Below are 55499 nucleotides of genomic sequence, written 5' to 3' on the forward strand. Positions count from 1 at the left end.
GGGTGCTGAGCCCTGAGCAATACGACCGCCTGGTGGGCGAGATCGAGATGAACCATCAGGGCGCACGCAACGCGGGCCGTCCGATGCTGCTGGAGGGGGGGCTGGATTGGCGTCCCATGGGTTTCAGCCCGTCCGACATGGAGTTTCACGAGACCAAGCTGTCGGCGGCGCGGGAGATCGCGCTGGCATTCGGCGTGCCGCCCATGCTGTTGGGCATACCCGGCGACGCAACGTACGCGAACTATGCCGAGGCGCATCGGGCGTTCTATCGCCTGACGGTTCTGCCGCTGGTCAGCCGGGTGTCGGCATCGGTCGCATGGTGGCTGTCCGAGCATCTGGGTGCCGAGATCGAGCTGCGGCCCGATCTGGACCAGATCCCCGCCCTGGCGGACGAGCGCAACCAGCAATGGGCCCGCATCAGCGGCGCAAGCTTTCTGACGGATGCGGAAAAGCGCGCGCTGTTGGGATTGCCGCCCGTGGACGGGGCGTGAGGCATGGAGGGGTCGCGTTTCGTCAAGGACGGGCTGTGGCACGACACGCGTCTTGAGGCGCAGGAGCGGATCATGGCGCTGCAATTCGGTCAGGTCGAAAGGCGCCTGGAGCGGATCGAGGCGATGATCGAGGGACTGGAGCGGCGCCTGTGGATGACGGTCTATGGCGTGGTCGCCGTGATCCTGACGCAGGCCATCCAGGGAATTCTAGAATATGCGCCGAAAGGAGGCTGAAGGATGGTTCCGGGTCTGGAGATGAAATTCGCGGGCGGTCCGCCCGTGCTGACCGACGGTCAGGTGATCGAGGGCTATGCCAGCCTGTTCGGGCTGACCGACCAGGGGGGCGACGCGGTCCTGCCGGGGGCGTTTGCCGCGTCCCTGGGGCGGATCGCGGCCCGCGGCGACAAGGTGCGGATGCTGTGGCAGCACGACCCGACCCGACCCATCGGGGTCTGGGACGAGGTGCGTGAGGACGGCAAGGGCCTTTGGGTCAAGGGCCGTCTGCTGCCCGACGTGGCGCAGGCCCGCGAGGCGGCGGCGCTGATCCAGGCCGGTGCGATCGACGGGCTGTCCATCGGCTATCGCACCCTGCGGGCCGAACGCGACAAGGCCGGGCGGCGCGTGCTGGCCGAGGTCGAGCTGTGGGAGGTGTCGTTGGTGACGTTTCCGATGCTGGCAGAGGCCAAGGTGGACCGCAAGGACACGGATGCGCTGCACGAGGTCGCAGCCCTGTTCGTCCAGGCGGCCGAGGCGCTGCGGCGCGCATGAGATTTCGGACCGGGTGCGCCCGGTCCGCAACCAGGTTCGGACCAGCCCCGCGCGGGCGGTCCGACGACAGGGGCGCGGCCCCGATCACCGTGACGAGGAGAAGACCATGACCGAGGTGAAGGCCGCGGGCGGCGGCGACATGCCGACCGACCTGAAGGGGGCCATGATGGGGTTCGTCAGCGAACTCAAAGGCTTTCGTGAAAATATTCAAACCAAGCTCAATGCACAGGAACAGCGTATGACCATGATCGACCGCAAGACCGCCCTGCGGGGCCGCGCGCCCCTGTCCGCCACCGCAGAGGTCGAGGTGCCCCACCAGAAGGCGTTCAACGCCTATCTGCGCAGCGGCGACGATGACGGCCTGCGCGGCCTGGCCATCGAGGAAAAGGCGTTGTCGGTTGCCAGCGACGGCGGCTTTCTGGCCGCGCCCAAGGTCGCCGAGACGGTGCAGAACACGCTGCATTCCACCACGTCGCTGCGCCGTCTGGCCAATGTCGTGACCATCGAGGGCAGCGTCTATGAGGCTCTGGTCGAGCGTGGCGACATGGGCGCGGGTTGGGCAACCGAGGCGGCCACGGTCGACAGCGCCAATTCGACCCTGGACCGCATTGCGATCCCGGTGCACGAGCTGGCCGCGATGCCCCGTGCCAGCCAGCGCCTGCTGGACGACGCGGCATTTGACGTCGAGGGCTGGCTGGCCGAGCGGATTGCCGAAAAGTTCGCACGTTCGGAGGCCAACGCGTTCCTGCGCGGCGACGGCGTCGACAAGCCGCGCGGCGTGCTGACCTATCCGACCGCACCCGTCGCGACCGCAACCACGGCCCAGGTCGGTTTTGTCACCAGCGGCGCGGCCGGCGATTTTGCGGTAACCTCGCCGATGGATTGCCTGATCGACCTGATCTATGCGTTGGGTGCACAGTACCGGGCAAATGCCACGTTCCTGATGAACTCCAAGACCGCGGCGCGGGTGCGCAAGATGAAGGATGCCGACGGCCGGTTCCTGTGGACCGATGCGCTGAGCGTGGGTCAGGTGCCCCAGCTGCTGGGTTATCCGGTGATGATCAGCGAGGACATGCCGGACTTGGCAACCAGTTCGTTCTCGGTCGCATTCGGCGATTTCCGCGCCGCCTATACGATCGTCGAGCGTCCCGACCTGCGCGTGCTGCGTGACCCGTTCAGCGCCAAGCCGCACGTCCTGTTCTATGCCACCAAGCGCGTCGGCGGCGGAATCACCGATTTCCGCGCCGTCAAGCTGCTGCGCTTCGTCTGATCCCTACGGGGATCAAACGAGGGTGGGGCGCGCCTGATGCCGGGCATTCCGGTTTAGCAACTGTCCGCGCGCGCTGATGGCTGGCGTGCGGCGCGCCTCGTTTCCCTTTGCCTGCGATACAGCCGGTGCCCCGTTCGGGGGCCCTGGCATTGGTGGAACATGCGGACGGCACGACGGGAGGTTCGCAACATGATGCTGATAGAGGAAACGGCGCCCGCGGCGGAGGCGCTGCCGGTGGCCGCCCTGCGCGCGCATTTGCGTCTGGCCCAAGGGTTCGAAGGGCCTGATGACGACGCCGAGACGGCGGCTCTGACGGGCTTCCTGCGTGCCGCGATCGCTACGATCGAGGGGCGCACCGGCAAGGTGCTGCTGAAACGGCGGTTCCGGATGCAACTGGATGACTGGCGCGACCGGCTTGGCCAATCGCTACCCCTGGCGCCGGTGCATTCGGTTGAACAGATACAGATCGACGATGGAGACGGAACACTGACCCTGTTGCCCCACGAGGGCTGGAGGCTGGTGCCCGACGGGCAGCGGCCTGCGATCCTGCCTACCGGGGTCGTGCTGCCGTCGATCCCGCGTCGCGGGTCGGTCACCGTGACGTTCCTGGCGGGATTTGGTGATGCCTGGTCCGAGGTGCCTGCTGATCTGGCGCAGGCGGTCATCCTGTTGGCGGCACGCTATTATGACGACCGAAGCCAGGACGGGCTGCGTCACGCGCTGCCTTTCGGCGTCAGTGCGCTGATCGAAAGATGGCGTGCGGTCCGCACCCTGGCCGGGCGCGGCAACCGGGAGTGGCGCTGATGGCCGCCCCCGACCTGGCGACCCGGCTGGCACTGGAGACGTCCGATCGCATTGCGGACGGTCTTGGCGGGTATGAGACGCGATGGCGACAGCTGGGCTGGCTCTGGGCTCAGATGGAGGCGCGGTCTGGACGCGAACAAGGGACCGGCGCCGGGATGATCAGCGTCGTCCAATGGCGCATCACGTTGCGCGGCGCACCGGTGGGCAATGCCCGCCGACCGCGGCCAGGACAGCGGCTGCGCCAAGGCTCCCGGCTGTTTCTGATCGAGGCGGTCGCGGAAAGCGATCCGTCTGGCCGATATCTGGATTGCTATGCGCGCGAGGAGGATCTGACATGAGCTATGGGGCAGGTGTCGCCTTGCAGGCGGCCGTCTATCAGCAGTTGCGCACGGACGAGGCGCTGGCGGACCTGGTGGGCGACGCGATTTTCGACGCGATGCCCGTGACGGCGCCAAGCGGAATCTATGTCTCGCTTGGTCCCGAAGAGGTGCGCGACGCCAGCGATTCAACTGCTCGCGGGTCGCGGCATGATTTCGTGATTTCGGTCATGGCGGGCAGCGACAGCGGCGCGGGCTTTGGTGCGGTCAAGGCGGCGGCCGTCGCGGTCGCCGATGCGCTGGAGGCGGGCGGAATGGTGCTGTCGCGCGGCCAGCTGGCGGGGTTGTGGTTCCTGCGCGCAACCGCGCGCCGGGTGAAAAGTGGCGCAGCACGTCAGGTCGACCTGACGTTTCGCGCGCGCATCGATCTGAATTGAGGAGATGAGACAATGGCTGTGCAAAGCGGACGTGATTTGCTGATCAAGATGGACATGTCGGGCAACGGCACGTTCGAGACCGTGGCAGGCCTGCGTGCAACGCGCCTGTCATTCAACGCCGACACCGTTGATGTGACCAGCATGGACAGCACCGGCGGCTGGCGCGAACTGCTGGGTGGGGCTGGCGTTCGCAGCGCGTCGATCGCGGGGTCGGGCGTGTTCCGTGACGAGGCCACGGACGGGCGCGCGCGCCAGGCGTTCTTTGACAGCGAGATCCCGCTGTTTCAGGTCATCATCCCGGATTTCGGGACCGTCGAGGGGCGGTTCCAGATCACCGGCCTGGAATATGCGGGCAGCCACGACGGAGAGGCGACCTATGAGATGTCGCTGGCCTCGGCCGGGGCACTGACGTTCATGGCGCTGTGATGGCCAACCCCATGCGCGGCGAGGTGTCGCTGATGCTGGACGGTCAGCCGCATGTTGCGCGGCTGACCCTGGGCGCCCTGGCTGAACTGGAAGCGCATCTGGAGGTAGATGGGCTGACCGGGCTGGTCGCGCGTCTGGACGCCGGGCGCCTTTCCAGCCGCGAGATCTTGGCGGTTCTGGTGGCCGGGCTGCGCGGAGGCGGCTGGAGGGGGCAGGCTGGCGATCTGATTGCGGTGCAGATCGACGGTGGCCCGCTGGAGGCCGCCCGCATCGCGGCGCGCCTGCTGGTGCTTGCCTTTCGGGCGCCTGCATGACCGGGCGCGGGGGGGGACTGGACTGGGCCGGGCTGATGCGGGCAGGTCTGCAGGGCCTGCGGCTGCATCCCGACCAGTTCTGGACGCTGACCCCGGCAGAGCTGGGGCTGATGCTGGGTATGGGGCCGACGGCCCCCCGCATGACGCGTGACCGGCTGGCCGACCTTGCGGCCCGATATCCCGATGCGCCCGCACCCGCGGGCGCGGACTTGGCTGAAACGACGGGGAACCATCAAGATGACGACACGTGAGGGAACCGGCGCTGCGCTGGACCAACTGGATGAGGACCTGGGTCGCAATTCCCGCATGACGCAGGAGTTCCAGGCCGAACTGGGACGGCTGCGCCAGTCGATGCTGTTCACCTCGCGCGAGGTCGGCACCCTGTCTTCGGGACTGGAACGCGGTTTGGGGCAGGCCATCGACGGACTGGTCCTGGACGGCGGCAAGCTGTCTGATGCGCTGAAGTCGATCGGGCAGTCGCTGGCGGATACGGTTTACGGCATCGCGATGAAGCCGGTCGAGAACGCATTGGCGGGCTCCATTGCCGGAGGCATCGGCGGGATGCTGGGTGGGGTGATGCCCTTTGCCAAGGGCGGCGCGTTCGCGAACGGCCGCACGATGGCCGGCGACGTAGTGTCCGAACCGACCGCATTTCCGATGCGTGGCGGACAGGGTCTGATGGGCGAGGCGGGACCGGAGGCGATCATGCCGCTGCGGCGCGGCCCGGACGGCAAGCTGGGCGTCGCATCTGCCGGTGGCGGGGGGGCGGTCAACGTGACGTTCAATATCCAGACCCCCGACGTGACAGGGTTCCAGCGCAGCCAGTCGCAGATCGCGGCGCAGATGTCGCGCGTGCTGGCACGTGGCGACCGCAACAGTTGAGAGGAAGCGACAGATGGCCTTTCACGAGGTGAGATTTCCGACGAACCTGTCCTTTGGCGCCATCGGCGGGCCCGAGCGGCGCACCGAGATCGTGTCCCTGGCCAGCGGGTTCGAAGAGCGAAACACGCCATGGGCCCATGCCCTGCGCCGATTTGATGCGGGAATGGGGCTGCGGTCGCTGGATGACCTGTCCGACGTCATCGCATTTTACGAGGCGCGGGCAGGTCAGCTGCACGGCTTTCGCTGGAAGGACTGGTCCGACTACAAAAGCTGCCTTCCGTCCGCAGCTCCGGCGTTCGGCGATCAGGTTATCGCCGCGGGTGACGGCCGGACACGCGTGTTTGCGTTGTCGAAAGCCTATCGTTCCGGGGCGACCGTTTATCGCCGTCCTGTAATCAAGCCGGTCCAAGGATCTGTTCGCGCGGGGATTGGGGGTGCCGAGGTCTTTTTGGGCATCAACTATGCCGTTGATCACGCTAACGGTACCATCGTTTTTGATGAAGCACCGGAGACCGGCGCAGATATTTCTGCCGGGTTCGAATTCGACGTCCCGGTTCGGTTCGACACGGACCGCATCGCGGTGTCCGTTGCGTCGTTCCAGGCGGGTCAGGTGCCAGACATTCCGGTGGTTGAGGTGCGGGTATGACGACGACGACGCTTGCCCGTGCCTGGTCGTTGCGCCGCGCCGATGGGCTGACGCTTGGCTTTACCGATCACGACCAACGGCTGATCTTTGGCGGGGTGACCTTCAGGCCCGATCGCGGCCTGACAGCACGTGCGCTGGTGCAGGGCACCGGCCTGTCGGTCGACAACTCCGAAGCGGTTGGTGCCCTCAACGACGACGCGATCACCGAACGCGACCTGATGGCGGGTCGTTGGGATCAGGCGGAACTGCGTATGTGGGAGGTCGACTGGTCCGAGGTCGCCAGCCGCAGATTGGTGTTCCGCGGGTCGTTGGGCGAGGTGTCGCGCGCAAACTGTGCCTTTCGGACAGAGCTTCGCGGCCTGTCCGAGGCGTTGAATGCGCCACAGGGGCGTGTCTATCACCCTCGGTGCAGTGCGCGTGTTGGTGACGGTGCCTGCCAGGTCGACCTGCTGACGGAAACCCTGAGCGTGGTTCGTCCGGTGCAGGCAATGGATGACGGGCGCGTGTTCACCTTTACAGCGTTTCCAGCGTTCGATGCGGCGTGGTTCGATCATGGCCGCCTGGAGGTTCTGTCAGGGACCGCGCAGGGTCTGCACGGCGCAATCAAGAACGATACCGCGCGACCCGGCGGGCAACGGATCATCGAATTATGGTCCGCCCTGGGCATCCTGCCCACGACCGGCGATCAAGTTCGGCTGACTGCGGGCTGCGACAAGGCGGCGGACACCTGTCGATTGAAGTTCGGAAATCACCTAAATTTTCGTGGATTTCCACATCTGCCGTCCGAGGACTGGCTGATGGCCCCACAGGCCGGGCGTCGGAATGGATAGCGCGGTTGTCGACGCGGCCCGGCTGTGGCTTGGCACGCCCTATGTCCATCAGGCCAGCGTGCGGGGCTGCGGTGCCGATTGCCTGGGGCTGATCCGGGGGGTGTGGCGGGACCTGCGCGGCGCCGAGCCGGAGGTGCCCCCCGCCTATACCGCGGATTGGGCTGAATGCGGCAGCACCGAGGTGCTGCTGTCCGCGGCAATGCGCCATTTGTGCCCGGTCGGTGATGCCGACTGGCTGCCGGGGCAGGTGTTGCTGTTTCGGATGCGTCAGGGCGCAATCGCCAAGCATCTGGGTATCCTGTCAGCCGCCGGCGATGCCCCCCGTTTCGTGCATGCCTATACCGGCCACGGTGTCATCGACAGTCCGCTGACCCCGCCGTGGCAATCCAGGATCGTGGCGCGGTTCCGCTTTCCCTGACCAATTCGAACGAAGGAGGCCCTTATGGCCACGATTGTCCTGTCTGCCGTGGGTGCATCGCTTGGCGGAGGTTTCGGAGGGGCGGTCCTCGGGTTGTCGGGTGCCGTCCTGGGCCGCGCGGCGGGTGCCGTCGTGGGTCGCGCCATCGACCAGCGTCTGCTGGGTGGAGGCGCGAAGGCTGTCGAGACGGGCCGCATCGACCGCCTGCGCATCCAGACCGCCGGGGAGGGCATGGCCATCCCTCGGATTTGGGGCCAGATGCGCGTGCCGGGGCACGTGATCTGGGCATCTGACCTTGAGGAGGTCGTGCGATCCGAAAACGCGGGTGGGGGCAAGGGCGCGCCCAGCACGCAAGTGACGCAGATCAGCTATCGCCTGTCCGTGGCCATTGCGCTGGCCGAAGGTCCGATCCTGTCGGTGGGGCGGGTCTGGGCCGATGGCGAGGAGATCGCGCAGGCCGATCTGAACATGCGCATCTATCGCGGCGGCGAGGCGCAGATGCCCGACCCCGTCATCGCGGCCATCGAGGGCGATGCGGCGCCTGCCTATCGCGGAACGGCCTATGTCGTGTTGGAAGCCCTGAGCCTTGAGCGGTGGGGCAACCGCATGCCGCAGTTGAGCTTTGAGGTGACCTGCCCGGCGCGGGACGGAAGTGGTCTGTCGCGCGACGTGCGCGCCGTTGCCCTGATCCCGGGCACTGGAGAATATTCGCTGGCCACCACGCCTGTCACCGAAAGCGGCGACCTGGGTGAGAGCCGTAGCTTCAATACAAACACGCCGATGGGTGGGACCGACTTTAGCGCATCTTTGGACGTGCTGGGGCGTGAACTGCCGAACGTCGGGTCGGTGTCGCTGGTCGTGTCATGGTTTGGCAGCGATTTGCGAATCGGCCAGTGCCGCGTCGAACCCAAGGTGGAATATCGTGAGGTCGACGGCGCGGAAATGCCTTGGCGCGCTGGTGGAATTTCGCGTGCCGAAGCCGGCGAAGTGTCGCGCAAGGATGGCCGTCCGATTTACGGCGGCACACCGTCCGACAGGTCGGTGATCGAGGGATTGCGGGCATTGTCTGCGTCCGGTCGCAAGGCGATCTTCTATCCCTTCATCTTGATGGAGCAATTGGGCGGGAACGGGTTGGTCGACCCCTATGGTGCGACCGAACAGCCCGTCATGCCTTGGCGTGGCCGCATCACGACCAATATCGCACCCGGCAGGCCCGGCACGACCGACGGTACGGCAGCCGCGGTCGATGAGGTCGAGGCATTCTTTGGATCGGCCGCGCCTAGTGATTTCGCGCGAAGTGGAGAGACAGTTACGTATTCGGGACCGGCAGAATGGTCCTATCGTCGGTTCATCCTGCACTATGCGCATGTCTGCGCGGCTGCCGGCGGAATCGATGCGTTTCTGATCGGGTCGGAAATGGTCGCAATGACCCAGATCCGTGGTCCGGCAAACAGCTATCCAGCTGTCGCGGCATTGCGCAGGCTGGCCGCGGATGTCCGCGCCATTCTGGGGCCGGGTGTCAAGATCGGGTATGCCAGCGACTGGTCCGAGTATTTCGGCCACCACCCCGGAAACGGCGCTCTGTTCTTCCATCTCGACCCGCTGTGGGCAGACCCGAACATCGATTTCATTGGTATCGACAACTATATGCCGCTGTCGGACTGGCGCGATGGCGACGACCATCTGGACGCCGCATGGGGGCGGATCGACAACATCGCCTATCTTTGCGCGAATGTTGCCGGGGGCGAGGGCTATGACTGGTTCTATGCCAGCGACGCCGATCGTCTGGCACAGACGCGGACGCCCATCACCGACGGTGCGTATGACGAGGCGTGGGTCTGGCGGTACAAGGATCTGACAAGCTGGTGGCAGAATCTGCACTTTGATCGTCCCGGTGGCGTCCGACAGGCCGAAGCGACGGCATGGGTGCCTGGGTCCAAGCCGATCTGGTTTACCGAATTCGGGTGTGCTGCGTTGGACAAGGCCACGAACCAGCCGAACAAGTTTCTGGACGCGATGTCGTCAGAAAGCATGCTGCCGCATTTTTCGAACGGTACACGCAACGACGCGATCCAGGCAGCCTATGTCGAGGCGATCATGGGGCATTGGCGTGATCCTGCGAACAATCCGGTCAATGCAGACGGCATGCGGATGTTGGATGTCGACCGTGCGCATGTGTGGTGCTGGGACGCACGTCCTTATCCCGCCTTTCCAGGGCGGGGCGACCTGTGGTCGGACGGTCCGGCATGGGATCGGGGCCACTGGCTGAATGGCCGCGCCGGCGCGGTCACGCTGCGCGCTGTGGTGGGCGATATCTGCCGCGACGCCGGAGTGACGGCGATCGATGTGTCGACGATATCTGGAGTGGTGCGCGGATACGCGCTGCAGGGGTCCGAGTCTGGGCGCGCTGCCTTGCAACCCCTGATGCTGGCGCACGGGTTCGACGCTGTTGAACGTGACGGGGTGTTGAAGTTCATCGCCCGTGACGGGTTGGCGCGGATGGTGATCGGGCCTGATGATCTGGCGATCGCGGGTGATGTGACCGGGTTCGAGACAGTTCGACAGATGGAATCCGCGAATATTGGTCAGTTGCGGCTGAGCCATGTCGCTGCGGGCGGTGATTACGGCGTGGCCACGGCCGAGGCCAGCCTGACGGACATCGATCGTCGTGCTGTGTCGGAAAGCGAATTGGCCATGGTGCTTACACGTCCCGAAGGGCGGCTCATCACCGACCGGTGGATTGCAGAGGCCGAGGTTGCGCGTGACACTGCACGGTTCGCGTTGCCGCCGTCCCGTGCGGATCTTGGGCCTGGCGATGTCGTTCTTACGCAAATGCCGGGGCAGGAAAACCGCCGCTGGAGGATTGACCGCGTCGAACGGTCAGGTGCGATCACAGTTGATGCCGTAAGGGTCGATCCGGGTCTGTACACGCCGCGCCTTGCACATCAGGATCAGGGCGGGATTGGGCTGTATCTGCCGCCGATGCCCGTATTCCCCGTATTCATGGATCTGCCGCTGCTGCGCGGGGACGAGGTTCCTTATGCGCCGACGCTGGCGGTTGCAGCTCATCCGTGGCCCGGATCGGTCGCGGTTTATGGCTCGGCCGAGGCCGAGGGCGGGTTCGATCTGAACCTGATGCTTCAGCGCCGTGCCCTGATCGGGCGGACGTTGACGCCCCTGGGACGTGCAAGCCCTGGCGTGATCGATCGGGGCGACCCGTTGCAAGTGCGGATCATCCGCGACCCGTTGCGGTCGGTTACCGAACGGGCGTTGTTGTCGGGTGGCAACGCGATGGCGATCGGCGATGGCAGTATCGACCGATGGGAGATCATCCAGTTCGCTGACGCTGAACTGGTAGGACCAGATATCTGGCAGATAAGCCGGAGGTTGCGCGGACAGGCTGGTACCGATGCGGTCATGCCGGATGTGTGGCCCAGTGGAAGTCTGATCGTGCTGCTGGATGGCGGTCCTCGTCAGCTTGATCTGGCACCGTCGACCCGTGGGCAGGAGCGATTCTGGCGGATTGGTCCTGCCCTTCGGGCGCCCGACGACGCAAGTTATCGCAGTCGCACGACAGTCGCACCCGGGATCGGGTTGCGGCCCTATGCCCCGTGCCATCTTCGGGTTCAGGGCGATGAGGTCACCTGGATCCGCCGCAGCCGGCTCGACGGCGATGGCTGGGATGGTGCCGACATCCCGTTGGGCGAAGATTCGGAGCGTTACCTGATACGCATCAGCCAGTCGGGGCAGGTCGTCACCGAGGCACAGACCCAGACCCCGTCGTGGACCATAACCGCGACTGTGCGCGACCGGCTGCAGCCGGGATCGGTCATCATCGAGGTGGCCCAATTGTCGCAGACCTTCGGGAGCGGCCCCTTTGCAAGGAGTGAATTCGATGCCCAGTGAGACCAGCCGCCTTCAAATGTCCCTGTTGCAGCCCGCTCAGGCGCAAAAGCACGTCACCGTTAACGAGGCGCTGATGCGGCTGGACGGTATGGTCAACCTCGTGTTGCAGAGCGTTTCGACGTCCACGCCACCGCTGGCGGTTCTGGACGGACAGTGCTGGGGAGTTCCCGCCGCGCCCTCCGGAAGCTGGGTGGGGCAAGCCGGGCGTATTGCCGTCGGTTCAAATGGCGGATGGGTCTTTCTGCGACCCGCCCGCGGCATGCGCGCGTTTGTCGCTGACATGGGGCTGGAGGCCACTCATGACGGGACGGGTTGGATTGTTGGCGCGCTGAGCGTCGGCAGCCTTGGATCTGGCCTGATCGCGGGAATGGCCGAAGGCGAGGTTGTTCTTGGCTCTGGCGGCAGCTTCGTGTCGAACATCTTCATTCCCGCTGGCGCATTGGTGATCGGTGCCGTTGGCCGGGTGACCGAGGCGCTTACGGGGCCCGCGACCAGCTGGCGCCTTGGCACGGCGGGGGCGTTGGATCGTTTTGGCCAAGGCCTGGGCAAACAGCAGGGTTCGTGGGCGCGGGGAATGCTGGGATCGCCCATGGCCTACTATCAGGCGGACCCGCTGGTCGTGACGTCCGAAGGGGGCACATTCACGGGTGGACGTATCTCTGTGGCGGTGCATTGGCTGGAAATGCGACTGCCGAGCTGATCGCTTGGGCCTGCCCGTCTTTTCCCGGACCGCTTTCTATCCTATGTATGAGGAATGACAGACCGGGCAGGCCCTTGACGAACATGCTGCATACCAAAAAGCCACCACTGCCGCTGGACAGGGACGCGATCTGGGCGCAACTGCGCGACGAAGGTCGCGCGGCGGCGGCCGCCGAGCCTCTGCTGGGCGCGCTGATCCATGCGGGCCTGCTTCATCACAAGAGCTTGGAGGCTGCGCTTGCGTATCGCCTGTCGCTCAAGCTCGCGTCGGGCGAGATGAGCGAGCAGATTCTGCGAGAGATCGCCGATCACGCCTATGCCAATGCGCCAGAGCTGGGGGACGCTGCCCGTGCCGATCTGATGGCCGTCTATGACCGCGATCCGGCGACACATCGTCTGATCCAGCCGCTGTTGTTCTTCAAGGGCTTTCAGGCACTTCAAGCCTATCGCATGGCGCATTGGCTATGGCAGCAGGACCGCAGGGATCTGTCGTATTTCGTGCAGATGCGGTGTTCGGAATGTTTCGGAGTGGATATCCATCCGGCGGCCCGAATAGGGACCGGTATCATGATGGATCACGCCCACTCCATCGTCATCGGAGAGACCGCGACTGTTGGAAATGACGTGTCCATGTTGCATTCAGTCACGCTTGGCGGGACTGGCAAAGAAGATGGCGACCGTCATCCCAAGATTGGTGACGGGGTGCTTATCGGGGCCGGGGCCAAGGTTCTGGGCAATATCCGGATCGGACATCACTCTCGGATCGCGGCCGGATCAGTGGTTCTGCACGAAGTGCCGGCTTGCAAGACGGTGGCTGGCGTGCCGGCCCGGGTTATAGGCGATGCAGGGTGCCCGGATCCGTCGCACAGCATGAACCACCTGTTGGGTGTCGAGGGGTATCGTTAGAGCCAGTCCGCTGTGCCGCTGCCTGTCAGTTCGGCCAACGTGATGCGCTGCGTCGCCAACCGGTCATCCAGCGCCTGTGCCAGACGTGGCGCGATCGACAGCCCCTGATAGATCATCGCGGAATAGACTTGAATTGCCGTGGCGCCTGCCCGCAGCTTGTTCCAGACATCATCCGGACTTGATACCCCACCAACGCCGATCAACGGGATGCGTCCATGCATCTCTTTGTGCAACCGTGCCAGGACACGGGTCGACCGGTCGAACAACGGGCGACCGGACAGCCCACCCGTCTGCGCAGTGCTCGGTCCAGTAATACCGTCGCGCGAAAGGGTGGTGTTCGTGGCAATAATCCCGTCCAGTCCTGCATTCAACGCAACCGATGCGACCTGCATGATTTCCGCGTCCGTCAGGTCCGGGGCGATCTTGACGAAGACGGGGACGCGACGCGGCAGACCGTCCCGGGCGGCCAGAACCCGGTCCAGCAACGCGGACAGGGCGTCCGCGCCCTGCAGGTCGCGCAGGCGTTCGGTGTTCGGGGACGACACGTTGACGGTGACGAAATCGGCGCAATGACCGGCCACGCGCAGAACCTGTGCGAAATCCTCGGCCCGGTCCACGCTGTCCTTGTTCGCCCCCAGGTTCAAGCCGACCGGTACGCCCGCAGGACGGGCGGCAAGGCGCCGTCCGATTGCATCCGCACCCTGATTGTTGAAACCGAACCGGTTGATGATCGCCTGTTGTTCGGTCAGGCGGAACAGGCGTGGTTTCGGGTTGCCAGCCTGCGGGCGCGGGGTTGCGGCGCCGACTTCCAGAAAGCCGCAGCCGGACCGCATCAGGGGTGCGACGACGCGCGCGTTCTTGTCGTACCCTGCCGCCAGGCCGATCGGATTTGGCAGCGCCATGCCGGCCAGCGAAACCCCCAAACGGTCGGATGTCACCGCAGCACCGTGCAGGGGGACCAAGCCGCGTTCCAGGGCCGCGATCGACAGGTCATGCGCCCGTTCCGGATCCATGCGGTGCAGCGCGGCAAGACCAAGCCTCTCGATCACGCTCATGGCGCGACGTCCGTGTCGTGGCCGTCCTCGGTCAGCGCTATGGGACGCGACCACAGGATATCGGTCAGGGCCAGGGGCCGATACAGGTGCGGGAACAGGGCCCCGCCGCGCGATGGCTCCCACAAAAGATCGGGCGCCAATGCGTCGGGGTCGCAGGCCAGCAGCACCAGCCCGTCCTCGTTCGCGAAATGCTTGGACAGCGTCACGGGCAACTGATCGGCCGTCGAGAAATGGATGTAGCCATCGGCAAGATCGACGGGCGCCCCCAGGGTGCGGCCGTCCTGTTGCATCTGGGCCCATTCGCCCGCGCGGAATACCTTGAAGATCTGCATTCCCGCATTTGCCCTTGCACAGGGCGGTGGGTCAAGACGTCATCGTCTTCAGGCTGTTCCATCGACGTGAAGGTTTGACCCGCCGTGTCGGCTGCGCCAAGTTGTCGGTGCCAATCATCAGGGCCACATAGGGAATCAGGGATGACACGACGCCTACTAGCCGCCGCATCCGCCATCGCGCTGTTCGCCGGAACAGCGCAGGCCGACACCGTGCTGCACATCCTTCACACAAATGACGTCCACAGCCGGATCGAGCCGATCAGCGACCGCGACAGCACCTGCGACTCGGAACAGACCGCCGCGGGCGAATGCTTTGGCGGAATGGCCCGCATCGCCACCAAGATCAACGAACTGCGCGACCAGATCACCGCCGAGGGCGGGAACGTGATCGTTCTGGACGCGGGCGACCAGTATCAGGGGTCGCTGTTCTACACGACCTACAAGGGTACCGAGGTCGTCGAATTCATGAACGCCATCGGCTATGATGCGATGGCGGTGGGCAACCACGAATTCGACGATGGTCCCGAAGGTTTGGCCGTGCTGACCGATGGCGTTCAGTTTCCGGTACTGTCCAGCAACATCGACGTATCACAGTCGAACGTGCTGGCCGACAAGGTCGCCAAGCACACCATCCTGGAAGTCGGCGACCAAAAGATCGGCATCATCTCGGCGCTGGCGATGGACACGCCCGAGACGTCTTCGCCCGGTTCCAATGTCATCTTTCAGGACGATGCCGACAGTCTTGCGGCCGCCGCGGCCGAGCTGGCCGATCAGGGCGTCGACAAGGTTATTGCGCTGACCCATGTCGGCTATCTGCGCGACCTTGATCTGGCAGCCGAGGTTCCGGGGATCGATGCGGTCATCGGCGGTCATTCCCACACCCTGCTGGGCGACATGGAAGGTGCAGTCGCGGCCTATCCGACCATGGTCGATGGCGCTGATGGCGTGCAGGTGCCCGTTGCGCAGGTCTATGCGTATGGCAAATATCTTGGCCATCTGACGCTGACCTTTGATGATGCGGGGGTTCTGACCTCTGTCGAGGGACAGCCGATCCTGCTGGACGCGTCGGTCGCAGAGGACGAGGTCATCGCCGCCCGTGTGGCTGAGATGGCTGAACCCATCGCCGCCCTGCGCGAAGAGGTGGTGGCGACTACATCTGCCCCGATCGACGGCGACCGGGATGTTTGTCGCGCCAAGGAATGTGAGATGGGCAATCTGGTTGCCGACGCGATGCTTGACCGTGTTGCCGACCAGGGCGTGACCATCGCCATCCAGAACGGCGGCGGGCTGCGCGCGTCCATTGACGCGGGCGAGGTGACCATGGGCGAGGTCTATACCGTCCTGCCGTTCCAGAACGTCCTTGCGACGTTCCAGCTGACCGGGGCCGATGTCGTCGCCGCGCTGGAGAACGGCGCCAGCCAGTACGAGGAGGCCGCAGGCCGCTTTGCACAGGTGGCGGGACTGAAGTATACCGTCGATCCGGCCGCTGAACCGGACGCCCGCATCAGCGAGGTGATGGTACAGCAGGATGGCGAATGGGTGCCCATCGATTCCGCCGCGACCTATGGTGTGGCCACCAACAACTACATGCGCGGTGGCGGCGACGGCTATGACGTGTTCGCGACGAACGGCCAGAACGCCTATGATTTCGGTCCCGATTTGGCAGAGGTCGTGGCCGCATACCTGGGTGAACAACAGGACGGCTATGCCCCCTATGAGGACGGTCGCATCACTGTAAAATGACGCAGTGGGATGCCGGTCCATCGGTCCGGCATCCCTTTTTCCATTCGCACGCTTGGCGCGCGCGCTGCGTTGGGCTAATCGGGCGGCATGCGAACGGGCTTTCCCCTCGCGCGGCCAGGGCAGCGCATCGGCATTCTGGGCGGGTCATTCGATCCGGCCCACGACGGGCACCTGCTGATCAGCCGAGTCGCGTTGCGCACGCTGGGCCTTGACGGGATCTGGTGGCTGGTGTCCCCGGCAAACCCGCTTAAGACGCATGGACCTGCGCCGCTGGATGCGCGCATGACCGCGGCGCGCGCAGTTGCCCATGATCCCCGCATTCTGGTCACAGACATCGAGGCCAGGCTTGGCCTGCGCAAGACGGCGGACACGCTGCGCGCGCTGGCGCGCCTGTATCCGGGGGTGCGGTTCGTCTGGCTGATGGGGTCGGACAACATGGTGCAGTTCCATCACTGGGACCGCTGGCGCGCGATCGCGGAACAGGTCCCGATCGCCGTGATGGCCCGGCCCGGATCCCGATTGGCCGCCCGCCATTCCGTCGCGGCCACCACCTTGCGCCGCGCGCGCGTGCCAGAAACCCGCGCCGCCCTTTTGGCGGGGGCAAAGCCGCCGGCATGGGTTCTGTTGAACCTGCCGATGTCCGGGCTGTCCTCAACCCAGTTGCGCAGGGGGCTGCGATGACATTGAACCGTCGTCGGATGCTGACGATGATGGCGGCCGCCACACTGGCGCCCGGCGTTATGGCGGCGCAGGGGTTGGACCTGCGGCCCCGATCGCGGCCAATTCCCGAACCCGGCGATCTTGTCACGCGGTCCGGCCTGCCCGGGCGGGTGGCCTTGGCGCTGACCGACGGGACCGACCCGCTGGCCCTGCGCCAGGCGGCGGCGTTGCTGCCCCCCGCCAGCACGATGAAGGCGATCACGGCGCTGTATGCCCTGGACCGGCTTGGCCCCGCGCACCGCTTTCGGACTCGGGTCATCCGGGCGGGCGACATGCTGATCCTGGCGGGTGGGGGCGACCCGGCGCTGACCACCGATGATCTGGCGCGACTGGCCGACGATATTGTCGGGCTGGGGATGCCCGCTCCCGTGCGTTTTGCGGTCTGGGGCGGTGCGTTGCCGTCCATCGCCGAAATCGCGGTCGAACAGGACGACCACCTGCCGTACAACCCAGCCATTTCCGGAATGATGCTGAATTTCAATCGGGTGCATTTGGGATGGACCCGTGTCGGCGTCGATCACCAGATCAGCGTCGAGGCGCGCGCGGCTCGTCATTCTCCCCGCGCCTATACCATCACGGCGATGCCGGGCGATCAGCCGGACCTGTTCACCTATCGCCATGATTTGGAACGCGAATACTGGACGGTGTCACGCGCAGCGATGGGACGATCGGGCAGCCGCTGGCTGCCGGTGCGCCTGCCGGAACTGTATGCTGCGGACGTGTTCCAGACGCTGTGTCGCGCGCGCGGTCTGGCCCTGCCTGCGCCCGAGGTGATCGACCGCCTGCCGCAGGGCCAGGATATTGCGCATCACGACAGCCCGCCGGTCGACACGCTGGTGCGCGACATGCTGGAATACTCGACCAACCTGACCGCCGAAGCGCTTGGCCTGCATGCCAGCGGTGCACCGGATCCGGCGCAATCGGCGCTGGCGATGCGGGGCTGGTTGGATGGGCTGGGGCAGGGGATGCGGCTGGCCGACCATTCAGGCCTGTCCGATACCAGCCGGATCAGCCCCTATGCGATGACGCGCATTCTGGCGGGGCCGGGGCGCGATCTGCTGTTGTCGCGTCTGTTGCGCCGGAACCCACTGGCCGATGACGACCACCCGGTGAACGCGCCCGTCGCGGCCAAGACGGGCACGTTGAACTTTGTGTCGAACCTGGCGGGATACGTCACCGGACCGTCGGGGACCGAAGGGATCTTTGCAATATTCTGTGCAGATACCGAACGGCGCAAGGCCGCGATCGGGCTGGAGCAGCCCGCAGGCGTCAGCGTCTGGACACGGCAGGCCAAGGCGCTGCAGGCCGATCTGCTGAACAGTTTTGCGGGCCGTCTGGCCTAGACGGTCATGTGGCGGACACGGGCCGACAGCTCGATCGCGGCGGCGTGCAGGCGGCTGATGTTCAGCTGGTCGCGGATCTCGGCCAGCATCATCACCTCTCCCTCGTACAGGCGGCCATCGGCAGCACCCACGTCGCAGGCCAGCGCATAGGCCGTCTCGAACAGCTTTTCGGGCAGCGCGTCGCGGATCAGTCCGAACAGCGCGTCCACGCCGTCATCCTCGTCGAACAGCGTCATCACGGTCTGGCTGATCGGCCGGATGCGGTCGTCGTCATAGGACGCAAACACTGGCGCGTGGTCCACCATGCGCTGAATCGCCACCAGTTCGGAGGTCCGGATGGTGCTGTCCGAACAGGACACCGCCACCATCACCGCGACCAGCGCGTCGCAGGGGGACAGGGAAGGCAGGTCGATGGTCATGGCACTCTCCGGTTCGTTCGGGTGCAAATTATTGACGATCTGCGGCGGTTTCAATAAGCCTTCCGGACCTCAACAGGAGATCCGACCATGACCACCCTGCGCGACGCCGCGATGCAATCGAAGGCCTGGCCGTTCGAAGAAGCGCGCCGGGTGCTGAAACGGTACGAAAAGCAGCCTCCCGAAAAGGGCTATGTCCTGTTCGAGACGGGTTACGGCCCGTCCGGCCTGCCCCATATCGGAACCTTTGGCGAGGTCGCCCGCACAACGATGATCCGCCGCGCGTTTCAGGAAATCAGCGATCTGCCGACGCGGCTGATCTGTTTCTCGGACGACCTGGACGGCATGCGCAAGGTCCCCGAGAACGTCCCCGATCAGCAGATGCTGCAACAGCACCTGCAATTGCCGCTGACGGCCGTCCCCGATCCGTTCGGCGAATATGACAGCTTTGGCGACCACAACAACGCCATGCTGCGTCGGTTTCTGGACACGTTCGGGTTCGATTACGAATTCGTCAGTGCGACCGAGTTCTACAAGTCGGGGCAGTTCGACGCGGTGCTGCTGCGCGCGGCCGAACGCTACGACGACATCATGGCCGTGATGCTGGCATCCCTGCGCGAGGAGCGGCAGCAGACCTATTCCTGCTTCCTGCCGATCAGCCCCAAGACGGGACGCGTGTTGTATGTGCCGATCAAGCATGTCGATGCCAAGGCCGGAACCATCACCTTTGACGAGGACGGCGAGGAGATCACACTGCCGGTCACCGGCGGCAACGTGAAGCTGCAGTGGAAGCCCGATTTCGGCGCCCGTTGGGCGGCGCTGGATGTCGATTTTGAGATGTACGGCAAGGACCACAGCACAAACACCCCGATCTATGATAAGATCTGCGAGATCCTTGGCGGGCGGAAACCCGAACATTTCACGTATGAACTGTTCCTGGATCAGGACGGGCAGAAGATCAGCAAGTCCAAGGGCAACGGGTTGTCGATCGACGACTGGTTGAAATACGCATCGACCGAGAGCCTGTCGTACTTCATGTATCTCAAGCCCAAGACGGCCAAGCGGATGCATCTGGACGTCATCCCCAAGGCAGTGGACGAATATCATCAGCAGCTGCGTACCTATCCCGACCAGACGCCCGAACAAAAGCTGGCGAACCCGGTCTGGCATATCCATGGTGGAAACGTGCCCGCGTCAGACATGGCGATCCCGTTCCAGATGCTGCTGAACCTTGCGTCCGTTGCCGGGGCTGCGGACAAGGACGGGTTGTGGGGCTTTATCCGCCGCTACGTGCCCGATGCCAGCCCGGAGACCCATCCGGGACTCGACGCGGCGGCGGGGTTTGCACTGCGCTATTTCACGGACTTCGTCGCACCGTCGCGCCAGTTCCGCGCGCCCACCGAAGTCGAGCGTGCCGCAATGCAGGATCTGGCTGACCGGCTGGCCGCATGGGATCAGCCCGCCGATCCGGAAACGCTTCAGTCGATGGTGTTCGCGGTCGGCAAAGAGCATGGGTTCGACCCGCTGCGCGATTGGTTCGCGGCCCTCTATCAGGTCCTGTTGGGCGCGGATCAGGGCCCCCGTTTCGGCGGCTTTATCGCGCTGTATGGTGTGGACGAGACGCGCGGCCTGATCACGGATGCGCTGGACGGCAAACTGGTCTTCAACCACGGCTGACGTTGCGCGCAGGCGCGTTGCAGCGCGCGCAGCATTCAGCACCCGTTAACCTTTCATCAACTATTTCTGTCCGTATCACGGTGGGCCTTTCCGGGCCCGCCGGCCATGCCGATACGGAAGGGATAGCCGATGAATATTGCCGTCACCAACGGGCTCTTGCTGACGCCGCCGGCCTTCAGGGCGGGCCTTGGTGTCTGGTCACGCAGCGACGGCACCTCGGGCAGTCCGACCTGGGATCAGGCAGGCAACGCCAGCATCGTCCCCTCCGATCAGGATTTCGGTCCCTGCTTCGAAGTCGTCAAGCAGCAGACCACCACCAGCCTCCGCTTTATGGGAGAGACGCCGATGATCCCCGGCGTCTACCTGCGCGTTTCGGCGCGCGTCAAGATCGTGGCGGGCGCCCTGGCCAGCGTGCGGATTGCGGGCTGGGCTGGCGACGGATCGCGCAACGCGGTCGGGGGGCTGGTCACCACGGGTACCACCGTCGCATTGCGCACCTTTGGCGAGGTGGTCGAGGTCAGCGCCATCGTCGGCGTGGGCAACCGCCCGGGCGTGGACATGCCGTGGGGCACGCGCGCGATCTATGGGCATTTCGGCCTGGACCTGATCGGCGCCAACGGTGGGGCGTTCCGGGTGGAATCGATCCGCATCGACGACATCACCGCGGCCTTTGTCCCATCGCTGATTGACTGGGTCGACGTGCGTGATTTCGGCGCGGTGGGGGACGGCGTCACGAACGACCGGGCCGCGTTTCTGGCTGCGGACCAGGCTGCGGCGGGCGGGTCCATCGTCGTTCCCGCCGGAACGTTCTTTATTTCGGGCGACCTGTCGATCAACAGCCGCATCCGGTTCAAGGGTCGCATCACCACCCCGTCCGCCACGCGCGTGTCGCTGTTACGCAGCTTTGATTTCCCGACCTATGCCGATGCATTCGGCGACGAGACGCTTGGCATGAAAAAGGCGCTGCAGGCGCTGTTGGGCTATACCGACCATATTTCCCTGGACCTTGGCGGACGCCGGGTGGACCTGGACGAGCCGCTGATGCTGGCCGAACTGGCCCCCACGTTGGAGGGGTTCGCGAACCGCCGGGTGATCCAGAACGGATCGGTTCAGGCAAAGCCCGGTGCGGCGTGGCAAACGGGACGTGCCAGCAGCCCGGGAACCTATAACCCTGCGCAACCGCTGCTGTTGACGAATGTCACCAATGTCGCGGCGATCGAGGTCGGCAGCCGGATCATCGGCAGCGGCGTCGGGCGCGAGGTCTATGTCAACGCCAAGAACGTGGCGCAAGGGACAATCACCCTGTCGCAACCCCTGTACGGTGGTGCGGGTACGCGCCCCTACAACTTTGAACGATATCGCTATCTGTTCGACTTTTCGGGCGTGCGCGAGCTGAGCCGGCTGAACTTTTCCAAGATGGATTTCAGCTGCGACCGCATCTCCAGCGGGGTGATGCTGCCCCCGCAGGGAGAGATGATCCAGTTCTCGGACTGCTATTTCACGCGGCCAATGGACCGGGGGATCACCTCGATCGGGCGCGGGTGCCAGGATCTGCTGGTCGACAATTGCCAGTTCATCTCGAACGATATCGACCTGCCGGCGCAGCAGCGCACGACCGTCGCGATCAACGTGAACGCCAATGACATCAAGATCCGCAACAACCGCTTTGTCCGGTTTGCGCATTTCATGGTCGCGAACGGCGGCGGCCATATCATCAGCGGCAACCACTGGTTTCAGGGCGATGGGTCGGGGCAGGGACTGCGCTATGCGGGGCTGGTGTTGACGCAGCCCAACGTCCAGACCACGGTGTCAGGCAACTATGTCGACAACGCGTCGATCGAATGGACGAACGAACACAGCGCCATTCCCACCTTTACGGGGACCGAATTCAGCTTTGGCGGTCTTACCCTGACGGGGAACACCTTCCTGTGCTCCAACACCGCCTCCTGGTTTACCTGGATCACGGTCAAGCCCTATGGGTCGGGGCATTTCATCCAGGGGCTGAATGTTGTGGGCAATGTGTTCAAGGCTCTGTTCGGAAACGTGGAGCGGATCGACCGGGTCGATACCTCGATCGCGGACCTGAACTATACCAACATGCGCAACCTGCAATTCGAGGCGAACACGTTCAACGGCATCAACACCTATGTGTCGAACCCGTTGATGATCCAGCTGACCCAGAACACGGCCACGGCGACATGGACCACCCCCGTGCTGACCGGCCTGCCGTTCCAGGGCTGGGCGCGGTCCGTACAGTCGGTCGTGACCGAGGTCGCGCTTCAGGCGACCAGCGGTGCCCGCGTCGATGCCAGCCCGACGGTCCTCCCCGAATCCGGGACCTCGCGGCGACAGATACGATTGACGTGGGCACAACCGCTGCGGGGCAGGGTGTGCATCTATGCGCGAATGGACCGACCTCAATAACGGGGGTGGCGCGGCGCAAGGGTGACCTGTGACCGCGCCATGTTGACACCGTCAGGCAGTACGCTGATCCCCGTCGATCGCGTTGACATGATGCGTTTTGGTGCAAGGCAACCATAGACGCGGGAAGAACGGAGAGCGCGGCGGACCAAAGTCCGACCGCGACTTTCAGCATGGCCGGATTGCGCGGTGTCATCACCGGCCGCAACGGCTCCGGGCGGTCATTCATAGCGCAGGTCCGTTACGGCCTATGTCGCTGATCCACGTTTGATTGGATGACATGGCCCGGCATGGTTCAGTTGACTGCGGATCCTGATGCCATTGCCGCGTGAACGCATGGCGTTGCCCCACCGCAGGCGATTGTGAAGCATTAACTTAATCCGCCTGATCTCTGTCAAATAGTTTACAATAATATCGTTTATAAAAAACAACTTAACTTTCAATATCCGTTATGGTTTACTCATGGCACGCAGCAATGCGCCACCATCCTGAAAAGGCATTGTCGTGGCCGGGCTGTGGTCTGATGACGATGAGGGGGGAACTCATGACCGCTGAAAACATTCGCAAACACGCCATTCCGGCGGGTCTGGAAACCGCTCATGTCGGGCCCCAGGATTACACGCGCCTTTATGACGAATCGATCCGTGACGCGGAGGGGTTCTGGTCCCGCGAGGGGCAGCGGCTGGATTGGATGACGCCCTATACCAAGGTCAAGAACGCCGACTTCACCTTGGGTCAGGTCAGTATCAAGTGGTTTGAGGACGGGGTGCTGAACGCATCGGTCAATTGCATCGACCGCCACCTGGCCACCCGGGCGGACCAGACCGCGATCATCTTTGAGCCCGATGACCCCCAGACCCCGGCGCAGCACATCACCTATGCCCAGTTGTCCGAAAAGGTGAACCGTTTCGCCAATGTCCTGCTGAGCCAAGGCGTGATGCGGGGCGACCGCGTGGTGATCTATCTGCCGATGATCCCCGAGGCCGCCTATGCGATGCTGGCCTGCGCGCGGATCGGGGCGATCCATTCGATCGTGTTTGCAGGCTTTTCGCCGGACGCCCTGGCGAACCGCATCAACGATTGCGGTGCGAAGGTGCTGGTCACCGCGGACACCGCCCCGCGCGGTGGCAAGCGGACCAACCTGAAATCAAACGCCGACGCCGCGCTGTTGCATTGTTCGGACAAGGTGCGCTGTCTGGTGGTCAAGCATACCGGCGACCAGACCACCTGGATCGACGGACGCGACATCGACGTCAAGGCGCAGATGGAGCAGGTCGCCCCCGACTGTCCGCCCCGTCCGATGGGGGCAGAGGATCCGCTGTTCATCCTGTACACGTCCGGATCGACCGGCAAGCCCAAGGGCGTCGTCCACACCACCGGCGGCTATCTGGTCTATGCCGCGATGACGCATCAGTACACGTTCGATTACAAGGACGGTGATGTCTTCTGGTGCACGGCTGATGTAGGCTGGGTCACCGGCCATAGCTATATCGTCTATGGCCCGCTGGCCAACGGCGCGACGACCGTGATGTTCGAGGGCGTGCCCACATGGCCTGACGCCGGGCGTTTTTGGCAGGTCTGTGCCAAACACAAGGTCACCCAGTTCTATACCGCCCCCACCGCCATCCGCGCGCTGATGGCCAAGGGCCCCGAACCGGTCGCGGCGCATGACCTGTCGTCGCTGCGCATCTTGGGCACCGTGGGCGAACCGATCAACCCCGAAGCCTGGAACTGGTACGACGAACATGTGGGCAAGGGCCGTTGTCCCATCGTCGACACCTGGTGGCAGACAGAGACCGGCGGCCACCTGATCACGCCGCTGCCCGGCGCAATCGAGACAAAACCCGGATCGGCGACCGTGCCGTTCTTTGGCGTGGTCCCGGTGATCCTGGACGCCGCCACCGCCGAGGTGCAGCAGGGCGACCCGGCCGAGGGCGTGCTGTGCATCGGTGACAGCTGGCCGGGTCAGATGCGCACCCTGTGGGGCGACCATGCGCGCTTTGAGGAGGCGTATTTCCAGCAGTATCCGGGGTATTATTTCACTGGCGACGGCTGTCGTCGGGACGAGGACGGGTACTATTGGATCACCGGCCGCGTCGACGACGTCATCAATGTCAGCGGCCACCGCATGGGCACGGCCGAGGTCGAATCGGCGCTGGTCGCCCATGAAAAGGTCGCCGAGGCCGCCGTCGTCGGCTATCCGCATGCCATGAAGGGGCAGGGCATCTATGCCTATGTCACGCTGATGAACGGCGTCGAGCCTTCGGACGATCTGAGGGCCGACCTGGAGAAATGGGTCCGCACGGAAATCGGGCCCATCGCCAAGCCGGACCTGATCCAGTGGGCGCCGGGCCTGCCCAAGACCCGGTCCGGCAAGATCATGCGCCGGATCCTGCGCAAGATTGCTGAAAACGATCACGGCACCCTGGGCGACACGTCGACCCTGGCAGATCCCGAGGTCGTGGACGATCTGATCGCCAACCGCATGAACCGCGGCTGACGACCGGCCGGGGGCGCCTGCGTCCCCCCAAGCTTGCCCGACCCCGCCGCCGGGGACGGGCGGGGAACAAGACTAGGGCGGAGTGACGGACATGTCTGAACAGGGAGGAACCTAGGGACATGAGTGACAGACAATCATCGAATGCCTATTGGCAGGCCAATCTACGCATCATTTATGTGTGCCTCGCGATCTGGGCGCTGGTGTCCTATGGGTTCGGGATCATCCTGCGACCGTTGCTGTCGGGCATTCCGGTCGGCGGGACGGACCTGGGGTTCTGGTTCGCCCAGCAGGGGTCGATCCTGTGCTTCATCGCGCTGATCTTCTTCTACACCTGGCGCATGAACCGCCTCGATGCCGAACACGGCGTGGACGAGTGAGGAACCAGCCATGAGCCAATTCACCCTGAACCTTCTGGTCATCTGCGCATCCTTTGCGCTGTATATCGGCATCGCCATCTATTGCCGGGCCAAATCGACGGCCGAATTCTATGCCGCCAACCGCGGCGTGGGACCGGTCATGAACGGCATGGCGACGGCGGCAGACTGGATGTCGGCCGCGTCCTTCATCTCGATGGCGGGCCTGATCGCCTTTACCGGTTATGACAACTCGACCTACCTGATGGGTTGGACGGGTGGTTACGTGCTGCTGGCGCTGCTGCTGGCGCCGTATCTGCGGAAATTCGGCAAGTTCACCGTGCCGGAGTTCATCGGCGACCGTTTCTATTCCCCGACCGCGCGCATCATCGGCGTGATCTGCCTGCTGATCGTGTCGATCACCTATGTGATCGGCCAGATGACCGGCGTGGGGGTCACCTTTTCGCGCTATCTGGAGGTGTCGAATTCGACCGGGCTGTGGATCGGCGCGGGTCTGGTGTTCTGCTATGCCGTCCTGGGCGGCATGAAGGGCATCACCTATACGCAGGTCGCGCAATACGTCGTCCTGATCATCGCCTATACCATTCCGGCGATCTTCATCTCGCTGCAGCTGACGGGCAACTTCCTGCCGCCTCTGGGGCTGTTCGGCACGCATGACGGTTCGGGCGTGGCGTTTCTGGCGCAGCTGGACGGCCTGGTGACCGACCTGGGCTTCCGCGCCTATACCGAACATCACAACTCGACGCTGGACATGGTGCTGTTCACGATGGCGCTGATGATCGGCACCGCGGGTCTGCCGCATGTCATCATCCGCTTCTTCACGGTGCCCAAGGTGTCGGACGCCCGCAAGTCCGCGGGCTGGGCGCTGGTCTTCATCGCGCTGCTGTACACGGTCGCTCCGGCGGTCGGTTCGATGGCGCGCTTCAACCTGACCGCGACGATGTGGCCGGGTGCCGAACAGGGCGAGACGTTCAGCCAGCCTCCGGTATCGCTGGCCGACATCGAGACCAGTGAAGAGCTGGCCTGGATGCGCCGCTGGCAGACCACCGGCCTGCTGAACTGGGAGGACAAGAATGGCGACGGTCTGATCCAGTACTACAACGATGGCGCAGCCGCTCAGGCGACCGCGTTGGCGGCGGCCCGCACCAGTGGCGATCAGGCGGCGATCGATGCGGCCCAGGCCGCCTATGACGCGCGGCTGGCCGAGACCCACGCGGCCCTGCCGGGTGCCCCGGCAGCCGAGCAGAACTGGGCGGGTAACGAGCTGAGCACCGTAAACAACGACATCATGGTGCTCGCCAATCCCGAGATCGCGAACCTGCCGGGCTGGGTCATCGCCATCGTCGCCGCAGGCGGTCTGGCTGCGGCCCTGTCGACGGCGGCGGGCCTGCTGCTGGCGATTTCCGGTGCCGTGTCCCACGACCTGATCAAGGGCACGCTGCGCCCCGACATCAGCGAAAAGGGCGAACTGATGGCGGCGCGCGTCTCGATGGCGGTGTCGATCCTGGTGGCGACGATCCTGGGTCTGAACCCGCCGGGCTTTGCGGCGCAGACCGTGGCACTGGCCTTCGGCCTTGCCGCAAGCTCGATCTTTCCTGTGCTGATGATGGGGATCTTCTCCAAGCGCGTCGGCAAGGAAGGCGCGATCGCCGGCATGGTCGCGGGCATGCTGTCCACGATCCTGTATATCTTTGCCTACAAGGGCTGGTTCTTTGTCGCAGGGACCAACATGCTGCCCGACACGCCTGGCGCATGGCTGTTCGGCATTTCACCGGCATCGTTCGGCACCATCGGCGCAATCATCAACTTTGCAGTGGCCTTCGGGGTCTCGGCGATCAGCCAGCGTCCCCCCGCCCACGTGCAGGAGTTGGTCGAATCGATCCGCGTCCCGCGCGGTGCGGGCAGTGCCGTCGCGCACTGACGATCCTGCCGCGCCCCCGACCGGGGCGCGGCACCTTTCCAGTCACAAGGTCACCCCGGATGCCCGACAGCATTGTCGATTTCATCGCCACCGTGCATCCCTATGACAGCCTGCAACGGGATGAGCTGGCGCGGGTCGCCAGCTTTTTCAGCCGCAGGACCTTCGCCCCCGGCGATCTGATCTATCAGTTCGGCGAACGCCTGCCGGGCCTCTACCTGATCGAAAGCGGTCAGGTCACCGTGACCGACCGCAACGGCGACAGCGTATCCCAACTGGGCCCCCGCAATTCGTTCGGCGAACGTGGCCTGTTGCGCGATGGCATCGCGGTGACGTCCGCACGGGTCATGGACGAACCCGCGGTGATCCTGATGCTGCCCCGGGCAGAGGTGACGCGCCTGATCGCCGATCACCGCACAGTCGCCCGGTTCTTTGACCGTGGGCGTGTACCCTCCGACCGGGGCGGCGATCTGGCGCGCCTTAAGGTCGGAGAGCTGCTGTCGGGCAAACCCGTCAGTTGCCCCCCCGACACCCCCATCATCGAGGCCGCCCGCCAGATGCGCGATGCCCGCGTCAGCAGCCTTGGCATCACCAACGGGGGGCGCCTGATCGGTCTGGTGACCATTCGCGACATGTCGAACCGCGTCGTGGCCGAGGGGCGCGACATGCGCCAGCCGGTCAGCGCCGTGATGACGCCCGACCCGGTGACCCTGGCGCCGACGGCCTTGGGCTATGACGTGCTGAACGTCATGCTGGAACGCTGCATCGGCCATCTGCCAGTCGTCGAGGATGGCCGCTTTGTCGGCATGATCAGCCAGACCGACCTGACGCGGGTTCAGGCGATTTCCGCCGCGGGTCTGATCCGGCAGGTCGCCAAGGCGCGCGACGCCGCACAGATGGCCGCGGTCACCGCGCGCATTCCCGAACTGCTGGCGCAACTAGTCCTGGCCCGCCAGCGGCACGAGATCATCACCCGCATGATCACCGATATTGCCGACGCGGTCACGCGGCGGCTGCTGGACCTGACCGCCGCTGATCTGGGGCCTGCGCCTGCCGCCTGGTGCTGGGCCGCCTGTGGCAGCCAGGGCCGTCAGGAACAGACCGGCGTCAGCGATCAGGACAACTGCCTGATCCTTGCTGCGGGCGCGGATGCGCGCGATCCGTGGTTTGCGGAACTGGCGCGACGGGTCAGCGATGGCCTGCATGCCTGCGGCTATGTCCATTGCCCGGGCGATATGATGGCCACCAATCCACGTTGGTGTCAGCCGCTAAACATCTGGCAGGGTTACTTCTGCGACTGGATCACCCATCCCAGCCCCGAAGCGCAGATGCTGGCATCGGTGATGTTCGACCTGCGCGCCATCGGCGGCGATGATGCGCTGTTGCATGACCTCCAGACGGGCACCCTGGACGCGGCCTCGAAGAATTCGATCTTTATCGCGCACATGATTGGAAATTCATTGAAACATCGGCCACCGCTTGGCCTGATCGGCGGCTTTGCCACCATTCGCCATGGAGAGCATCGCCACCACATCGACATGAAGCACAACGGCGTGGTTCCAGTCGCAGACCTTGCGCGGGTCTATGCCCTGCAAGGGCGCATCGCGGCAGTCAACACCCGCGCCCGGTTGCAGGACGCCGAGGCGCGGGGCGTCATTTCGGCCACGGGCGGTCGCGACCTGATCGCGGCCTATGACATGATCCAGACGGTGCGGCTGGAAAGCCAGGCGCATCTGGTCAAGGCGGGGCGCAGGCCGGACAATTATCTTTCACCGGCGGATCTGTCGGATTTCGAACGCAGCCACCTGCGCGATGCCTTTGTCGTGGTGCGCGGCATGCAATCGGCGGTGGGACATGGCAAGGGGATGCTGGGATGACAGGAATCGGAAGCGATCTGATCGGGGTGATCGCCGTGGCGATCGGGGCGGCGGCGATGCTGTATGCTGGGATGCATCTGGCCCGCAGGCTGGGCCTGTCGCCCGCCGCCTGGCTGTTGCCTGCGGGCATCGGGCTGTCGATGGTCGCCTATTCGGTGTGGAACGATTACGCGTGGTTCGACCGGGCGCGGGCCAGCCTGCCCGCCGGGTCGCAGGTGCTGATCGTGGGTCGCGACAGCCAGCCCTGGGCGCCTTGGACCTATCTGGTCCCGGTGGAGACACGGTTTGCCGCCCTTGACCCGGCCCAGATCAGTCAGGGCGCGGACGGCACCCGCCGCGCGCCGATCATGCTGATCGAACGGCGGGGCCAGACCCTGATCGTGCCGCAGGATTTCGACTGCGCAGGCGCGCGCATCCGTCCCGCACGCGCCGACTGGATGCCCGCAGGCGACGACGCGGCATTTGCGGCCGTCTGCCCGAACGGAGGGTCCAATGGCTGACATTCTGGTCATCGAGGACGAGGACAACATCGCCACTGCGCTGGATTTCCTGCTGACCCGTGACGGCCACCGCCATGACCGCATCGCCACCGGGCGGGGTGCCGTGGACCGCATCCGCCAAACGCGGCCCGATCTGGTCCTGCTGGACGTGATGCTGCCCGAGGTGTCGGGCTATCAGATTGTCCAGGACGTGCGCGCGGACCCCGATCTGGCCGGTGTGCGGGTGCTGATGATGACGGCGCGCGGATCGGTGGTCGAACGCCGCAAGGGGTTGGCGCTTGGCGCCGACGGCTTTATCGCAAAGCCGTTCGAACTGGCCGAATTGCGGGCCGAGATGGCCCGCCTGCTGTCCTGATGCGCCGTCGCATCCTGTCGGTGTTCCTGACCGCGCTGGCCGCGGCGCTGGTCCTGTCGGGGCTGGCGCTGTGGCGGGTTAGCCAGGGCGGTCAGGATGCGGTGATCCAGGCCGCGATGATCGCGGGCTTCGGGCTGCTGGGGCTGATGACCGCGCTGTGGTTCCTGTTCGACCGCCATCTGGCACGCCCTCTGGAAACGCTGGCCGGGGCGTTGCGGACCGGGCGTGTGCCCGACTTGGCGCAGGCGCGGCACCTGGCCGACCTGGGACCCGCTGCGCGCGACGCTGCGCTGGCGCGGGAACGGTCGGATCAGGCGCTGGCGCAGGCGTTGCAGGATCATGCGGCCGAAACCCTGCGCGAAAAAGCCAGTCTGGAGGCGATCCTGGCCGATTTCGGGGCTGGCGCGGTCATGGCCGACGCGCGGGGGCGGGTGGTGTTCTATAACGCCAGTGCGGCGCGTCTGCTGCCAGGGCTGGCGCTGGATCGTGCGCTGGACGGTCACCTGACGCCGGGGGCGTTGCGGGCTGCAATGATGCGGCTGGCGGCGGGTGCGCCTGCCACCGATCTGTCGTGCCTGACGGTCGGCGGGGTGCGCCTGTCAGGTCGCCTGCGCGCGGTTGACGATGGCCTGCTGCTGATCCTGCGCGATGGTGCGGTTCAGCGCCCGGCACCCCGCGACACGCTGGAGGCGCTGCGCCGCCACGCCTCGACCCTGGTTCCGATGCTGGATGCGCTGGACGGGCCGATCCCACCTGCGCTGGCACAGGCGATCCGGGCCGAGGGGCAGGGCCTTGCCACCGCCACCCGCAGCCTGTCGCGGATCATGGCCAGCGACGCGCCGGGCGACGTGGCGGTTCTGGCGGAACTGGCGGCGGGGCTGGACGCGATCAACCTGCCCCCGCTGGCGTTTCGCGCACAAGCGGCCAGCGTGAACGCGCTGCTGCTGATGCTGGACGGGCGGTTGCGCGCCTTGGGGCATGCACCGGTGCTGTCGGTGCACCCCGATCCCGACGATCAGATGCGCCTGACGCTGGACTGGCGCGGTCCGCCCGTGCCCATCGATCGGCTGGAGGAGTGGCTGACCGCCGCCCCCGATCCGGGCCAGCCTGACCTGACGGGGTCCGAAATTCTGGCCCGCCATGGCACCGGCATCTGGCCGGAAACCGAAGGCGGAACAGCCCGTCTGGTCATGCCGCTGACCCTGGCTCAGGATGTCGCGGACGGGGCGGGTGTCACCTATGATTTTGCGCTGGCCACGCGGGGGGTGGCATCGTCCCGTCTGGCGGACCTGACCTGCGTCGTCTTTGACACCGAAACGACCGGCCTGACAGAGCGCGACCGGATCGTGCAGATCGCCGGCCTGCGTCTGGCCCGCGGCCGTCTGACCGGAGAGCGGTTCGAGACGCTGGTGAACCCCGGTCGTCCCATTCCCCCGGCCTCGACCGCGATCCACCATATCACCGATGCGATGGTTGCCGATGCGCCGGACCTGACCGCCGCACTGACTGCGTTCCGGCATTTCTGCGATGACAGTGTGCTGATCGCGCATAACGCGCCCTTTGATATGGGTTTCCTGCGCCGGGCCGAGGCGCAGACCGGCGCGCGGTTCGACAACCGCGTGATGGACACGGTGCTGCTGTCGGCGATGATCTGGGGACAATCGGCGGTGCACACGCTGGATGCGTTGACAGAACGGTTGGGCATCACCATCCCGCCGGATGCGCGTCATACCGCGATGGGTGACACCATCGCCACCGCGCAAGCCTTTCTGGCCCTGATCCCCGCGCTGGAGGCCAAAGGCATCACCCGGTTCGAGGAGGTCGTGGCAAAGGCCCGCGAACACCGCGCCCTGATCGCGGACGCGAACCGTTAAAGCGCAATCTGCGGCTGATCGGTCGCGGGGTCGTCGTCGGGGCGCAGCGTTTCGCCCAAAGCCGGCGGCGAGGGCGCATCCTCACGACGGCGGATCAGGATATCGCCATTGGGCAGCCGTTCGGGGGCCTGATAATTGCGGATGTCATCGACCTGGGTCGCAAGATCCTGCAGGACCGGCCCCATTCGGCGCAGCGCACCCGCAAGGTCCTGCGCCAACGGCGCGGCTGTGTCGGGATCGTCATCGCCCCACAGCTGTCCCATGATAGCACCCAGTCCGCGTTCCAGAAAACCGGGTTCCTCCTGCGCGGTGGCCGGGGTGGACAGCAGGGTCAGGCACAGGACGGCGGGGGTCAGGATGCGTGTCATGGGCCACAGATGGGCAGCGCCCGCCCTGCGCACAAGGCCTTAGGCGGCACCTGCCTGCAGATTGCCGCGGTACCGGCTGCGATAATCGTCCCATGCCTCGTTCAGGCGCCGGGTGCGGGCTTCGGCCAGACGGATCGCCTCGGGGGGGAGGCCGCGGCCGATGGCATGGTCGGGATGGTTCTCGCGCAGCAACTGTCGCCAGCGGCGCTTGACCTCGGGCAGGGGGGTGTCGGGGGCAACGCCCAGAACCTCGCACGGTGGGCAGCCCGAACCCTTGTCATGACGCCGCCGGATCGCGGCGATCTGGGCGGGGGCCAGGCCAAAGATGCGCCCGACCTCGTCCAGAAAGTCGATTTCGGTCTGTTGCAATGCACCGTCGGCGACGGCGATGACGAACAGCCCCTCCATCACGTCCAGCAGGACCGGGTCGCCGGGCTGGAACATCGACGCCATCTTGTGCGCCCAGGCATCGAACCCCGCGACGTCCTTGCGTGCCAGATCGAACACACGCGCGGCGTTCTTTTCTTCGGACCGGGGGATGATGAACACGCGACGAAAGGCGGCCACTTCGGACCGCTCGACCGTGCCATCGACCTTGGCCAGCTTGGCGCCAAGCGCGATCACCGCGATGGTGAAAGCCACTGACCGTTCGGGCGGAGTCGCCGGGCGGTTCGTCCACAGGAACACGGTGATACGATCGGCCATCCGCTGCCAAAAGCTGCGGGGCCTTGGCAGGTCGGGGCAGGGACCCAAGCAAGTCTCGGGGGTTGTGCAGCAATCCATGACCCAAGGTTAGCGCCGAAAGCGACGCAGCGATAGGGGCGCGTTGCAGGCCATGCGTCAACTTAGACGGAAAGATCGCGTCCCATCAGCACAAGATCGTGAAATTGATCGAATTTCCAACCCGCTGCCGGGATGCGTCCCCATTCGGCATAACCAAGGGCGGCGTGGAACGCGATCGACGCAGTATTCGACCCGGTGATGCCGCCGATCATCAGGCGGTGTCCACGAAGACGGGCGTGCGCCTCGACCGCGCGGACCAGCAGGCGGCCAACGCCCCGACCGCGTCGTTCGGGATGGGCGTGGACGGAATGTTCCATGCTGTGCGCATAGCCCAAGCCGCCGCGAAATTGGGTATAGGTGGCAAAGCCCGCGATTCCGTCGTGATCCTGCGCCACCAGAAACGCGTGGTTCGCTGCCTGACGGTCCGCGACAAATCGGGCGATCTCTGGCTCGGACCTTTCCGTGGGCCAGAAGGTCGCGACCGTGTCGCGGATGATGGGGTTCCAAATCGCCGCGATCTGCGCGACATCGCCCGCCGTGGCGTCGCGCAGGATCACAGCGTAATCCGGCTGTCGGCTGTGGTCAGGGTCAGGGACATCGGCATACCCGCGCCGGTCAGCATCAGGCGTCGGTCGTCCACCTCCAGTCGATCCAGCGGCAGTGTCAGGCGGGCCATGCGCACGCCGCGATCGGGCAGGTTGTCCGACGGGTGCGGCCCGCCGCCCCAGTCGATCAGCATCGGCTGTGCCCCGTCGCGCGGCATCTGGCCCGACAGCGGCAGTGTGATGCGCCAGGACAGGTCACCGCGACGGGCCATCACGATCCGCGTGCCGGTGGGCGCGGTCAGCGGGTCCGCGCGCATGACCCAGCCGACGATACGCGGCGGTCCGTCGAACCCGTCCAGCCCAAACCAGCAGGGACGGAAATCGGCATCCGGATCAGGGGCGATCAGTTCCAGGTATTCCCTTGGCCCAAGCGACATCAGCCGATTGTGCGTCCCCATGCCTGGATGACGCCCGCCCGGTTCCAGAACCAGACCGTGACCGGCCAGCCACTCCGCACCCTCTTGCAGGGTGCGGGCGGCGATGGCCACATGGTCGAACGCCAGGCTCACCCGCGATGGGCGCCCGCGGCCAGATCGCGGACAAAGGCCAGGATTTCGGGGACAGGGCGACCTTCGCCGATCTGCTTGACGATGGCACTGCCCACCACGCAGCCGTCGGCCACGGATGCAATGGCCTCTGCCGCCTCGGGGGTCGAAATGCCAAAGCCCACGACGACCGGCAGGCCGGCAGCGGCGCGGATGCGCACGACCTCGGGGGCGACGTCGGCGGCGTTTGCCGCGGCCGCGCCGGTGATGCCCGTGACGCTGACGTAATAGACGAAACCGGTGATGTTCTTGACGACCGCAGGCAGGCGGCGGTCATCGGTCGTGGGCGTTGCCAGACGGATGAAGTTCAACCCCGCGGCCGTGGCGGGCACGCACAGTTCGGCGTCCTCCTCAGGGGGCAGGTCGACGACGATCAGACCGTCGATCCCGGCCTCGACCGCGTCGGTCAAGAACTGGGTCACGCCGCCCTTGCGGGCATAGATCGGGTTGTAATAGCCCATCAGGACGATCGGCGTCGTGGTGTCGTCGCGCCGGAATTCGCGCACGATGTCCAACGTGCGGCTGACGCTGCCGCCCTGCGCCAGGGCGCGTTGGCCCGCGGCCTGAATGGTCGCGCCGTCGGCCATCGGGTCGGTGAACGGCATGCCCAGTTCGATGATGTCGACGCCCGCATCGGGCAGGCCGCGCATGATCTGCAACGCGGTCGCATCGTCGGGGTCTGATGCCATCATGTAGGCTACAAAGGCCTTTTTGCCCTGCGCCTTGAGTGCCGCAAACCTGTCGTTGATTCTGGTCATGTCCGTCCCCGCATTTCTTGTCGCAATTCCTAGCGCGCATGGGGGGTGGGTGCAATCTCCGGGCGCGGGCCGGGCGCTGGCCGGGCCAAGGCTGGACTTGGCCGCGCGGGGCGCGTAACAGGCGCGGGATATTCAGACGGGAAAGGGTGCTGTCATGGGCTTTCGCATGGGGATCGTGGGCTTGCCGAACGTGGGCAAGTCGACGTTGTTCAACGCATTGACGAAAACCGCAGCCGCTCAGGCCGCGAACTTTCCGTTTTGCACCATCGAACCCAACGTGGGCGAGGTCGCGGTCCCCGACCCGCGCTTGGACACGCTGGCCGCCATTGCGGGCAGCAAGCAGATCATCCCGACGCGGATCACGTTTGTCGACATCGCGGGTCTGGTGAAGGGCGCGTCCAAGGGCGAGGGGTTGGGCAACCAGTTCCTGGCGACCATCCGCGAGGTGGATGCCATTGCCCATGTGCTGCGCTGTTTCGAGGATGGCGACATCACCCATGTCGAGGGTCGCGTCGATCCGCTGGCCGATGCCGAGGTGATCGAGACCGAGCTGATGATCGCGGACATGGAATCGATCGAACGCCGTCTGGCCAACCTGGCGCGCAAGCTGAAGGGCGGCGACAAGGATGCGGCCGATCAGCAGCGCCTGTTGCAACAGGCACTGGCCGTGCTGAACGAGGGTCGCCCCGCGCGCACGATAACCGTGTCCGACGATGACCGCCGTGCGTGGGACATGCTGCAGCTGCTGACCGCGAAGCCCGTGTTGTTCGTCTGCAACGTGGCCGAGGACGAGGCCGCGAACGGCAACGCCCTGTCCGAAAAGGTCCGCGAAATGGCCGAGGCCCAGGGCGCTGGTCACGTGGTGATCTCTGCCCGGATCGAGGAGGAGATCAGCCAGCTGGACGCCGAAGAGGCCCAGATGTTCCTGGGAGAGATGGGTCTGGAGGAGCCGGGCCTGGATCGCCTGATCCGTGCCGGGTACACCCTACTGGGCCTGCAGACCTATTTCACCGTCGGCCCCAAGGAGGCCCGCGCCTGGACCATCAGCAAGGGCACGCTGGCCCCGCAGGCGGCAGGCGTGATCCACGGCGATTTCGAAAAAGGGTTCATCCGGTCCGAAACCATCGCCTATGACGATTATGTTGCGGGCAAGGGAGAGGCAGGCGCGCGCGAAGCCGGCAAGCTGCGTGTCGAGGGCAAGACCTATGAGGTCAAGGACGGCGACGTCCTGCATTTCCTGTTCAGCGGCTGATGATGAAAGGCGGGCCGGGCGGCCCGCCTTGTTCATTCAGTAATAGGTCAGGTCCATCGCCTTGCCGCGAAAGACCGTATAGGCCAGCACGGAATAGGCGATGATCACCGGCAGCACGATCAGCGCCCCCACGAGGATGATGATAAGAGCCTCGGGTGCGGCGGCGGCCTGATAGATGGTCATCTGTTCCGGCACGACATAGGGGTAAAAGCTGTAGGCCAACCCCCCGAACGCCATCACGAACAGCGCGGTGGTCAACGCGAATGGCGTCCACGCCATCCGGTCGTCTTCCATCGGCAGCTTGTGCAGCACCCGCCACAGGGTCGTGATAAGCATCGCGGACAGGATCGGCAGGGGCGCGAGGATGGCAACCTCGGGCCAGGTGAACCACTTGTCCCATATGCGCGCGCTGACCAGCGGAGAGGCCGCCGAAATGGCCACGATGCCCGCCATCAGCCCCCAGATGCCGCGGCGCGCCCACAGGATCGCCTTGGCCTGCAGGATGCCCTCGGCCTTGCCGATCAGCCAGGTCGCACCGATAAAGCTGAACCCCACCGTCAGGAACACCGCCGTCAGCAGCGCAAACGCGATGTTGGCCCATGTGAACTGAAGCCCCGTGATATACAGCCCCAGCATGAAACCCTGCGACAAGGTCGATGCCAGGCTGCCGCCAAAGAACGCCCGGTTCCAGGCGACGCGGTGCCGGGTCGGCGCCTTTGCCCGGAATTCGAACGCAACGCCGCGCAGGATCAGGCCGATCAGCATGACGGTCACCGGCAGGTACAACGCCGTCAGGATGACTCCGTGCGCCACCGGGAACGCCACAAGCAACAGGCCGATGGCCAGGACCAGCCAGGTTTCGTTTGCGTCCCAGAAGGGGCCGATCGAGGCGACCATGCGGTCGCGCTCGGTCGCGGTGGCAAAGGGGAACAGCAGCCCCACCCCTAGGTCAAAGCCGTCCAGCACGACATAGACCAGGATCGAGATGCCCATCAGCATGGCAAAGACAAAGGGCAGCCAGATGAACGGATCGCCGAACAGATGCATGGGTTCACTCCGCCGGTTGCAGGACGCGGACACCCGCGTCCGGGGTGGGCAGGTCCGGGGTCAGGGGATCATGACGTGCCGCACGCCGCGCCAGATAGGCCAACGTTCCCAGATAGGCCGCCATCAGCAGGGCATAGACCAGCAGGTAAGCGACCAGACTGGAGGCGACCATGCCCCCGGATACCGGGCCGACGGCGTCCTTGGTGGACAGCACGCCGGTCACCAGCCAGGGCTGACGTCCGATCTCTGTCACGTACCAACCGGCAAGCGTGGCGATCCAGCCGGAAAACCCCATCGCGGCAAAGGCATAGATCCAGGGGCGGGGCAGGCCCTCGACACCGCGACCGCGGCGCATGAACCACATCGACGACCAGGACAGCGCCAGCATCGCGAAACCCATGCCGACCATCACCCTAAAGCTGTAGAAGACCGGTGCCACGGGCGGGTGCTGGACCGTGCCGTCATCAGCCACAAAGTCGTTCAGGCCCGGCACCTCGCCATCGACGCTGTGGGTCAGGATCAGGGATGCGACGTTCGGGACGGCGATCTCCAACCGGTTTTCGCGTGCGTCCTGATCGGGGATCGCGAACAGGACCAGCGGCACGTTCCCCTGCGTTTCCCAGTTACCCTCCATCGCGGCGACCTTGGCGGGCTGGTGTTCCAACGTGTTCAGGCCGTGCATATCGCCGGCGTAGATCTGCAGCGGGATCAGCAGTGCCCCCATCGTCGCGCCAAACCGCAGCGTGGTGCGGACTTCGGCACCGCGGTCGCCCCAGATCCAGCGCAGGGCCGATACACCGGCGATCAGGAACGCCACCGTCAGACCCGATGCCAACAGCATGTGCGTCAGACGATAGGGCAGCGACGGGTTGAAGATGATCGCCATCCAGTCGGTCGCGTGCACGACACCGTCGATCAGCGCATAGCCGTCAGGCGTGTGCATCCAGCTGTTCAGAACCAGGATCCAGAAGGCCGACAATGTCGTCCCGAAGGCGACCAGAGAGGTCGCGGTCGTGTGCAGCCAACCGGGCACGCGGCGGAACCCGAACAGCATGATGCCCAGGAACGCGGCCTCCAGAAAGAAGGCGGTCAGGACTTCGTAGGCCAGCAGCGGCCCTGCAATGTTGCCCACCCGCTCCATGAAGCCCGGCCAGTTTGTGCCGAACTGGAACGACATGGTGATGCCCGACACAACGCCAAGAGCAAAGGACAGGGCAAAGACCTTGACCCAGAAACGATAGGCGTCCATCCATTTTTCGTCGCCCGTCCGGTTGAAGCGCAGCTTGAAGAACAGCAGCACCCAGCCAAGTGCGATGGTGATAGTCGGGAACAGGATGTGGAAAGAGATGTTCGCGGCAAATTGAATCCGCGACAGAATCAGCGGGTCCATTGGGTTCAGCCTTTCGTTTGAGGGTTGCTGCGACGGATCGGGATCAGTTTGCCCGCGCCGTCGACAAGGCGACCAAGACGGGCGCCCATGTTCAGGATCGCGACAAGACGCTCGGTCTCGAACCGGGCCATGTCGTCATGAAATCTGGTCATCTGTTCGATCAGCTGGCGCAGTTCAGCGATCCGGGCATGGGCTGCGCGATCGGCAGGGTCGGGTTCGGCCATCGACAGTTCGCGCAGCTTGGTCAGGGTCGGGTCGATCTCGCGCTTGCGCCGTTCGTTGATCAGCGTGCGCACGATCTCCCACAGGTCGTCGGGGGTGGTAAAGAACTCGCGCCGATCGTCCTGCTGATGGCGCAGGCGGACCAGATTCCAGCTTTGGAGTTCCTTGAGCGCCATCGACACGTTGGACCGCGAGAAGCCGAGGGCCACCACGATGTCGTCCGCACACAGCGGCTGATCTGCCAGGAACAGCAGTGCGTAGACCTGACCTACGGTACGGTTGATGCCCCACCGCGATCCCATTTCGCCGAAATGCAGGATGAATTCCTGCCGCAAGGCCGAGAGTGACATTCGCTTGATCCTGTCATTTCAGTAATTACTGAAAACATCATAGATCAGCTTGGGTGCGGGCCAATCGGGCGGGTTGTCGCATACGGACATGCAAACGCCCCCGCCTCTGAAAGGCGGGGGCGTCTTATCAGTCACGCAAAGGGATCAGTTGCCGATAACCTTGCAGGGCTGCGACCGGCTTTGCATTCGTTCGCAGGCCAGTTCGGCATGCCCCTTTGACAGGTTGCCGAATTGCGGCTCGAACCCGCGATTGGTGTTTGAAACGTGACGGCGCGCCGCACCGAACAGGTTGCCGTCCTGCAGCGCCAGACCCAGAAGCAGTCGGTCGGCCTCGGCCTGCGAGGGATACAATCCCAGGCTGACGCCCCAGTTGCGACCACTGTCCGTGGGTCGGCGTACGACCTCAAGCGCCTCGGGGTTGCTCAGGTCGCCTTCACCCATCGCAGCAAGGATCACGGTTTCGGACCGCGGTTTGGGTGCCGCAGAACTGTCCAGCGACAGCGTTCCGGGGGCGGCCCGCATCTGCGGTTCGGGGGTGGCCGCAGGGGCGGGATCGGGTTGTGCGACCGCGGCAATGCTGGCCGTGCGCCGGGGAGAGGGCGCGGGCCGGGCGGATCCGGCCAGGACGGGTGCCGCAAGGCTGGCCTGCTGTGCCGGCGCATCGTCGGACGCCACGACCGTGGCCAACGCTTGCTGGATGGCCTCGGGGGCCGGGGATGCCGATCCGGGGCGCGCACGCGGGCGCACGCTGCTGGCCAGCGCAGCGCCCGGTGCCGCGGCGGCGGGTGCGGTTGCACCTGCAAGGCGCAGCGCCTCGGTCAGGTCGACCTTTGGCGCCGCAGCGACCAGCGTCGAGGCCGCAGCGGCAGGCCGTGTTGCTGGCGGGGGCGACGCCTGCAGCACCAGGCGCTGTGGTTCCGCCTGGGTCGCGGCCGGACTGGCGGCAACCTGTGCCCGGCGTGTCGTCGATTGGACCAGCATGCGCGGCGCCTGCGGCCGGACCTCGCGGACGCGATCGGGAATGCGGGTAAAGCTGCTGTCCAGCAGTTCGGTCATCACCTGGTTGCGATGCGCGGTGGATGTGCCACCGAACACGGTCGCGATCAGGCGGCGGTTGCCGCGCTGCGCCGATGCGGTCAGGTTGAACCCCGCCGCCCGTGTATATCCGGTCTTGATCCCGTCCGCCCCGGAATAGGCATCCAGAAACCGGCGGTTGGTCGATGCGACCTGGGCGATTCCGGCATCGGCCGAGCGGCGCGAGAACAGGTTGTAATACTGGGGGAAGTCATAGAACAGATGGCGCCCCAGAACGCTCATGTCATGCGCGGTCGAGAAATGGCCTTCGGTCGTCAGGCCGTGGGCGTTGCGGAACTGGCTGTTATTCATGCCAAGAGCGCGCGCCATCTGTGTCATCTGCTGGGTAAAGGCCTGCTCTGACCCTGCGAGGCCTTCGCCGATGGCGGTGGCGGCGTCATTGGCCGACTTGATCGCGGCTGCACGCAGCAGATAGCGCAGTTCGATCTGCTGGCCTGCGCGCAGGCCCAGCTTGGAGGGTGGCTCGTTCGCGGCCTTGCTCGAAATGGTGAATTTGGAATCCAGCCGCACCTGCCCGCGTTCGATGGCCGAAAACGCCATGTACAGCGTCATCATCTTGGTCAGCGAGGCCGGGTGCAGTCGTGTATCCGAATTCTGGCGATAGATGGGTTGCCCGGTCCGGGCGTCCATCACATATGCCGCGAAAGGCGCCGCGGCGGCCGGCAGGCCCAACAGGGCAACGGCCAGGACGGCATGACAAAGCAGCCGGAAGGCATGGGTAAATCGGGTCACTGTCGCTGTCTCTCTGCCTCAAGCGGACGCGTCGTTTGTCGCACGTCCGTCGTTAATCAACTTATAATAGCACGGGTCTTTTCACCTTGAAACCGGGCAATCGCGCTAATTTTGTCTGCACTGTTGGCGGGGTGCCCATACCCCGAGTCGCGGCGCTTCAGCGCGGGGGGCTTTCATCCGGGCGCGTTTGCGCTATATTTCGCATGATGGCGACAGCGCCCACGTCCTCGCCTCCGCATTCAGGAACGACCGCAGCCCGATGACGCACTGGATGACCGAACCCGACAACCCCGATGATCAATCCGATCTGGCGGTCAAGCCGCGCGCGAAATCGCAGCGGCCGCCGATGTACAAGGTCATGTTGCTGAACGACGATTTCACGCCGATGGAATTTGTTGTCCATGTCTTGGAACGGCTGTTCCACATGACCCACGCACAGGCGATAGAGATCATGTTGACCGTGCACCGCCGGGGACTGGCCGTGGTCGGCGTATTTTCACACGAGGTGGCCGAGACAAAGGTCGCCCAGGTGATGGAACTGGCCCGACGTCAGCAACATCCCCTGCAATGTACCATGGAAAAAGAGTAATCGCTTGACCCAATCACGACTGGAGCTGGCCTTTCCGGATGGCCATCCCGGAGGCCGGGTGCTGTTCATCGGCGCCACCGCCACGGATGATCTATCAGCACTGAACGCCGATCAGCTGACGATTGTTCAGGGAAACTTCCCCGACCATCGCGACCTGACCGCGCGCGGTTTCGACGTGCAGACCGATGCGCAGGGCCGTTTTGACGCGGCCATCGTTCGGTTGCCCCGTGCCAAGGCCGCGGCGCGTGCGCGCCTGTCAATAGCCGCGGGGCATCTACCGACCGGCGCGGCCCTTTGGGTCGACGGTCAAAAGACCGACGGTGTCGATTCCCTGTTGAAGGAACTGCGCGGCCACGCCGAGGTGCGCGACGTGATCAGCAAGGCGCATGGCAAGATTTTTCAGGTCACGGTACCCGAAGGTGGCCTGCCCGCCGACTGGACAGCGTCCGAGCGTCAGGTCGAGCCGGGATTCGTGACCCTGCCGGGCGTCTTTTCGGCGGATGGCATCGATCCTGGGTCACGGATGCTGGCGGATAATCTGCCGCCCAAGATGCCGACCCGCGTGGTGGATCTGGGCGCGGGCTGGGGGTGGCTGTCGGCGCATGCGCTGGCCCGGCCCGGCATCGCCGAACTGCATCTGGTCGAGTCGGACCATGCCGCCCTGACATCGGCACGGCGGAACGTGACCGACCCCCGGGCACGTTTCCATTGGGCGGATGCGCGCGATTTTGCCCTCCGCGAGCCGGTGAATGGCGTCATCATGAACCCGCCGTTCCACGAGGGGCGGCAGGCCGACCCCCGGCTTGGTGCAGATTTCATCGCCACTGCGGCGCGCATCCTGACCGGCGCGGGCCGGCTGTGGATGGTGGCAAACCGTCATCTGCCCTACGAATCGGCGTTGGCCCAGCACTTTGGTCAGGTCCATGAAATCGCCGGTGACACCCGTTTCAAGGTGATCGAGGCGACCGCAGCGGGCAAGGGCACCGCGACGGTCCGGAGCAAGGGATCGCGGCGGTGACACTGTCGATTCAAGGCAAGACGGCGATCGTCACCGGGGCTGCGCGTGGCGTCGGGCTGGCCATCGCGCGGCATCTGGCGGAACGGGGCGCATCGGTGATGTTCGCGGATGGTGATGAACAGGCGTTGCAATCGGCGGTGTCCGATTATGCGGGCGAAGAAAGCCAGGTCCGCCATTTCGTCGGCAACATGTCGGAAAAGCTGGCCATGGCGAACCTGCTTTCCGCGACGCTGGATGCTTTTGACCGCGTCGACATCCTGGTAAACGCCCATCGTTTCGTCCGGGGCAGCGATCCGCTGGACACCGACATGGACGCCCTGGAGGAGATGCTGCGCCAGAACATGCTGGCAGGTCTGCGCCTGTCGCAAATGGTCGCCAAGCGCATGATCCGCCAAGCAGAGGGAGAGGATCCCGGTGCACAGACCGGGTCGATCGTGAACATCTCGACCTTGGCCGCGCGGCGACCGATCCCGTCGATGTTGGGGTATTCCATTGCCTGTGCCGCCCAGGAACAGGCGACGCGCGGGCTGGCGCTGGCGTTGGCGCCGCACCGCATCCGCGTGAACGGCGTCAGCTTCAGCAGCGTGATGTCGCATGAGCTGCAATGCGCGCTGAAGGACAATCCCGACCAGCGCGCGCAGATCATCGCGGGCACCCCCCTGGGCCGCATCGCCCCGGCCGAAGAGCTGTCAGAGACGGTGCATTACCTGGTCAGCGATGGCGCGCGGTTCGTGACCGGCCAGATCGTGACCGTGGACGGCGGCCGCAGCCTGGCAGACCCCGTCACGTCGCAGGTTCTTTAGGTTTCCGCGGGATAGGCCGCCCGGCATGCGGTGACCGCGGCATTCGCGCCGCGCGTCAGTGCCGCCTGGCGTTCTGCTAAACCGTCGCGCTTGCGCGTTTCCGCGGAGGGGTCGATGGGCACGCGAAAGCGTTCGACATCGACATAGTCGCGCCAGCAGCCGTATGTGGTGATGTGCCTGTTCCCCTCGTGGTCGCGAGTGACGCGTTCGCATTGCGCAAACCGTGACCGCACCACCTGGCGTTCGTCCCAGGCATAGCCCCGCGACAGATTGCCCTCGACCTCGGCCAGCAGGCCGCTGACGGTGCGATATTCGCTGGTGTTCCGGCTGATGCAGCGTTCCTGCGGCGTGGCGCATGCGCCAAGCGCAAGGACCGGTGCAAGGCAAAGGGCAAGGGCGGTGTTGCGGCGCATGGCGGCTCTCTTTATGGACGCAGGCGATGCTAGTCGCGATGACTGGGGCTGGCAAATCACGAATGAGGCCCGCCATGGACGAACAACGCCGCCGCGCCGCAGATTGGTTTCGCGACCTGCGCGACCGCATCACGACCGCCTTCGAGGCGCTGGAGGATCGCGCCCCCGGTGCCCCCCCCGCAGGCCGGTTCGAGGTGACGCCCACCGAACGCGCCGACAATGGCGGCGGCGGCATCATGTCGGTGATGCGCGGCGGCCGTGCCTTTGAAAAGGTCGGCGTGAACTGGTCCGAGGTGCACGGCACGCTGGCCCCCCGCGCGCAGGCCGCGATGGCCGCCCGCGGCGTCCCCGGCATGGAGAGCGACCCGCGGTTCTGGGCATCGGGCATCAGCCTGGTCGCGCATATGCAGAACCCGCACGCCCCCGCCGTACACATGAACACCCGCATGTTCTGGACCCCCGGCGCATGGTGGTTCGGCGGCGGGTCCGACCTGAACCCCTGCATCGAATACGCGGACGACACCGCGCATTTTCACGACACGCTGCGCGATGCCTGCGCGGCCCACGGGGCGGATTACTATGACCGCTTCAAGGGTTGGGCGGACGAATATTTCTTTATCCCGCATCGCGGGCGGGCGCGTGGCGTGGGCGGGATCTTTTACGACGATCTGAACACCGGGGATTGGGAGGCCGATTTCGCGTTCACCCGCGACGTTGGCGCGGCGTTCCTGCCGGCCTTTCTGCCGCTGGCAGAGACGCGCATGACACAGGGTTTCGACGATGCCGATCGGGACGCTCAGTTGATCCACCGAGGGCTCTATGCCGAATACAACCTGGTCTATGACCGCGGCACCAAGTTCGGGCTGGAGACCGGCCACAACGCCGATGCCGTCCTGATGAGCCTGCCGCCCCTGGCAAAGTGGGTGTGAGCGTATGAAGGATCGCCCGTGGGAGAACCTCGATGATCTGGACGGCACCGAAGCTTCAGAGGCAATCGCCGCGTTCTGCTGGAGCAGACTTGCCATCCTCAGAACCCAGCAGCGCATCTATGTCGGACTGTACTCAGACCCGGAGCGTGTGGCTGTTCTGAGGAACGCGTCTCAGACAGTCGCAGGTGTCATGGACGACGCACTTTTTGATGTCATCGTACTTGGCATCTGCCGACTTCTTGACCCGCGGAAGGCGGGTCGGACGCCGTACAGAAACCTGACATTCGACCTTCTTATTGCCAGTCTTCCTCCCTCTGACCGGACAGCCGCCTTTACCTTCGCGCGCATTAGGCTGTGCGAGCGCGCGGAGGTTCTTCGCGATCGCCGTGACAAGCACCTGGCACATACGGATGTCGATTCACTCAGGCAAGGTTCGGAGGTAGGCTGGACCAGCATGCAGGACATCGAAATCGTCCTGCAGGGCATGGGCGACCTGTTGGAACAAATTTACGCATCCGAGTTCGAGCGGCACATAGTCACCTGGCCTGCGGACCGTTTCCACGAACTTGGGTTCCTACGTGCGCTGTACTTCGGGAAAACTGCCCATGATGAACGCAAAGCGGCCTTCACGAAGGAATATATGGGTGTCCCCCTGAGCCGAAACAGTCGATTGCCAGATCTGGGCACGATATACCCAAAGTTCCTGCGCAGTCCTTTCCGTTCAGCAGACTAAACGTCCAGTTCCTCGACGAACCGCGCATTCTCCTGAATGTATTCGAACCGCAACTCCGGTTTCTTGCCCATCAGGCGTTCGACCAGGTCGCCGGTTTCTCCGCCTTCGTCGTCGTCGATGCTGACGCGGATCAGCTTGCGGGTCAGCGGGTTCATGGTCGTGTCCTTGAGATCCTTGGCGTCCATCTCGCCCAGTCCCTTGAACCGCTGGACGTCGATCTTGCCGCGACCGCCCAGGCCCTTGGCCATCATCTTTTCCTTTTCCGCGTCGTCGGACACATACAGGCGCTGCGCCCCTTGGGTCAGCCGGTACAGCGGTGGACAGGCCAGATACAGGTGCCCCTTGTCGATCATCGGCCGCATCTGCGTGAAAAAGAACGTCATCAGCAGCGATGCGATATGCGCGCCGTCAACGTCGGCATCGGTCATGATGATGATCTTGTCGTAGCGCAGGTCGTCGACGTTGAAACGCGTGCCCATGTTGACGCCGAGCGCCTGGCACAGATCGTTGATTTCCTGGTTCGCGCCCATCTTGGACGACGCCGCACCCAGTACGTTCAGGATCTTGCCACGCAGCGGCAGCAGGGCCTGTTTGGTGCGATCACGGGCCATCTTGGCCGATCCACCGGCGCTGTCCCCTTCGACGATGAACAGTTCGGTCCCGTCGCGGTTGGTGGCGCTGCAATCGACCAGCTTGCCGGGCAAGCGCAGCTTTTTGGTGGCCGTCTTGCGGGCGGTTTCCTTTTCCTGGCGGCGGCGCAGGCGTTCCTCGGCGCGCAGCACCAGGAAATCCAGGATCGCGCCGGCCGATTTCGTGTCGGATGCCAACCAGGTGTCGAAATGGTCGCGCACCGCACCCTCGACCAGGCGCGCGGCCTCGGTCGTGGCCAGGCGGTCCTTGGTCTGGCCCACGAATTCCGGCTCTCGGATGAAACAGCTGACCAATGCACAGCCGCCGATGATCAGATCCTCACGCGTGATCTGGGCGGCCTTCTTGTTGCTGACGCGTTCGCCATAGGTGCGGATGCCCTTCAGGATCGCGGCCCAGAACCCCATCTCGTGCGTGCCGCCCTCGGGCGTGGGGACGGTGTTGCAATAGGACTGGATGAAGCCGTCGCGCGCAGGCGTCCAGTTGATCGCCCAGTCCACCTTGCCCGGAACACCGAACTTCGCATTGAAATCGATGCTGCCGGAGAACGGGCGGTCGGAATAGGTGCTGGCCCCGGACAGCGTCTCGGTCAGGTAATCGGCCAGACCGCCGGGGAAATGGAACGTGGCCTCGCGCGGGGTTTCGCCATCGTCGATCTCGGTCTTCCAGCGGATCTCGACGCCGCTGAACAGGTAGGCCTTGGATTTCACCATCTTCATCAGCCGCCCGGGCTTGAAGCGGTGATGGCCAAAGATCTCTTCGTCAGCGTGGAACGTCACGGTGGTGCCGCGCCGGTTCGGTGCCGCGCCGATCTTGGCCACCGGCCCCTGCGGGATGCCGCGTGAGAAACGCTGCTCGAACAGTTCCTTGTTGCGCGCGACCTGCACGACCATCAGGTCCGACAGCGCGTTCACGACCGACGCGCCAACCCCGTGCAGACCGCCCGACGTCTGATAGGTGTCACCCGAGAACTTGCCCCCCGCATGCAGCGTGCACAGGATCACCTCCAGCGCGGATTTACCGGGGAATTTGGGGTGCGGGTCGATGGGAATGCCGCGACCGTTGTCGCGTACGACGACGCTGAAATCGGCCTGCAGCTCGACCTCGATCCGGGTGGCGTGGCCCGCCACGGCCTCGTCCATCGAGTTGTCCAGGATTTCCGCGACCAGATGGTGCAACGCGCGTTCATCGGTGCCGCCGATATACATGCCGGGGCGCTTGCGCACAGGCTCCAACCCCTCCAGCACCTCGATGGAGGATGCGGAATAGGCGTCGCTGGCGGCGTTGCCGGAAAGAAGGTCGTCGGCCATGGGGTCGCTCGCTGATTTGGATCGTGGCGCTTATCTCATGGCGCAGGGGCGGGCGGCAAGGGGTTGTGTCCCCCGCGCGCCCCGACCCAAAGGATTGCGCCGCCTATTCAGGCTCTGCCATGCGGGCGGCCCACATCGCCTGGAACGCCGGACGATCCTGACAGGCAGACAGCCATGCGCGGATCGCGGGGAACCCCTCCATCAGCGCGCCGTGCCCCTGGGCATAGCGCACGATCTCGGACAGGTTCAGGTCGGCCACGGTGAACCGTCCCCCGACCAGATAGGCGTGGGTCGCCAGATGATCCTCCAGCACCTTCAGGGGCCGGACCAGCCGTTCGGACGCGTCCGCGACGATGCCGACGTCATCGGCCGATTGCAGCGTGCCGCGATTGTGCAGCATCATGATGGTCAGCGCGTCGGGTTCGATCGCGGTCGCGCCATAGACGGACCACTGGGTCATCAGCGCGTCTTCGGCGTAATCCTGGGGGCCGGTGGGGCCGCCATGTTTGCGCGCCAGATGCAGGGTGATCGCCAGCGATTCGGACAGCACCAACCCCTCGTCCTCGATCACCGGAACGGCGCCTGCGGGGGACAGGTCCAGAAAATCGGGGCTGCGGGTGTTGGGGGGCGCGTCGGGCGCGTCGGCATTGCCGATGCGATAGGCCTGGATGACGGGCACCTGCCGAAAGGGCAGGTCCAGTTCGTGACAAAGCCACACGACGCGCGATGCGCGCGAGCGGGTGACGCCGTGGATGGTCAGCATGATGGCCCCCGGATTGGTTCGGCGGCCACATTGGGACGCGCGCGCGCGCGCCGCAAGCCCCCCGTCAGCGGATGCCCGCGCGCGCCGCGGCGCGATCGATCGCGTCGATGATCGCTTGCGGATCGCCATGCTGGGGCATGTGGCCCTGATCGGGCAGGATCGTCAGTGCGGCATTGGGCAGCGCATCGGACAGGGGCAGGGCGTGGATGCCGGCGGGCACGATGGTGTCGCGTCCCCCGTGGATCACCTCGACCGGCAGGGTCAGCCGTGGATAGCCGGGCGCCATGGCGCGCAGATAGGGGCGCAGCCCGGTGATCTGTGCCGCGTTCGCGCGATAGTTGCCGCGCCGCGCGGCCAGCCCCACGCCGATGTAATCGGAATAGCCCGCCGGCACCGCCTGCGGCTGAAAGATGTCGGCCATGATCCGATCCCCAAGCGACACCGGCGCCAGTGCCGTCAACAGCGGCGGACCAACCCGGTCGCCAAGCGGCGTGTCCAGAAACGCGAACCATCCCGACAGATCGCCGGGCCACGGCATCGTGGCCCCCGACACGATCACCAGCGCCGCCGTAGCGCCCGGCGCGCGTAGGCCCCAGGCCATCGCCACCGCACCGCCATAGCTGTGCCCCAGCACGACGGGGCGGCGGACGCCCAGCTGATCTGCGGCGGCGCGCAACAGTTCGGCCTGGGCAATGGGGTTGTCGGTCTGTTCGCCGATGGCATCCGTCCATCCCAGCCCCGGCCGGTCAAAGGCCAGTACCCGGTACCGTGTGGCCAGCCGGTCGGCCAATGCAAAGGTGAAATCACGGCTGTTGCCGCTGGCCCCATGCAACAGGATCAGGTCGGGACCGCTGCCGCGGATGTCGACATGGACGGTGCGGCCCTGCACCTGAATCAGCTGGCCGGTGGGGGGGAATTCGGCCTCGAACGCTGTTTCGCGCGCGGTGGCGCGGGCGTTGACGATCCGTCCGCAGCCGGTCAGGGCAAGCGCCAGTCCTGCCATCGTGAATGCGCGTCGTTTCATGCGGTCAGCCCCTGTTCCTGTGCCAGACACGTTGCGAACCATGCCAGAGTTGCGCCGTGCAGGTGGTTTTCCGCCCGGCTGGCAAAGCGGTGATTTGCAAGCCGGGTGCTGCGCGGGTAACTGGAACGGCTGTCCTTGCCAAGGTACCCTGCCGATGACGCCGCGTGTGTTTTGCCTGTCCACCCTGCTGATCGCCGCGCCGCTTGGGGCGCTGGCCCATCCGCATGTGTTCATCGACGCGGGCCTGTCGCTGCGCCATGACGCGTCCGGCGCGCTGACCCATCTGGCGGTCGAATGGGCCTATGACGAATTCTATTCGCTGCTGATCATTGAGGATCTGGGGCTGGACCCCGACGGCGACGGTGTGCTGACCCCCGACGAACAGGCCGCGTTGCAGGGTTTCGACGCCGATTGGGAACCCGGCTTTGACGGGCGCCTGTATCTGGAGACGGACAGCGGCCGTCCGGCCCTTGACGGGCCACAGGATTTCGCCGCGCGCTATCAGGATGGGCGGCTGATCTCGGCCCATGTGCGGCCGCTGGCCACGCCGCTGGACGGGGACGTGCCGCTGACGATCAAGGTCTATGACCCTGAATACTATGTCCAGTTCAGCGTTCCCGAACCCCCGGCCATCACCCGGACCGATTGCACGGCCGATCTGCGCATGGGCGATCCCTATGCCGCCTCCGACGCCTATGCCCGCGCCGTGGGCGAGGCCCTGGGCGATGGCGAAAGCGCTGAGGAAGCAGACCTGATCACCGTGGATATCGGCGCCACCGGTGCGGATTCGGTACAGGTCCGCTGTGGTCTGCAGTCATGATACGCGCCGTCGCCCTGACCGGGCTGGTCGTCGGCCTGATGTTGATGGCGCTGTGGCTGAGCGGCGGCCTGACCGGGATCGAACGGTGGGCCACCGATCAACAGCGCGCCGTGCAGAACGCGATGGCCGGAGCCCTGCGGGCGTTGCGGTCGGGCCAGCCGGGGGCGGTCATGTCGTTGCTGGGCCTGTGCTTTGCCTATGGCGTCGCGCATGCGGTCGGACCCGGCCACGGCAAGGTGATCATCGGCAGCTATGGCTTTGGCGCGCAGGTACCGCTGGCGCGGTTGGCGGGGCTGTCGGTCGCATCGTCATTGGCACAGGCGGGTACGGCGATTGCGCTGGTCTGGGGGGGCATCACCGTCCTGGACCTGGGGCGTGAAACCCTGACCGACCTGTCAGAGGTCGTAATGGTTCAGGTCAGCACCGCCCTTGTCGGCATGGTCGGATTGTGGCTGGCGTGGCGCGGGGTGGCGATGCTGCGCGCACAGGCGCGGGCCGATCGTCACCATCATGACCATGCCTGCGGCTGTGGCCACGCGCACGGTCCCACGCCGTCACAAGTGGCGCAGACGCGGTCCCTGCGCGACGGGCTGCTCGTCGTGGCGGGCATTGCGCTGCGACCCTGCACGGGGGCGCTGTTCCTGCTGATCCTGACCTGGCGCATGGACATTTTCGGCATGGGCATCCTTGGGGCCATTGCCATGGGGATGGGAACCGCGATGGTCACCGTCGCTGTCGCCTGTCTGGCGGTCTGGGCGCGACGGGGCAGCTTTGCCCTGCTGCCCGACCATGGCCCCTGGGCCGTGGCCGCGCGCTGGTTGCCAGGCGCGATGCAGATGGGTGCAGGGGCGCTGATTGCCGCGATTTCCATGGCGGTGCTGCTGGCGTCGCGATGACCGCGTCTGTCCATGCGCCTCTCGCACAGGCCCGCGTTCCACAGCAAATGGCACTGTCGCATCGGGTCGACCTTGATCGCCCTGCGATGTCCCCCGTAACCGTTCGGCACAGAACGCCGATGACCGCATCTGGTGGCATTGCGGGTCATCGGCGACACTAATCCCGATCTGTGGTTCATCGGCCACAAAACGTCCGGGGCATTTGCGATCAAGCGCCGTGATGGAGCGGAAAATCGTCATGGCACTGCCGCGCAGCGGTCGCACCGTCAAAAACGGTGCCTAAATCATGTCGGGCCAAAGACTGTTCCCCACCCTACGCGCCTGATTTTCCATTGGCCGCGCAAACAAGCGCGCCCATCGGCGCCACTTAATTCGCGGCGCTGTCAGTTCGCAGGCACGGGTGCGGATCGATCCAGCGCACCTTGCTGGCCGCGATCCATCATCCTGTCGCCCACATGGGTGGACCGCCGATCAGCGTGTCAGGCGCGTGCAGATGTATTTGTCGCGTTCAGGTCCAATTGTGCAATCAACATGTCCATCGCCTGGCCCATCGCCGCACGATTGGCAAACAGTGTCGCCTGTGATCGAAGGATCGGCTGTTCGTCCAGAACGCGCAGGTTGTTGGCCCGCAGCGTTTCGCCCGACGAGGTGATGTCGGCGATCGCCTCGGCAGTCATGTTGGCGACCGTCCCCTCGGTCGCGCCCTGGCTGTCGATCAGCTGATAATCTGCAACCTCGTGGTCGGACAGCCACGCGCGGACCAGCCGGTGGTACTTTGTGGCGATGCGCAGACGGAAGCCGTGGCTGGCCCTGAAATCGCGAGCGACCGCGGCGAAATCGTCCAGATCCGTGCAATCACGCCAGCAATCCGGCACGGCCAGGATCAGGTCGGCATGCCCGAACCCCATCGGGGCCAGTTCGACCAGATCCGTCGACCACCCGGCCAGCTTCTCTCGCACCAGATCGGTGCCGGTCACGCCCAGGTCGATCCGGCCGGCGGCCAGTTCGCGCGGGATCTCTCCTGCGGACAGCAGGACCAGCGACACGCCTTCGATCCCTTCGACCCGGCCCGCGTATTCGCGTTCGGAACCGGCCCGCGACAGGCGCACGCCCCGGTCTGCGAACCAGTCAAAGGTCTGCTCCATCAGCCGCCCCTTGGACGGTACACCAAGCCGGATCATGCCCCCGCCTCCAATTCGGCCACCAGACCGGGGCGGATGATGCCGCCCACGGCAGGAATTTCACGACCGCGCCCCAGCACGCGGGTCAGCGCGTCGTAACGCCCACCCGACGCCACCGGGGGCCATCCGGCCCGGTCCGCCTGAAAGGTGAAGGTGAAACCGTCGTAATATTCCATCGTGGTACGCCCATGGCTGGCGTCGAAAATCACCGTCTGCAGATCGATCCCACGCGCGGCGATGGCGTCCAGTCGCGCCCGCACGCGGGTGACAGCAGGGGCAATCGCGGGCATGTCGCAGGCCAGATCGGCCAGCGCCGCCAACGCCAACGGGGCAGGGGCGCGCAGGGCGAACAGGCGGTCCAGCCGTTCGGTCCACACCGGCGCCAGCGGCGGCACTGCCGCATCCGATTGCAGGCGCGTGATGCGCCGGATCATTTCGTCTTCGGACCGCATTCCGGCCCAGGGCGCGGTCGCCTCGGGGAAACACCGCGCCACCGAGGGCGCGGAAAAGCGTGCCAGCAGCCGCGCGAACCGGCCCGGACGCCAGACGTGGTGCAGCAGCGCCACCGCCCGCGCATCGGTCAGCGGCAGGCCGCGCACCGCGTCCAGCAGCAGCCCCATGTCGCCCATGCGTGCCTGCAGGTCATGGGGGGCCAGCGCGTCGTGGAACAGGGCGAATACCTCGGCATCGGCCTGGGGGTCGCGGGTGAACAACTCGAACCCGCATTGCAGGTATTCGTGGTCGCGCGGCGTGGCGGGGCGGGTGTTGCCGGGGTCCTGCTTGCGGAACACCTCTCCCAGATAACAGTATCGGGCGGGGTCGGCGCCGTTCTGCATATGCGCCTGAACCACCGGGACGGTGAAATCGGGGCGTAACATCATCTCTCCGCGGATCGGGTCGGGGGTGACATAGGCGCGGGCGCGGATGTCCTCTCCGTACAGGTCCAGCAGGTCGCCCGCGGGCAGCAGGATGTCGGGCGCGATCTCTGTCGCGCCGGCGTCGCGGAACCGCGACAGCAGCCGTTGACCGACCGCCTGTTTCGCCTGTTTCGGGATCATCCGATGATCCTGCGGACTTCGGCGACCAGGTCGGCGCGGGCGACCTCGGTCTGGGCGGGCTGGGATTTCCATTCCTCGACAGTGGCTTGGGCCGCGATCTTTGCGCCCAGAATCAGATCCTTGACCTGCACGACGCCGCGTTCGGCCTCGTCACCGCCCTGGATGATCGCGACGGGCGCGCCGCGTTTATCCGCGTATTTCAGCTGATTGCCGAAATTCTTGGGGTTGCCCAGATAGACCTCGGCGCGGATGCCCGCGGCGCGCAGGTCGGCGGCCATCGCCTGATAATCAGACATGCGCTCGCGGTCCATCACGGTCACGACCACGGGACCGGCTGCCTGGGCCCCGGCCAGACCCTTGGCGCGGAGTGCTGCCAGCAGGCGGTCGACGCCGATGCTGACGCCCGTCGCCGGGACCTTTTGCCCGGTGAAACGCTCGACCAGGCCGTCATAGCGGCCACCGCCCGCGACCGACCCGAACTGCCGCTTGCGGCCCTTTTCGTCCAGAATCTCGAAGGTCAGCTCGGCCTCGAAGACCGGGCCGGTGTAATAGCCAAGGCCGCGGACCACGGCGGGATCGATGACGGCGCGATCCTCGGTCACGCCCATCGCGGCCAGCATCCCGGCGATCTGGCGCAGCTCGTCCACGCCCTCGGCGCCGATGGCCGATCCGCCCACCGCCGCCGACAGGTTCTCCAGCGTGGCTGCATTATCCGCGCCCTTGGAGGTCAGAAAGGCCAGCACCGGGGCCGCCTGTCCCTCGGACAGACCCACGCCGTCGATGCGCGCGCCGCTGTCGTCCAGACGACCAGTGGTCAGCAGGGCCAGGACGCCGTCGCGGCCGACCTTGTCGAACTTGTCGATCTGGCGCAGCACGTCCTCGGCCTGATCCTCGCGCACGTCGGCGGCCTCCAGAACGCCGTTCAGGACTTTGCGGTTGTTGATCCGCACCAGATAATCGCCGCGATCGATGCCCACGGCCTCCAGCGCGTCGGCCAGCATGCCGCAGATCTCGGCATCCGCTGCGACCGATGCCGATCCCACCGTGTCGGCGTCGCATTGATAGAACTGCCGGAACCGGCCCGGCCCAGGCTTTTCGTTGCGCCATACCGGACCCATCGCAAAGCGACGGTACGGGCTGGGCAGGTCGTTGCGATACTGCGCCGCGACGCGCGCCAGCGGCGCGGTCAGGTCATAGCGCAGCGCAAGCCAGTTGCCCGCGCCGCCGCCACTGATGCCCGGAACCGCCTCTTCCTGCCAGGCAAAGACGCCCGCGTTCGGGCGATCCACGTCGGGCAGGAACTTGCCCAGGGCCTCGACCGTCTCGACGGCGCTGGTCTCGAGCGGGTCGAAGCCATGGCGGTGATAGACCTGTGCGATACGGTCCAGCATGTCGCGCCGTTCGGTCACGTCCTGTCCGAAATAGTCGCGGAACCCCTTGGGCGTCTCGGCCTTGGGACGGGGCTGCTTCTTGTCTTTTGCCATGGTATCAGTCGCCTTTTCGGGCCCATATTCAGGTGCCGCTGTAACGGAAGGTGACGACATGGACAAGCAGCAGGACCGCCTGCATCAGCTGGAGGAGGCTTTGGCCCACCTGACCCGCCTGACGGACGAGCTGTCCGAGGTCATCGCCCGCCAGGACCGCGACCTGATCCGCCTGACCGCCCGTATCGACCGCCTGACCCATGCCGAGGCCGAACGTCAGGCCGATGCGGCGGGCAGCGTCGCGTTGGCCGACCAGCGGCCGCCGCATTACTGATCGGGCCTGCGGGCGGGTTGCGGACAAAGCGGCTTTCCCCGACACCCGCGATGCGCTAATGCCGGGCTGAAAAGAACTTCGGACAACGAAAAGGATCGCTCATGGCCAATGTTGTGGTTGTCGGAGCCCAGTGGGGCGACGAGGGCAAGGGCAAGATCGTCGACTGGCTGTCGGAACGCGCCGACGTCAT

Annotated in this window: 58 protein-coding genes (2 of these 58 cut by a window edge); 39 read left to right on the plus strand and 19 right to left on the minus strand. The window is 65.3% G+C overall.

The window, feature by feature from the left end:
• The 17 genes from ACJJVR_RS13480 to cysE form a co-directional block, all read left to right on the plus strand.
• Nucleotides 1-491, plus strand: the end of a protein-coding gene (locus ACJJVR_RS13480) for a phage portal protein (protein ID WP_405405295.1). 694 nt of this gene lie to the left of the window's left edge; the window shows 491 of its 1185 coding nt (coding positions 695-1185); its start codon lies off the left edge, out of view; it ends in the stop codon at nucleotides 489-491.
• A gap of 3 nt (nucleotides 492-494) precedes the next feature.
• Nucleotides 495-725 (plus strand): hypothetical protein, encoded by a 231-nt coding sequence (locus ACJJVR_RS13485; RefSeq protein WP_405405296.1) that lies wholly within the window; start codon nucleotides 495-497, stop codon nucleotides 723-725.
• Between the two features lie 3 nt (nucleotides 726-728).
• On the plus strand, nucleotides 729-1259 hold the full coding sequence (locus ACJJVR_RS13490) for an HK97 family phage prohead protease (RefSeq protein ID WP_405405297.1): 531 nt from the start codon (nucleotides 729-731) through the stop codon (nucleotides 1257-1259).
• Between the two features lie 106 nt (nucleotides 1260-1365).
• On the plus strand, nucleotides 1366-2529 hold the full coding sequence (locus ACJJVR_RS13495; RefSeq protein ID WP_405405298.1) for a phage major capsid protein: 1164 nt from the start codon (nucleotides 1366-1368) through the stop codon (nucleotides 2527-2529).
• A 189-nt stretch (nucleotides 2530-2718) separates the two neighbouring features.
• Entirely contained in the window at nucleotides 2719-3333 is a 615-nt protein-coding gene (locus ACJJVR_RS13500) for a hypothetical protein (RefSeq protein WP_405405299.1), read from the plus strand.
• Nucleotides 3333-3671 carry a head-tail adaptor protein gene (locus ACJJVR_RS13505; RefSeq protein ID WP_405405302.1) on the plus strand — a complete coding sequence of 113 codons (339 nt, stop codon included), beginning with the start codon at nucleotides 3333-3335 and terminating at the stop codon, nucleotides 3669-3671. Before ACJJVR_RS13500 ends, ACJJVR_RS13505 begins: the two co-directional genes overlap by 1 nt.
• On the plus strand, nucleotides 3668-4087 hold the full coding sequence (locus tag ACJJVR_RS13510; protein WP_405405304.1) for a DUF3168 domain-containing protein: 420 nt from the start codon (nucleotides 3668-3670) through the stop codon (nucleotides 4085-4087). The genes ACJJVR_RS13505 and ACJJVR_RS13510 overlap by 4 nt, the downstream gene beginning before the upstream one ends.
• Nucleotides 4088-4099: 12 nt before the next feature.
• Nucleotides 4100-4513: a phage major tail protein, TP901-1 family gene (locus ACJJVR_RS13515; RefSeq protein WP_405405305.1), complete on the plus strand. Its 414-nt coding sequence runs from the start codon at nucleotides 4100-4102 to the stop codon at nucleotides 4511-4513.
• Nucleotides 4513-4827 carry a gene transfer agent family protein gene (locus tag ACJJVR_RS13520; RefSeq protein WP_405405306.1) on the plus strand — a complete coding sequence of 105 codons (315 nt, stop codon included), beginning with the start codon at nucleotides 4513-4515 and terminating at the stop codon, nucleotides 4825-4827. The genes ACJJVR_RS13515 and ACJJVR_RS13520 overlap by 1 nt, the downstream gene beginning before the upstream one ends.
• Nucleotides 4824-5078 (plus strand): rcc01693 family protein, encoded by a 255-nt coding sequence (locus tag ACJJVR_RS13525; protein WP_405405308.1) that lies wholly within the window; start codon nucleotides 4824-4826, stop codon nucleotides 5076-5078. The genes ACJJVR_RS13520 and ACJJVR_RS13525 overlap by 4 nt, the downstream gene beginning before the upstream one ends.
• Complete coding sequence (locus ACJJVR_RS13530; RefSeq protein ID WP_405405309.1) at nucleotides 5065-5709, plus strand: phage tail tape measure protein; 645 nt, start codon at nucleotides 5065-5067, stop codon at nucleotides 5707-5709. Before ACJJVR_RS13525 ends, ACJJVR_RS13530 begins: the two co-directional genes overlap by 14 nt.
• A 13-nt stretch (nucleotides 5710-5722) precedes the next feature.
• A complete protein-coding gene (locus ACJJVR_RS13535) occupies nucleotides 5723-6355 on the plus strand; it encodes a TIGR02217 family protein (protein WP_405405310.1) in 633 nt (210 codons plus the stop codon).
• Nucleotides 6352-7185, plus strand: coding sequence for a DUF2163 domain-containing protein (locus tag ACJJVR_RS13540; protein ID WP_405405311.1), 834 nt, complete (start codon nucleotides 6352-6354; stop codon nucleotides 7183-7185). The genes ACJJVR_RS13535 and ACJJVR_RS13540 overlap by 4 nt, the downstream gene beginning before the upstream one ends.
• The gene (locus ACJJVR_RS13545; protein WP_405405313.1) at nucleotides 7178-7603 is read left to right on the plus strand and encodes a peptidase; all 426 of its coding nucleotides are present in this window, start codon (nucleotides 7178-7180) and stop codon (nucleotides 7601-7603) included. Before ACJJVR_RS13540 ends, ACJJVR_RS13545 begins: the two co-directional genes overlap by 8 nt.
• Nucleotides 7604-7627: 24 nt before the next feature.
• The gene (locus tag ACJJVR_RS13550; protein WP_405405314.1) at nucleotides 7628-11509 is read left to right on the plus strand and encodes a glycoside hydrolase/phage tail family protein; all 3882 of its coding nucleotides are present in this window, start codon (nucleotides 7628-7630) and stop codon (nucleotides 11507-11509) included.
• Nucleotides 11499-12209, plus strand: coding sequence for a DUF2793 domain-containing protein (locus ACJJVR_RS13555; protein WP_405405315.1), 711 nt, complete (start codon nucleotides 11499-11501; stop codon nucleotides 12207-12209). Before ACJJVR_RS13550 ends, ACJJVR_RS13555 begins: the two co-directional genes overlap by 11 nt.
• 83 nt (nucleotides 12210-12292) lie before the next feature.
• The gene (cysE, locus tag ACJJVR_RS13560; protein WP_405405317.1) at nucleotides 12293-13114 is read left to right on the plus strand and encodes a serine O-acetyltransferase; all 822 of its coding nucleotides are present in this window, start codon (nucleotides 12293-12295) and stop codon (nucleotides 13112-13114) included.
• Here cysE and ACJJVR_RS13565 read toward each other — a convergent pair.
• Both ACJJVR_RS13565 and ACJJVR_RS13570 read right to left on the minus strand, forming a co-directional pair.
• Nucleotides 13111-14169 carry a quinone-dependent dihydroorotate dehydrogenase gene (locus ACJJVR_RS13565; protein ID WP_405405318.1) on the minus strand — a complete coding sequence of 353 codons (1059 nt, stop codon included), beginning with the start codon at nucleotides 14167-14169 and terminating at the stop codon, nucleotides 13111-13113. The two genes, cysE and ACJJVR_RS13565, sit on opposite strands and share 4 nt — an antisense overlap.
• On the minus strand, nucleotides 14166-14501 hold the full coding sequence (locus ACJJVR_RS13570) for a DUF952 domain-containing protein (RefSeq protein WP_405405320.1): 336 nt from the start codon (nucleotides 14499-14501) through the stop codon (nucleotides 14166-14168). The genes ACJJVR_RS13565 and ACJJVR_RS13570 overlap by 4 nt, the downstream gene beginning before the upstream one ends.
• 141 nt (nucleotides 14502-14642) lie before the next feature.
• Between ACJJVR_RS13570 and ACJJVR_RS13575 the strand changes: the two genes are divergently transcribed.
• The 3 genes from ACJJVR_RS13575 to ACJJVR_RS13585 all read left to right on the plus strand — a co-directional run bounded on the left by ACJJVR_RS13575 (nucleotide 14643) and on the right by ACJJVR_RS13585 (nucleotide 18307).
• Nucleotides 14643-16244, plus strand: a complete 1602-nt coding sequence (locus ACJJVR_RS13575; RefSeq protein WP_405405322.1) for a bifunctional metallophosphatase/5'-nucleotidase — start codon at nucleotides 14643-14645, stop codon at nucleotides 16242-16244.
• An 87-nt stretch (nucleotides 16245-16331) separates the two neighbouring features.
• The gene (locus ACJJVR_RS13580; RefSeq protein WP_405405324.1) at nucleotides 16332-16925 is read left to right on the plus strand and encodes a nicotinate-nucleotide adenylyltransferase; all 594 of its coding nucleotides are present in this window, start codon (nucleotides 16332-16334) and stop codon (nucleotides 16923-16925) included.
• Nucleotides 16922-18307: a D-alanyl-D-alanine carboxypeptidase gene (locus ACJJVR_RS13585; RefSeq protein ID WP_405405325.1), complete on the plus strand. Its 1386-nt coding sequence runs from the start codon at nucleotides 16922-16924 to the stop codon at nucleotides 18305-18307. The genes ACJJVR_RS13580 and ACJJVR_RS13585 overlap by 4 nt, the downstream gene beginning before the upstream one ends.
• Here ACJJVR_RS13585 and ACJJVR_RS13590 read toward each other — a convergent pair.
• The gene (locus ACJJVR_RS13590; protein ID WP_405405327.1) at nucleotides 18304-18726 is read right to left on the minus strand and encodes a tellurite resistance TerB family protein; all 423 of its coding nucleotides are present in this window, start codon (nucleotides 18724-18726) and stop codon (nucleotides 18304-18306) included. The two genes, ACJJVR_RS13585 and ACJJVR_RS13590, sit on opposite strands and share 4 nt — an antisense overlap.
• A gap of 87 nt (nucleotides 18727-18813) precedes the next feature.
• Between ACJJVR_RS13590 and ACJJVR_RS13595 the strand changes: the two genes are divergently transcribed.
• From ACJJVR_RS13595 to ACJJVR_RS13635, 9 genes are all read left to right on the plus strand, one after another.
• Complete coding sequence (locus ACJJVR_RS13595; RefSeq protein WP_405405329.1) at nucleotides 18814-20400, plus strand: lysine--tRNA ligase; 1587 nt, start codon at nucleotides 18814-18816, stop codon at nucleotides 20398-20400.
• 129 nt (nucleotides 20401-20529) lie between these two features.
• Entirely contained in the window at nucleotides 20530-22824 is a 2295-nt protein-coding gene (locus ACJJVR_RS13600; protein WP_405405331.1) for a glycosyl hydrolase family 28-related protein, read from the plus strand.
• 541 nt (nucleotides 22825-23365) lie between these two features.
• Complete coding sequence (gene acs / locus ACJJVR_RS13605) at nucleotides 23366-25321, plus strand: acetate--CoA ligase (RefSeq protein WP_405405333.1); 1956 nt, start codon at nucleotides 23366-23368, stop codon at nucleotides 25319-25321.
• A 119-nt stretch (nucleotides 25322-25440) separates the two neighbouring features.
• On the plus strand, nucleotides 25441-25698 hold the full coding sequence (locus ACJJVR_RS13610; RefSeq protein ID WP_405405334.1) for a DUF4212 domain-containing protein: 258 nt from the start codon (nucleotides 25441-25443) through the stop codon (nucleotides 25696-25698).
• Between the two features lie 10 nt (nucleotides 25699-25708).
• Nucleotides 25709-27616 (plus strand): sodium:solute symporter family protein, encoded by a 1908-nt coding sequence (locus tag ACJJVR_RS13615; protein WP_405405336.1) that lies wholly within the window; start codon nucleotides 25709-25711, stop codon nucleotides 27614-27616.
• A gap of 59 nt (nucleotides 27617-27675) precedes the next feature.
• On the plus strand, nucleotides 27676-29490 hold the full coding sequence (locus ACJJVR_RS13620; protein ID WP_405405338.1) for a DUF294 nucleotidyltransferase-like domain-containing protein: 1815 nt from the start codon (nucleotides 27676-27678) through the stop codon (nucleotides 29488-29490).
• Nucleotides 29487-29990 (plus strand): hypothetical protein, encoded by a 504-nt coding sequence (locus tag ACJJVR_RS13625; protein WP_405405341.1) that lies wholly within the window; start codon nucleotides 29487-29489, stop codon nucleotides 29988-29990. Before ACJJVR_RS13620 ends, ACJJVR_RS13625 begins: the two co-directional genes overlap by 4 nt.
• Entirely contained in the window at nucleotides 29983-30345 is a 363-nt protein-coding gene (locus tag ACJJVR_RS13630) for a response regulator transcription factor (protein WP_042244394.1), read from the plus strand. The genes ACJJVR_RS13625 and ACJJVR_RS13630 overlap by 8 nt, the downstream gene beginning before the upstream one ends.
• On the plus strand, nucleotides 30345-32219 hold the full coding sequence (locus tag ACJJVR_RS13635; RefSeq protein ID WP_405405344.1) for an exonuclease domain-containing protein: 1875 nt from the start codon (nucleotides 30345-30347) through the stop codon (nucleotides 32217-32219). The genes ACJJVR_RS13630 and ACJJVR_RS13635 overlap by 1 nt, the downstream gene beginning before the upstream one ends.
• Here ACJJVR_RS13635 and ACJJVR_RS13640 read toward each other — a convergent pair.
• The 5 genes from ACJJVR_RS13640 to trpA all read right to left on the minus strand — a co-directional run bounded on the left by ACJJVR_RS13640 (nucleotide 32216) and on the right by trpA (nucleotide 35278).
• Entirely contained in the window at nucleotides 32216-32587 is a 372-nt protein-coding gene (locus ACJJVR_RS13640; protein ID WP_405405346.1) for an AAA+ family ATPase, read from the minus strand. The genes ACJJVR_RS13635 and ACJJVR_RS13640 overlap by 4 nt on opposite strands.
• A gap of 39 nt (nucleotides 32588-32626) precedes the next feature.
• Nucleotides 32627-33292: a TerB family tellurite resistance protein gene (locus ACJJVR_RS13645; protein WP_405405347.1), complete on the minus strand. Its 666-nt coding sequence runs from the start codon at nucleotides 33290-33292 to the stop codon at nucleotides 32627-32629.
• A gap of 140 nt (nucleotides 33293-33432) precedes the next feature.
• Nucleotides 33433-33927, minus strand: a complete 495-nt coding sequence (locus tag ACJJVR_RS13650; RefSeq protein ID WP_405405349.1) for a GNAT family N-acetyltransferase — start codon at nucleotides 33925-33927, stop codon at nucleotides 33433-33435.
• Nucleotides 33924-34484, minus strand: coding sequence for a VOC family protein (locus ACJJVR_RS13655; RefSeq protein WP_405405351.1), 561 nt, complete (start codon nucleotides 34482-34484; stop codon nucleotides 33924-33926). The genes ACJJVR_RS13650 and ACJJVR_RS13655 overlap by 4 nt, the downstream gene beginning before the upstream one ends.
• Nucleotides 34481-35278, minus strand: coding sequence for a tryptophan synthase subunit alpha (trpA, locus tag ACJJVR_RS13660; protein WP_405405352.1), 798 nt, complete (start codon nucleotides 35276-35278; stop codon nucleotides 34481-34483). Before trpA ends, ACJJVR_RS13655 begins: the two co-directional genes overlap by 4 nt.
• A 154-nt stretch (nucleotides 35279-35432) precedes the next feature.
• On the opposite strand from trpA, the gene ychF reads away from it, so the two are divergent.
• Complete coding sequence (ychF, locus tag ACJJVR_RS13665) at nucleotides 35433-36530, plus strand: redox-regulated ATPase YchF (protein WP_405405354.1); 1098 nt, start codon at nucleotides 35433-35435, stop codon at nucleotides 36528-36530.
• A 36-nt stretch (nucleotides 36531-36566) separates the two neighbouring features.
• Here ychF and ACJJVR_RS13670 read toward each other — a convergent pair whose 3' ends face one another.
• The 4 genes from ACJJVR_RS13670 to ACJJVR_RS13685 all read right to left on the minus strand — a co-directional run bounded on the left by ACJJVR_RS13670 (nucleotide 36567) and on the right by ACJJVR_RS13685 (nucleotide 41366).
• Entirely contained in the window at nucleotides 36567-37577 is a 1011-nt protein-coding gene (locus ACJJVR_RS13670) for a cytochrome d ubiquinol oxidase subunit II (RefSeq protein ID WP_405405356.1), read from the minus strand.
• 4 nt (nucleotides 37578-37581) lie between these two features.
• Entirely contained in the window at nucleotides 37582-38967 is a 1386-nt protein-coding gene (locus ACJJVR_RS13675) for a cytochrome ubiquinol oxidase subunit I (RefSeq protein ID WP_405405357.1), read from the minus strand.
• Nucleotides 38968-38972: 5 nt separating this feature from the next.
• Nucleotides 38973-39539 (minus strand): GbsR/MarR family transcriptional regulator, encoded by a 567-nt coding sequence (locus tag ACJJVR_RS13680; RefSeq protein WP_405405360.1) that lies wholly within the window; start codon nucleotides 39537-39539, stop codon nucleotides 38973-38975.
• Between the two features lie 144 nt (nucleotides 39540-39683).
• Nucleotides 39684-41366 carry a serine hydrolase gene (locus ACJJVR_RS13685; protein ID WP_405405362.1) on the minus strand — a complete coding sequence of 561 codons (1683 nt, stop codon included), beginning with the start codon at nucleotides 41364-41366 and terminating at the stop codon, nucleotides 39684-39686.
• Nucleotides 41367-41637: 271 nt separating this feature from the next.
• Between ACJJVR_RS13685 and clpS the strand changes: the two genes are divergently transcribed.
• The 3 genes from clpS to ACJJVR_RS13700 are packed head-to-tail and all read left to right on the plus strand — an operon-like array spanning nucleotide 41638 to nucleotide 43776.
• Nucleotides 41638-41955 (plus strand): ATP-dependent Clp protease adapter ClpS, encoded by a 318-nt coding sequence (gene clpS / locus ACJJVR_RS13690; RefSeq protein ID WP_405405364.1) that lies wholly within the window; start codon nucleotides 41638-41640, stop codon nucleotides 41953-41955.
• Between the two features lie 4 nt (nucleotides 41956-41959).
• Complete coding sequence (locus ACJJVR_RS13695) at nucleotides 41960-42973, plus strand: methyltransferase (RefSeq protein ID WP_405405366.1); 1014 nt, start codon at nucleotides 41960-41962, stop codon at nucleotides 42971-42973.
• Nucleotides 42970-43776 carry an SDR family NAD(P)-dependent oxidoreductase gene (locus tag ACJJVR_RS13700; protein ID WP_405405368.1) on the plus strand — a complete coding sequence of 269 codons (807 nt, stop codon included), beginning with the start codon at nucleotides 42970-42972 and terminating at the stop codon, nucleotides 43774-43776. The genes ACJJVR_RS13695 and ACJJVR_RS13700 overlap by 4 nt, the downstream gene beginning before the upstream one ends.
• Here ACJJVR_RS13700 and ACJJVR_RS13705 read toward each other — a convergent pair.
• Complete coding sequence (locus ACJJVR_RS13705; protein ID WP_405405369.1) at nucleotides 43773-44189, minus strand: hypothetical protein; 417 nt, start codon at nucleotides 44187-44189, stop codon at nucleotides 43773-43775. The two genes, ACJJVR_RS13700 and ACJJVR_RS13705, sit on opposite strands and share 4 nt — an antisense overlap.
• A gap of 62 nt (nucleotides 44190-44251) precedes the next feature.
• On the opposite strand from ACJJVR_RS13705, the gene hemF reads away from it, so the two are divergent.
• Both hemF and ACJJVR_RS13715 read left to right on the plus strand, forming a co-directional pair.
• Nucleotides 44252-45118: an oxygen-dependent coproporphyrinogen oxidase gene (hemF, locus tag ACJJVR_RS13710; RefSeq protein WP_405405371.1), complete on the plus strand. Its 867-nt coding sequence runs from the start codon at nucleotides 44252-44254 to the stop codon at nucleotides 45116-45118.
• 4 nt (nucleotides 45119-45122) lie between these two features.
• Nucleotides 45123-45851, plus strand: a complete 729-nt coding sequence (locus ACJJVR_RS13715; RefSeq protein WP_405405373.1) for a hypothetical protein — start codon at nucleotides 45123-45125, stop codon at nucleotides 45849-45851.
• Here the strand turns inward: ACJJVR_RS13715 and parE are convergent.
• The 3 genes from parE to ACJJVR_RS13730 all read right to left on the minus strand — a co-directional run bounded on the left by parE (nucleotide 45848) and on the right by ACJJVR_RS13730 (nucleotide 49596).
• On the minus strand, nucleotides 45848-47809 hold the full coding sequence (gene parE / locus ACJJVR_RS13720) for a DNA topoisomerase IV subunit B (protein ID WP_405405374.1): 1962 nt from the start codon (nucleotides 47807-47809) through the stop codon (nucleotides 45848-45850). The genes ACJJVR_RS13715 and parE overlap by 4 nt on opposite strands.
• Nucleotides 47810-47912: 103 nt before the next feature.
• Nucleotides 47913-48572 carry a glutathione S-transferase family protein gene (locus tag ACJJVR_RS13725; RefSeq protein ID WP_405405376.1) on the minus strand — a complete coding sequence of 220 codons (660 nt, stop codon included), beginning with the start codon at nucleotides 48570-48572 and terminating at the stop codon, nucleotides 47913-47915.
• Nucleotides 48573-48636: 64 nt separating this feature from the next.
• The gene (locus tag ACJJVR_RS13730) at nucleotides 48637-49596 is read right to left on the minus strand and encodes an alpha/beta fold hydrolase (RefSeq protein WP_405405378.1); all 960 of its coding nucleotides are present in this window, start codon (nucleotides 49594-49596) and stop codon (nucleotides 48637-48639) included.
• 154 nt (nucleotides 49597-49750) lie between these two features.
• Here ACJJVR_RS13730 and ACJJVR_RS13735 point away from each other — a divergent pair, with 154 nt between their 5' ends.
• Both ACJJVR_RS13735 and ACJJVR_RS13740 read left to right on the plus strand, forming a co-directional pair.
• Complete coding sequence (locus ACJJVR_RS13735) at nucleotides 49751-50416, plus strand: DUF1007 family protein (RefSeq protein ID WP_405405380.1); 666 nt, start codon at nucleotides 49751-49753, stop codon at nucleotides 50414-50416.
• Complete coding sequence (locus ACJJVR_RS13740) at nucleotides 50413-51312, plus strand: nickel/cobalt transporter (protein ID WP_405405381.1); 900 nt, start codon at nucleotides 50413-50415, stop codon at nucleotides 51310-51312. Before ACJJVR_RS13735 ends, ACJJVR_RS13740 begins: the two co-directional genes overlap by 4 nt.
• A 479-nt stretch (nucleotides 51313-51791) precedes the next feature.
• On the opposite strand, the gene hisG is transcribed toward ACJJVR_RS13740, so the two are convergent.
• Genes hisG through hisS form a run of 3 tightly spaced genes read right to left on the minus strand, consistent with a single transcriptional unit; the run spans nucleotide 51792 to nucleotide 55035 of the window.
• Nucleotides 51792-52493: an ATP phosphoribosyltransferase gene (gene hisG / locus ACJJVR_RS13745; protein WP_405405383.1), complete on the minus strand. Its 702-nt coding sequence runs from the start codon at nucleotides 52491-52493 to the stop codon at nucleotides 51792-51794.
• A complete protein-coding gene (locus ACJJVR_RS13750; RefSeq protein WP_405405384.1) occupies nucleotides 52490-53551 on the minus strand; it encodes an ATP phosphoribosyltransferase regulatory subunit in 1062 nt (353 codons plus the stop codon). The genes hisG and ACJJVR_RS13750 overlap by 4 nt, the downstream gene beginning before the upstream one ends.
• Nucleotides 53548-55035, minus strand: coding sequence for a histidine--tRNA ligase (gene hisS / locus ACJJVR_RS13755; protein WP_405405386.1), 1488 nt, complete (start codon nucleotides 55033-55035; stop codon nucleotides 53548-53550). The genes ACJJVR_RS13750 and hisS overlap by 4 nt, the downstream gene beginning before the upstream one ends.
• Before the next feature lie 58 nt (nucleotides 55036-55093).
• Here hisS and ACJJVR_RS13760 point away from each other — a divergent pair, with 58 nt between their 5' ends.
• Nucleotides 55094-55309, plus strand: coding sequence for a SlyX family protein (locus ACJJVR_RS13760; protein WP_405405387.1), 216 nt, complete (start codon nucleotides 55094-55096; stop codon nucleotides 55307-55309).
• Between the two features lie 101 nt (nucleotides 55310-55410).
• On the plus strand, nucleotides 55411-55499 hold the 5' portion of the coding sequence (locus ACJJVR_RS13765) for an adenylosuccinate synthase (protein WP_405405389.1). Its footprint extends 1204 nt past the window's final position; 89 of the gene's 1293 nt are visible here — the first part of the coding sequence; its start codon is at nucleotides 55411-55413; the stop codon falls past the right edge of the window.

The organism is Paracoccus sp. Ld10, from assembly GCF_045064235.1.
Classification (GTDB): Bacteria; Pseudomonadota; Alphaproteobacteria; order Rhodobacterales; family Rhodobacteraceae; genus Paracoccus.

Coding starts and splice junctions, on each gene's coding strand:
- ACJJVR_RS13610 (WP_405405334.1), top strand. CDS start 25,441: ATGAGTGACAGACAATCATCGAATGCCTATTGGCAGGCCAATCTACGC.
- ACJJVR_RS13575 (WP_405405322.1), top strand. CDS start 14,643: ATGACACGACGCCTACTAGCCGCCGCATCCGCCATCGCGCTGTTCGCC.
- ACJJVR_RS13570 (WP_405405320.1), bottom strand. CDS start 14,501: ATGCAGATCTTCAAGGTATTCCGCGCGGGCGAATGGGCCCAGATGCAA.
- ACJJVR_RS13520 (WP_405405306.1), top strand. CDS start 4,513: ATGGCCAACCCCATGCGCGGCGAGGTGTCGCTGATGCTGGACGGTCAG.
- ACJJVR_RS13530 (WP_405405309.1), top strand. CDS start 5,065: ATGACGACACGTGAGGGAACCGGCGCTGCGCTGGACCAACTGGATGAG.
- ACJJVR_RS13735 (WP_405405380.1), top strand. CDS start 49,751: ATGACGCCGCGTGTGTTTTGCCTGTCCACCCTGCTGATCGCCGCGCCG.
- ACJJVR_RS13760 (WP_405405387.1), top strand. CDS start 55,094: ATGGACAAGCAGCAGGACCGCCTGCATCAGCTGGAGGAGGCTTTGGCC.
- ACJJVR_RS13715 (WP_405405373.1), top strand. CDS start 45,123: ATGAAGGATCGCCCGTGGGAGAACCTCGATGATCTGGACGGCACCGAA.
- ACJJVR_RS13580 (WP_405405324.1), top strand. CDS start 16,332: ATGCGAACGGGCTTTCCCCTCGCGCGGCCAGGGCAGCGCATCGGCATT.
- ACJJVR_RS13615 (WP_405405336.1), top strand. CDS start 25,709: ATGAGCCAATTCACCCTGAACCTTCTGGTCATCTGCGCATCCTTTGCG.
- hisG (WP_405405383.1), bottom strand. CDS start 52,493: ATGATCCGGCTTGGTGTACCGTCCAAGGGGCGGCTGATGGAGCAGACC.
- ACJJVR_RS13550 (WP_405405314.1), top strand. CDS start 7,628: ATGGCCACGATTGTCCTGTCTGCCGTGGGTGCATCGCTTGGCGGAGGT.
- ACJJVR_RS13490 (WP_405405297.1), top strand. CDS start 729: ATGGTTCCGGGTCTGGAGATGAAATTCGCGGGCGGTCCGCCCGTGCTG.
- ACJJVR_RS13750 (WP_405405384.1), bottom strand. CDS start 53,551: ATGATCCCGAAACAGGCGAAACAGGCGGTCGGTCAACGGCTGCTGTCG.
- ACJJVR_RS13600 (WP_405405331.1), top strand. CDS start 20,530: ATGAATATTGCCGTCACCAACGGGCTCTTGCTGACGCCGCCGGCCTTC.
- ACJJVR_RS13675 (WP_405405357.1), bottom strand. CDS start 38,967: ATGGACCCGCTGATTCTGTCGCGGATTCAATTTGCCGCGAACATCTCT.
- trpA (WP_405405352.1), bottom strand. CDS start 35,278: ATGACCAGAATCAACGACAGGTTTGCGGCACTCAAGGCGCAGGGCAAA.
- ACJJVR_RS13705 (WP_405405369.1), bottom strand. CDS start 44,189: ATGCGCCGCAACACCGCCCTTGCCCTTTGCCTTGCACCGGTCCTTGCG.
- ACJJVR_RS13535 (WP_405405310.1), top strand. CDS start 5,723: ATGGCCTTTCACGAGGTGAGATTTCCGACGAACCTGTCCTTTGGCGCC.
- acs (WP_405405333.1), top strand. CDS start 23,366: ATGACCGCTGAAAACATTCGCAAACACGCCATTCCGGCGGGTCTGGAA.
- ACJJVR_RS13485 (WP_405405296.1), top strand. CDS start 495: ATGGAGGGGTCGCGTTTCGTCAAGGACGGGCTGTGGCACGACACGCGT.
- hemF (WP_405405371.1), top strand. CDS start 44,252: ATGAGGCCCGCCATGGACGAACAACGCCGCCGCGCCGCAGATTGGTTT.
- ACJJVR_RS13525 (WP_405405308.1), top strand. CDS start 4,824: ATGACCGGGCGCGGGGGGGGACTGGACTGGGCCGGGCTGATGCGGGCA.
- ACJJVR_RS13565 (WP_405405318.1), bottom strand. CDS start 14,169: ATGAGCGTGATCGAGAGGCTTGGTCTTGCCGCGCTGCACCGCATGGAT.
- ACJJVR_RS13585 (WP_405405325.1), top strand. CDS start 16,922: ATGACATTGAACCGTCGTCGGATGCTGACGATGATGGCGGCCGCCACA.
- ACJJVR_RS13670 (WP_405405356.1), bottom strand. CDS start 37,577: ATGCATCTGTTCGGCGATCCGTTCATCTGGCTGCCCTTTGTCTTTGCC.
- ACJJVR_RS13625 (WP_405405341.1), top strand. CDS start 29,487: ATGACAGGAATCGGAAGCGATCTGATCGGGGTGATCGCCGTGGCGATC.
- ACJJVR_RS13680 (WP_405405360.1), bottom strand. CDS start 39,539: ATGTCACTCTCGGCCTTGCGGCAGGAATTCATCCTGCATTTCGGCGAA.
- ACJJVR_RS13595 (WP_405405329.1), top strand. CDS start 18,814: ATGACCACCCTGCGCGACGCCGCGATGCAATCGAAGGCCTGGCCGTTC.
- ychF (WP_405405354.1), top strand. CDS start 35,433: ATGGGCTTTCGCATGGGGATCGTGGGCTTGCCGAACGTGGGCAAGTCG.
- parE (WP_405405374.1), bottom strand. CDS start 47,809: ATGGCCGACGACCTTCTTTCCGGCAACGCCGCCAGCGACGCCTATTCC.
- ACJJVR_RS13635 (WP_405405344.1), top strand. CDS start 30,345: ATGCGCCGTCGCATCCTGTCGGTGTTCCTGACCGCGCTGGCCGCGGCG.
- ACJJVR_RS13500 (WP_405405299.1), top strand. CDS start 2,719: ATGATGCTGATAGAGGAAACGGCGCCCGCGGCGGAGGCGCTGCCGGTG.
- ACJJVR_RS13730 (WP_405405378.1), bottom strand. CDS start 49,596: ATGAAACGACGCGCATTCACGATGGCAGGACTGGCGCTTGCCCTGACC.
- ACJJVR_RS13590 (WP_405405327.1), bottom strand. CDS start 18,726: ATGACCATCGACCTGCCTTCCCTGTCCCCCTGCGACGCGCTGGTCGCG.
- ACJJVR_RS13540 (WP_405405311.1), top strand. CDS start 6,352: ATGACGACGACGACGCTTGCCCGTGCCTGGTCGTTGCGCCGCGCCGAT.
- ACJJVR_RS13555 (WP_405405315.1), top strand. CDS start 11,499: ATGCCCAGTGAGACCAGCCGCCTTCAAATGTCCCTGTTGCAGCCCGCT.
- ACJJVR_RS13505 (WP_405405302.1), top strand. CDS start 3,333: ATGGCCGCCCCCGACCTGGCGACCCGGCTGGCACTGGAGACGTCCGAT.
- cysE (WP_405405317.1), top strand. CDS start 12,293: ATGCTGCATACCAAAAAGCCACCACTGCCGCTGGACAGGGACGCGATC.
- ACJJVR_RS13630 (WP_042244394.1), top strand. CDS start 29,983: ATGGCTGACATTCTGGTCATCGAGGACGAGGACAACATCGCCACTGCG.
- ACJJVR_RS13640 (WP_405405346.1), bottom strand. CDS start 32,587: ATGACACGCATCCTGACCCCCGCCGTCCTGTGCCTGACCCTGCTGTCC.
- ACJJVR_RS13495 (WP_405405298.1), top strand. CDS start 1,366: ATGACCGAGGTGAAGGCCGCGGGCGGCGGCGACATGCCGACCGACCTG.
- ACJJVR_RS13515 (WP_405405305.1), top strand. CDS start 4,100: ATGGCTGTGCAAAGCGGACGTGATTTGCTGATCAAGATGGACATGTCG.
- ACJJVR_RS13740 (WP_405405381.1), top strand. CDS start 50,413: ATGATACGCGCCGTCGCCCTGACCGGGCTGGTCGTCGGCCTGATGTTG.
- ACJJVR_RS13620 (WP_405405338.1), top strand. CDS start 27,676: ATGCCCGACAGCATTGTCGATTTCATCGCCACCGTGCATCCCTATGAC.
- ACJJVR_RS13645 (WP_405405347.1), bottom strand. CDS start 33,292: ATGGCCGATCGTATCACCGTGTTCCTGTGGACGAACCGCCCGGCGACT.
- clpS (WP_405405364.1), top strand. CDS start 41,638: ATGACCGAACCCGACAACCCCGATGATCAATCCGATCTGGCGGTCAAG.
- ACJJVR_RS13545 (WP_405405313.1), top strand. CDS start 7,178: ATGGATAGCGCGGTTGTCGACGCGGCCCGGCTGTGGCTTGGCACGCCC.
- hisS (WP_405405386.1), bottom strand. CDS start 55,035: ATGGCAAAAGACAAGAAGCAGCCCCGTCCCAAGGCCGAGACGCCCAAG.
- ACJJVR_RS13725 (WP_405405376.1), bottom strand. CDS start 48,572: ATGCTGACCATCCACGGCGTCACCCGCTCGCGCGCATCGCGCGTCGTG.
- ACJJVR_RS13510 (WP_405405304.1), top strand. CDS start 3,668: ATGAGCTATGGGGCAGGTGTCGCCTTGCAGGCGGCCGTCTATCAGCAG.